Annotated in this window: 54 protein-coding genes and 1 tRNA gene (2 of these 55 running past the window's edge); 23 read left to right on the top strand and 32 right to left on the bottom strand. The window is 33.2% G+C overall.

The window, feature by feature from the left end; genetic code table 11:
- The 7 genes in view from OD917_RS09180 to OD917_RS09150 are tightly spaced (at most 27 nt apart) and all read right to left on the bottom strand, a layout consistent with a single transcriptional unit that may run on beyond the window.
- Positions 1-118 carry the beginning of a CIS tube protein gene (locus OD917_RS09180; protein ID WP_263523241.1) on the bottom strand. It extends 572 nt beyond the left edge of the window, so 118 of the gene's 690 nt are visible here — the first part of the coding sequence; its start codon is at positions 116-118; its stop codon lies beyond the left edge, outside the window.
- 1 nt (position 119) lies between these two features.
- Positions 120-284: a DUF5908 family protein gene (locus OD917_RS09175; RefSeq protein ID WP_263523240.1), complete on the bottom strand. Its 165-nt coding sequence runs from the start codon at positions 282-284 to the stop codon at positions 120-122.
- 7 nt (positions 285-291) lie between these two features.
- Positions 292-738, bottom strand: coding sequence for a phage tail protein (locus tag OD917_RS09170; protein ID WP_263523239.1), 447 nt, complete (start codon positions 736-738; stop codon positions 292-294).
- Positions 739-740: 2 nt separating this feature from the next.
- On the bottom strand, positions 741-1169 hold the full coding sequence (locus OD917_RS09165) for a phage tail protein (RefSeq protein ID WP_111290789.1): 429 nt from the start codon (positions 1167-1169) through the stop codon (positions 741-743).
- A gap of 27 nt (positions 1170-1196) precedes the next feature.
- Positions 1197-3371, bottom strand: a complete 2175-nt coding sequence (locus OD917_RS09160) for a phage tail sheath C-terminal domain-containing protein (RefSeq protein ID WP_263523238.1) — start codon at positions 3369-3371, stop codon at positions 1197-1199.
- A 21-nt stretch (positions 3372-3392) separates the two neighbouring features.
- Positions 3393-4229, bottom strand: coding sequence for a hypothetical protein (locus tag OD917_RS09155; protein ID WP_263523237.1), 837 nt, complete (start codon positions 4227-4229; stop codon positions 3393-3395).
- A complete protein-coding gene (locus tag OD917_RS09150) occupies positions 4226-4831 on the bottom strand; it encodes a DUF4255 domain-containing protein (RefSeq protein WP_263523236.1) in 606 nt (201 codons plus the stop codon). Before OD917_RS09150 ends, OD917_RS09155 begins: the two co-directional genes overlap by 4 nt.
- Positions 4832-5389: 558 nt before the next feature.
- Here OD917_RS09150 and OD917_RS09145 point away from each other — a divergent pair.
- Both OD917_RS09145 and OD917_RS09140 read left to right on the top strand, forming a co-directional pair.
- Positions 5390-6910, top strand: coding sequence for a carbohydrate-binding domain-containing protein (locus OD917_RS09145; protein WP_263523235.1), 1521 nt, complete (start codon positions 5390-5392; stop codon positions 6908-6910).
- Positions 6911-7117: 207 nt separating this feature from the next.
- Positions 7118-8542 (top strand): amino acid permease, encoded by a 1425-nt coding sequence (locus tag OD917_RS09140; RefSeq protein ID WP_263523234.1) that lies wholly within the window; start codon positions 7118-7120, stop codon positions 8540-8542.
- 111 nt (positions 8543-8653) lie between these two features.
- On the opposite strand, the gene OD917_RS09135 is transcribed toward OD917_RS09140, so the two are convergent.
- The 3 genes from OD917_RS09135 to OD917_RS09125 form a co-directional block, all read right to left on the bottom strand.
- Positions 8654-9271: an IS3 family transposase gene (locus tag OD917_RS09135; RefSeq protein WP_263523233.1), complete on the bottom strand. Its 618-nt coding sequence runs from the start codon at positions 9269-9271 to the stop codon at positions 8654-8656.
- 24 nt (positions 9272-9295) lie between these two features.
- Positions 9296-10453 (bottom strand): IS3 family transposase, encoded by a 1158-nt coding sequence (locus tag OD917_RS09130; protein WP_263523554.1) that lies wholly within the window; start codon positions 10451-10453, stop codon positions 9296-9298.
- 102 nt (positions 10454-10555) lie between these two features.
- Positions 10556-10975, bottom strand: a complete 420-nt coding sequence (locus tag OD917_RS09125) for a helix-turn-helix domain-containing protein (RefSeq protein WP_263523232.1) — start codon at positions 10973-10975, stop codon at positions 10556-10558.
- A 180-nt stretch (positions 10976-11155) separates the two neighbouring features.
- Here OD917_RS09125 and OD917_RS09120 point away from each other — a divergent pair, with 180 nt between their 5' ends.
- From OD917_RS09120 to OD917_RS09070, 11 genes are all read left to right on the top strand, one after another.
- The gene (locus OD917_RS09120; protein ID WP_263523231.1) at positions 11156-11716 is read left to right on the top strand and encodes a hypothetical protein; all 561 of its coding nucleotides are present in this window, start codon (positions 11156-11158) and stop codon (positions 11714-11716) included.
- A gap of 101 nt (positions 11717-11817) precedes the next feature.
- Positions 11818-13176, top strand: a complete 1359-nt coding sequence (locus OD917_RS09115) for a hypothetical protein (RefSeq protein ID WP_263523230.1) — start codon at positions 11818-11820, stop codon at positions 13174-13176.
- A gap of 259 nt (positions 13177-13435) precedes the next feature.
- Positions 13436-14287 carry an aldo/keto reductase gene (locus tag OD917_RS09110; protein ID WP_263523229.1) on the top strand — a complete coding sequence of 284 codons (852 nt, stop codon included), beginning with the start codon at positions 13436-13438 and terminating at the stop codon, positions 14285-14287.
- A 410-nt stretch (positions 14288-14697) separates the two neighbouring features.
- The gene (locus tag OD917_RS09105; RefSeq protein WP_263523228.1) at positions 14698-16230 is read left to right on the top strand and encodes a DUF1254 domain-containing protein; all 1533 of its coding nucleotides are present in this window, start codon (positions 14698-14700) and stop codon (positions 16228-16230) included.
- 82 nt (positions 16231-16312) lie between these two features.
- The gene (locus tag OD917_RS09100) at positions 16313-17872 is read left to right on the top strand and encodes a DUF1254 domain-containing protein (protein ID WP_263523227.1); all 1560 of its coding nucleotides are present in this window, start codon (positions 16313-16315) and stop codon (positions 17870-17872) included.
- Between the two features lie 48 nt (positions 17873-17920).
- Positions 17921-18730, top strand: coding sequence for a hypothetical protein (locus OD917_RS09095; protein ID WP_263523226.1), 810 nt, complete (start codon positions 17921-17923; stop codon positions 18728-18730).
- Between the two features lie 106 nt (positions 18731-18836).
- The gene (locus OD917_RS09090; protein ID WP_263523225.1) at positions 18837-19625 is read left to right on the top strand and encodes an SDR family NAD(P)-dependent oxidoreductase; all 789 of its coding nucleotides are present in this window, start codon (positions 18837-18839) and stop codon (positions 19623-19625) included.
- Between the two features lie 231 nt (positions 19626-19856).
- Positions 19857-20663, top strand: coding sequence for a phytanoyl-CoA dioxygenase family protein (locus tag OD917_RS09085; protein ID WP_263523224.1), 807 nt, complete (start codon positions 19857-19859; stop codon positions 20661-20663).
- Between the two features lie 151 nt (positions 20664-20814).
- Positions 20815-21501 carry a CDP-alcohol phosphatidyltransferase family protein gene (locus tag OD917_RS09080; RefSeq protein ID WP_263523223.1) on the top strand — a complete coding sequence of 229 codons (687 nt, stop codon included), beginning with the start codon at positions 20815-20817 and terminating at the stop codon, positions 21499-21501.
- A 1-nt stretch (position 21502) separates the two neighbouring features.
- Positions 21503-21934 carry a GtrA family protein gene (locus OD917_RS09075; RefSeq protein ID WP_263523222.1) on the top strand — a complete coding sequence of 144 codons (432 nt, stop codon included), beginning with the start codon at positions 21503-21505 and terminating at the stop codon, positions 21932-21934.
- Between the two features lie 199 nt (positions 21935-22133).
- A complete protein-coding gene (locus OD917_RS09070; RefSeq protein ID WP_263523221.1) occupies positions 22134-22712 on the top strand; it encodes a DUF4833 domain-containing protein in 579 nt (192 codons plus the stop codon).
- An 82-nt stretch (positions 22713-22794) separates the two neighbouring features.
- Here the strand turns inward: OD917_RS09070 and OD917_RS09065 are convergent, their stop codons facing one another.
- The gene (locus tag OD917_RS09065) at positions 22795-22986 is read right to left on the bottom strand and encodes a hypothetical protein (RefSeq protein WP_263523220.1); all 192 of its coding nucleotides are present in this window, start codon (positions 22984-22986) and stop codon (positions 22795-22797) included.
- A 382-nt stretch (positions 22987-23368) separates the two neighbouring features.
- Here OD917_RS09065 and OD917_RS09060 point away from each other — a divergent pair, with 382 nt between their 5' ends.
- Positions 23369-23815, top strand: a complete 447-nt coding sequence (locus OD917_RS09060) for a hypothetical protein (RefSeq protein ID WP_263523219.1) — start codon at positions 23369-23371, stop codon at positions 23813-23815.
- Between the two features lie 36 nt (positions 23816-23851).
- On the opposite strand, the gene OD917_RS09055 is transcribed toward OD917_RS09060, so the two are convergent.
- From OD917_RS09055 to OD917_RS09020, 8 genes are all read right to left on the bottom strand, one after another.
- Positions 23852-24205 (bottom strand): hypothetical protein, encoded by a 354-nt coding sequence (locus tag OD917_RS09055; protein ID WP_263523218.1) that lies wholly within the window; start codon positions 24203-24205, stop codon positions 23852-23854.
- 17 nt (positions 24206-24222) lie between these two features.
- Positions 24223-24363 (bottom strand): hypothetical protein, encoded by a 141-nt coding sequence (locus OD917_RS09050; RefSeq protein WP_263523217.1) that lies wholly within the window; start codon positions 24361-24363, stop codon positions 24223-24225.
- Positions 24364-24538: 175 nt separating this feature from the next.
- A complete protein-coding gene (locus tag OD917_RS09045) occupies positions 24539-25138 on the bottom strand; it encodes a ferritin-like domain-containing protein (protein ID WP_263523216.1) in 600 nt (199 codons plus the stop codon).
- Positions 25139-25154: 16 nt separating this feature from the next.
- Positions 25155-27299 carry a catalase gene (locus OD917_RS09040; protein ID WP_263523215.1) on the bottom strand — a complete coding sequence of 715 codons (2145 nt, stop codon included), beginning with the start codon at positions 27297-27299 and terminating at the stop codon, positions 25155-25157.
- 218 nt (positions 27300-27517) lie between these two features.
- On the bottom strand, positions 27518-30736 hold the full coding sequence (locus tag OD917_RS09035; RefSeq protein ID WP_263523214.1) for a CheR family methyltransferase: 3219 nt from the start codon (positions 30734-30736) through the stop codon (positions 27518-27520).
- Positions 30737-31423: 687 nt separating this feature from the next.
- On the bottom strand, positions 31424-34699 hold the full coding sequence (locus OD917_RS09030) for a CheR family methyltransferase (protein WP_263523213.1): 3276 nt from the start codon (positions 34697-34699) through the stop codon (positions 31424-31426).
- A 450-nt stretch (positions 34700-35149) separates the two neighbouring features.
- Entirely contained in the window at positions 35150-35329 is a 180-nt protein-coding gene (locus OD917_RS09025) for a hypothetical protein (protein ID WP_263523212.1), read from the bottom strand.
- Positions 35330-35350: 21 nt separating this feature from the next.
- Positions 35351-36025, bottom strand: a complete 675-nt coding sequence (locus OD917_RS09020) for an SRPBCC family protein (protein ID WP_263523211.1) — start codon at positions 36023-36025, stop codon at positions 35351-35353.
- A 210-nt stretch (positions 36026-36235) separates the two neighbouring features.
- Here OD917_RS09020 and OD917_RS09015 point away from each other — a divergent pair, with 210 nt between their 5' ends.
- On the top strand, positions 36236-36490 hold the full coding sequence (locus tag OD917_RS09015; RefSeq protein ID WP_263523210.1) for a hypothetical protein: 255 nt from the start codon (positions 36236-36238) through the stop codon (positions 36488-36490).
- 121 nt (positions 36491-36611) lie between these two features.
- Positions 36612-37049, top strand: a complete 438-nt coding sequence (locus OD917_RS09010) for a hypothetical protein (RefSeq protein WP_263523209.1) — start codon at positions 36612-36614, stop codon at positions 37047-37049.
- Positions 37050-37169: 120 nt separating this feature from the next.
- Here OD917_RS09010 and OD917_RS09005 read toward each other — a convergent pair whose 3' ends face one another.
- The 4 genes from OD917_RS09005 to OD917_RS08990 all read right to left on the bottom strand — a co-directional run bounded on the left by OD917_RS09005 (position 37170) and on the right by OD917_RS08990 (position 40273).
- Positions 37170-37571: a cupin domain-containing protein gene (locus OD917_RS09005; protein WP_263523208.1), complete on the bottom strand. Its 402-nt coding sequence runs from the start codon at positions 37569-37571 to the stop codon at positions 37170-37172.
- Positions 37572-37645: 74 nt separating this feature from the next.
- Complete coding sequence (locus OD917_RS09000) at positions 37646-38221, bottom strand: DapH/DapD/GlmU-related protein (protein ID WP_263523207.1); 576 nt, start codon at positions 38219-38221, stop codon at positions 37646-37648.
- A 34-nt stretch (positions 38222-38255) separates the two neighbouring features.
- Positions 38256-39308 (bottom strand): alpha/beta hydrolase, encoded by a 1053-nt coding sequence (locus tag OD917_RS08995; protein WP_263523206.1) that lies wholly within the window; start codon positions 39306-39308, stop codon positions 38256-38258.
- A gap of 86 nt (positions 39309-39394) precedes the next feature.
- Positions 39395-40273 carry a helix-turn-helix domain-containing protein gene (locus OD917_RS08990; protein WP_263523205.1) on the bottom strand — a complete coding sequence of 293 codons (879 nt, stop codon included), beginning with the start codon at positions 40271-40273 and terminating at the stop codon, positions 39395-39397.
- Between the two features lie 561 nt (positions 40274-40834).
- Between OD917_RS08990 and OD917_RS08985 the strand changes: the two genes are divergently transcribed.
- Together OD917_RS08985 and OD917_RS08980 are read left to right on the top strand one after the other, a co-directional pair.
- Positions 40835-42907: a DKNYY domain-containing protein gene (locus OD917_RS08985; RefSeq protein ID WP_263523204.1), complete on the top strand. Its 2073-nt coding sequence runs from the start codon at positions 40835-40837 to the stop codon at positions 42905-42907.
- A gap of 56 nt (positions 42908-42963) precedes the next feature.
- Positions 42964-44106: a hypothetical protein gene (locus OD917_RS08980; RefSeq protein WP_263523203.1), complete on the top strand. Its 1143-nt coding sequence runs from the start codon at positions 42964-42966 to the stop codon at positions 44104-44106.
- 100 nt (positions 44107-44206) lie between these two features.
- Here OD917_RS08980 and OD917_RS08975 read toward each other — a convergent pair.
- Positions 44207-44280 (bottom strand) — tRNA-Arg (locus OD917_RS08975).
- 115 nt (positions 44281-44395) lie between these two features.
- Here OD917_RS08975 and OD917_RS08970 point away from each other — a divergent pair.
- Positions 44396-44908 carry an adenine phosphoribosyltransferase gene (locus tag OD917_RS08970; RefSeq protein ID WP_263523202.1) on the top strand — a complete coding sequence of 171 codons (513 nt, stop codon included), beginning with the start codon at positions 44396-44398 and terminating at the stop codon, positions 44906-44908.
- Here OD917_RS08970 and OD917_RS08965 read toward each other — a convergent pair whose 3' ends face one another.
- The 4 genes from OD917_RS08965 to OD917_RS08950 form a co-directional block, all read right to left on the bottom strand.
- Positions 44909-45559 (bottom strand): response regulator transcription factor, encoded by a 651-nt coding sequence (locus OD917_RS08965; protein ID WP_263523201.1) that lies wholly within the window; start codon positions 45557-45559, stop codon positions 44909-44911.
- On the bottom strand, positions 45549-46205 hold the full coding sequence (locus tag OD917_RS08960) for a sensor histidine kinase (RefSeq protein ID WP_263523200.1): 657 nt from the start codon (positions 46203-46205) through the stop codon (positions 45549-45551). Before OD917_RS08960 ends, OD917_RS08965 begins: the two co-directional genes overlap by 11 nt.
- 98 nt (positions 46206-46303) lie before the next feature.
- Positions 46304-46951 (bottom strand): hypothetical protein, encoded by a 648-nt coding sequence (locus tag OD917_RS08955; protein WP_263523199.1) that lies wholly within the window; start codon positions 46949-46951, stop codon positions 46304-46306.
- Positions 46952-46959: 8 nt separating this feature from the next.
- A complete protein-coding gene (locus tag OD917_RS08950; protein ID WP_263523198.1) occupies positions 46960-47391 on the bottom strand; it encodes a hypothetical protein in 432 nt (143 codons plus the stop codon).
- Between the two features lie 256 nt (positions 47392-47647).
- Between OD917_RS08950 and OD917_RS08945 the strand changes: the two genes are divergently transcribed.
- On the top strand, positions 47648-48472 hold the full coding sequence (locus tag OD917_RS08945) for an N-acetylmuramidase family protein (RefSeq protein WP_263523197.1): 825 nt from the start codon (positions 47648-47650) through the stop codon (positions 48470-48472).
- A 204-nt stretch (positions 48473-48676) separates the two neighbouring features.
- Here OD917_RS08945 and pheT read toward each other — a convergent pair whose 3' ends face one another.
- Entirely contained in the window at positions 48677-51097 is a 2421-nt protein-coding gene (pheT, locus tag OD917_RS08940) for a phenylalanine--tRNA ligase subunit beta (protein WP_263523196.1), read from the bottom strand.
- 274 nt (positions 51098-51371) lie between these two features.
- Between pheT and OD917_RS08935 the strand changes: the two genes are divergently transcribed.
- The 3 genes from OD917_RS08935 (at position 51372) to OD917_RS08925 (ending at position 54414) form a co-directional block, all read left to right on the top strand.
- A complete protein-coding gene (locus tag OD917_RS08935; RefSeq protein WP_263523195.1) occupies positions 51372-52877 on the top strand; it encodes an aldehyde dehydrogenase family protein in 1506 nt (501 codons plus the stop codon).
- A 65-nt stretch (positions 52878-52942) separates the two neighbouring features.
- A complete protein-coding gene (gene adhP, locus OD917_RS08930; protein ID WP_263523194.1) occupies positions 52943-53977 on the top strand; it encodes an alcohol dehydrogenase AdhP in 1035 nt (344 codons plus the stop codon).
- A 62-nt stretch (positions 53978-54039) separates the two neighbouring features.
- Positions 54040-54414 carry a DUF779 domain-containing protein gene (locus OD917_RS08925; protein ID WP_263523193.1) on the top strand — a complete coding sequence of 125 codons (375 nt, stop codon included), beginning with the start codon at positions 54040-54042 and terminating at the stop codon, positions 54412-54414.
- Positions 54415-54503: 89 nt separating this feature from the next.
- On the opposite strand, the gene OD917_RS08920 is transcribed toward OD917_RS08925, so the two are convergent.
- The 3 genes from OD917_RS08920 to OD917_RS08910 all read right to left on the bottom strand — a co-directional run.
- The gene (locus OD917_RS08920; RefSeq protein WP_263523192.1) at positions 54504-55427 is read right to left on the bottom strand and encodes an AraC family transcriptional regulator; all 924 of its coding nucleotides are present in this window, start codon (positions 55425-55427) and stop codon (positions 54504-54506) included.
- 72 nt (positions 55428-55499) lie between these two features.
- Positions 55500-56363, bottom strand: a complete 864-nt coding sequence (locus tag OD917_RS08915) for a bestrophin family protein (protein ID WP_263523191.1) — start codon at positions 56361-56363, stop codon at positions 55500-55502.
- 195 nt (positions 56364-56558) lie between these two features.
- Positions 56559-57671 carry the 3' portion of a TolC family protein gene (locus tag OD917_RS08910; protein ID WP_263523190.1) on the bottom strand. Its footprint extends 198 nt past the window's final position, so the window shows 1113 of its 1311 coding nt (coding positions 199-1311); the start codon falls outside the window, past its right edge; the stop codon is at positions 56559-56561.

Below are 57671 nucleotides of genomic sequence, written 5' to 3'. Positions count from 1 at the left end.
AAGTATATTTCTCTGGATTCATCAAAGTAACGAACTCTTCAATACCCGAAACAGGATTGTTGAATTGTGGATCGCTATAAGCAATGATCTTCAGTTTTTTTAATTCACCATTTGTCATATCAGCGTTCTTTTTTTCGTTCAATAATCTTCATTACTTGCTCGACACATTCAGCTACAGTATCTTTTTCATTATTAGATGAAGAAGAAGAAGCTGGTTTTGCACCCGAATTTGAGCTTTCGTTCACGTTTATTTTAATGTGAAGCTCTTTGATTTCAATTGGCATGATAAAATTATTTTTTATGAAGCGTGAAATAATTATAAGCAAGCTCAAAGCTTTCAACAACGATTTTGCTTTCTAAGGCACTAAAATCTTCAACGGCCCATTTTACAGGATAGGCATGTATAACTTTCCAGTGCATTAAAGGTTCGCGATCTTGATTCAAGAGTTTTACAGTTAAATCAACGGGCTTAAATTCAAAATTTTCTAATGCTTTTCGGCACCATTCAATTACGTCAGAATCAATCAATATTCCCCTTTTTAAAACCAAGTTTGGATATTTGGTTTTAACGGGTAGTTTGTGTTTGAATCTGTTTTCTCCACCCTCAACAATTTCTTCCGTTTCAAGATCTACAGAAAGTCCTGATACGGATTGAAATTGATGGTCTTTTTCTTTTGTGCCCAGTTTATTAAATTCAACCAGAAAATGAAAGCCTACGGGTGGATAGTAGTTAGACATGACTAGTCATTTTGAATAGATAAACCTTCATGAACCAATTCGATTGACTCGATAGCTACTTCGTTTCCATCAGCTTTTAAATCAGTTGACTGCACTTTTGTAGGCCACGCATTTTTCACTTTCCAAGTAATCACGGGCTCGTGCTCCTCATTAAGTAATTTGATGGTAATATCCCTTCTTTCGATGGTGTTTAGTTTTACTGTGTTCCACCAAGCGTAGTATTCATTATCGCTTTTAAAAGTGCCTCTTTTCATCGTAATGTTAGAGAACTTTTGCATGCCAGGCATTTTGATTTTGCTGTATTCCGGACTAGCGCCCTGACGGTATTCAATAACTTCGGTTTCTACATCTAATCCGGAAACTTCTGTAAAACCTATTTTTGTTCCTCCCCAGTCAACTGAGAAATGAAACTTTGGTAACGGATAACTCATGATCTATATTTTTTAATGATGATTTAATTAAGATTCCTGCATTTTGTGAGAGAAACGTAGGATGATAAACTCAGCTGGACGAACTACCGCCATACCGATTTCGATTATCATTTTACCGTCTAAAATATCCATAGCAGACATGGTTTGTCCCAATCCGATTCTTACGTAGAATGCTTGTTCTGGTTTGGCTCCAGCCAAAGCTCCCGCTCTCCATTGAAGAATTAAGAAATTCTCAATCATGGCTCTTACTCTTATCCAAGTATTGGCATCGTTAGGTTCAAAAACAAACTGTTCGGTTGCTTTTTTAATAGATTCTTCGGCCATATTAAAGAAGCGGCGAACTGGCACATAACGCCATTCGCTATCATTACCAGCTAAGGTTCTTGATCCCCAAACCAAAGTACCTTTGCCGGTAAATGTTCTGATAGCGTTTATGGATTTACCTGCAACCGTATCAATATTTAATCCGTCTTGTATATTATTAGTGATTTTTACTGTAGGAGCAATGACATAGTTTAAACTAACATTGGCTGGTGCTTTCCATACGCCACGGTCAGCGTCTACTCTTGCATAAATTCCTGCTATGGCAGAACTTGGTGGCAGCGTTATTGAAAGATTAGAGATTTCAGAAAGTATTTTATTGTAAGTAACGTTATCAAGCTCTGTAATATCTGCTAAATAGCGACCATTCATAGCGCCATTATTTGTATCTTTTGGTTTTGCATCTGTTACAGTGGCGATAATTGCATCGATAGTAGATATAATAGAAGCAAAAGGGTCAACATCAAAGACGATAGCAGCTGGCAAGCCAAGTATAGAAGTTGGTGCTGTGAAATGCAAAATTTTTGGAATTTCAGAAAGCACAGTAGTAACACCATCTGCTCCTTTAATGTTAGCGGTTATTTTTACTTTGGTATTTGCGGTTTTTGCTTTTCCTAATAAATCAACCAAATTGGTTTTAGCGGTTTCAATTTTATCGGATAATTCAAAAGGATCAGTGAGATTTTTTAAAGCTGCTGTAATAGCGTCTCTAGTTGCTTGATCTTCTTCATCAGAAGCTATTGCTGCTAATGCTGCTTTTTTAATTTTTTCTTTTTCACCTATAAGATTGGTTAGATCTTTAGTCAAAGTTTCTAATAAGGGTATAAACTGATTGTTTTTTGTCACCGTAAAAGTTCCTGCGGCAGCTGCTGCGGCTTCGGCTTCAGCTTCTGTTGCTCCTCCTGTAATGGCTGCTTCTTTTGCTGCAGTTGCGGCTGCGTTACTAAAGCCGTCGGTTGATTCAATAAACTTCAAAACTTCGGCTATACTTCCTGTTAGATTATCATTTGTTCCTGGAACTGTTTTTAATTTGCTAATTAGTGGTCCAATTGCAGCTTTTGAACTTGCTAAATTGCTCAATACAGTCGACATGGCATCAGGTGTAGGTGAAGTAAAATGTTTAATTAAAATTTCACTTGCATTGTATCTGTAATCTAGAATAGTCTCTAAATGCGGATAATAAGCAGCTCCATATTTTAAAGTATCTTTCTCCGAACTAATAACTCCTCTCAAATCATCAATGTTTGTATCTGTTGGGCTGGAAGCATCATAGCTAAGTGTGTCAATAAGTGTAAATCGATCCTGCAGGTTTTTACATTGGTTCAAGGCATCATTATACAAACCGTAAAAGTCAGTTGCATTAATACCAGTCACTTGAGTAGCATCTGGAAAAAGGATAAGTGTAGGTTCATCAACTTTTTCTAATTCTAGCAAACCTTTTTTTAATTGAGCGCTATCATTTATAGCGGTTACTTTTGTATCAGCATCATCTAAATCATCTCCATAACGTCCAACGGATATAATGTAACATGGTCCACCGCCATTTGCAAAGAACAATTGCATTGAATAATACATTAAAAAAGGCTGTCTGCTAGACGGTTGGTTTACAATAAGAGATCTTGTTGTCGCACCATTATCAACTACATCATTAATGGTAACACTAATTGTAGTTTCTGGTTTTGCAAAGCCAAAAAAGCGTTCATATTCTAAAAGAGATGTTATTCTTGTTGGTTTTAATTTCAAATCTCCATTAATCTTATTAGTGGCTTTTTCAGTATAGCCAATAAAACACGGAATCGCTGTCTCTACCTGGGCAACAGAAGGAGGGAACTTTACGATTTCCTCAACATATACTCCAGGCGTTTTGTAAGTTGTTGCCATAATTGAATTGTTTTTTAATTATTAAATAAATATTTCTGAATAGTAATCACTATCGATTTTTGTTATTGATTTTACAGACGGATTTGGATATTGACTTTCTGCAGGTTGCGAAGGATCCAAATCGTTAACAGGGTCAATCTCTATAAAACCAGATCGCGTTAATGGTTTTGCAGTCTTGGTTTTAATTTCGGTTCCTGCTTTACGGTTGATGTATTTCCAGAGCGTTTTCCGATTATCAAAATGAATTTTAAAATTCGGACTTATCATTTTGCCCAAATCGTCTATACTATTTTCTGAGCTGTTGTCACCTTTAGCGGTAAGCGAAATAACTCCAAAGACATTTTGCTGTTCAGACGGCTGCAGTATTGAAAGTAAGTCGGCAGTGGTTTTTTCAGATACTAAATAGGCATTTGAAATAAGTTTGTTGTCACTTATTTTCGGAATATATTTAAATGAAACGGGTTCAGTCAATGGTTTTACATTACTGAAAAGATATGCTTGAGTAAGAGCAAAATCAAGATTAGTATAATTTTCAAATTGATAGTCATTAATTTTAATTAAAAATGTTAGGTTCAAATCAGCAGGGACTTTTATAAATGGATCTAATTCATCTTTTAGTTTAATATATATTCCGAAACCTGTTTTGGTTTTTTTGAACACCATTTTATAGTTTTTGAGTACAGTGGTGGTTTCTAAAGTTGGCGTTATGGCTATAAATGCATCTGCACTAAATTGCTGCATCATTTTATCTTTTTTATCATCTGTCATGCTTGTAAAAGTTTCCTCTCCGTTATTCAAAAAATAATTATGAAGAAGCGTTACTTGAAACAACAATCCGTATGTAGAAGAATAACTCATGACTGTTCTTTTCGTTTAGTTACTCCTGTAAATTCGCCAATAAGCTGTCCTTCTGCTTGTGCAATATTGCGCTCAATTTGGATCATGCTCAATTTGTATAAAGCCGACGGAAGCTGTTTTCCGCCGAGTGTTCCCCAGATATAATTTAATTCCTCAAAAGTGGGAGTATAGAGTTCGACCGTAAATCTAAAGTTGTCTACATTGCTCATGGAGCTGCTGTTTCGGTTATAAATAGTATTGGCTTGAGTAAAAAGTTTTTTTCCCTGAAAAAATTCAATAATCTTTGAAATGTCCTTAAGGGAGTTTATATATTTATCTCTATTGGCACTAAAAAGGATATAGAGATTTAAGTTGATAATTCCGTTTTTATAAATTGTTTTTACATTGTCAATAGTATGGTTTGGGAAGTTTTTTAAAGTAGCTTCTTCTGCTAAATTGATTAGTGTAAGTACAACAGAATCTTTTATAGAGGTTGAATCTGACTCTTCATTGCGAGACTCTAGAAAAGCAATATTTTCTGGAACAACAGATTTTTCTAACCCAATTTCCTCGAGATAGTTATTTACTTGTTCTGAAATTATTTGTATTACTTCAAAAATCATCTTTTGACAAAATTTATTATAAATGCTAAATGAAATTTTATGGAAAGGAATAAGGTGTAGGGCGAAGATTGTAACTTGAAATAGGGCTTCTGACTATGCTTTAAACTGATGCTTAAAACAAGGCTTTAAGATTTGACTAAATTAGATAAATGTAAGCCTACCAGAAAAGGGGGATTTTCCCCTTTTTTAAGTGGTTAAAATACTGGTTTTTAAATGGTTGTTATTGGTTTTTAGTCTTTCGAAACCAAGAGAATTATAATCAAAAAAGCTCTAGATTTCTCTAAAGCCTTTATTTAGTGACTTGTTTTACTGTTTTCAAAAAGAATGTAAAGGTAAAGTCGACATAGTTGCGAAATCTGTCTAGAGAATACTTCCATTGATATATTTTATTTCGCCTTACTTCAAATTTAATATAATTTAGATTTTTGTAACTAATAACTAAATAAGCATATTAGACTTTATTATTGTTATCGATTCTTAAACTACATTGGAAATTTTACCATAATTCTTGTTTAGATTTTCATTTCATAATTATTAATTTTATAAATACCCAATAAGATGAAAGCCAAAACCTATTTCTATTTCTGTCTATTTTTAGGAGTTTTTACTATATCCTGTTCAAAAGACAACGATTCAGATGATGATGATACTATTACCACAGATAATCCTGTTACAATAAGTGCAACTGCTGCAAAGGGAACTGCCGAAGGCTCATCAGAAACTGGGGCAGACGACGACGATATACTTGCAAATTCAACGTTTTCATCTACAGTAAAAATAATCTTTAATGGTACAAGTGCAACGGCAGAAAATGAAGTCGCTGGAGTTACAATTGCCATTTCTGGGGCAGATGTTACTGTTACTTCTTCAGTTGCTGAAGTAGCTTATGAAGTAATTGGAAGCACTACAGATGGAATGCTTAAAATCTACAGTGATAAAAAATATAAGCTTACTTTAAGTGACGTTTCTATCAAGAATAATGACGGACCAGCAATAAATATCCAGTCAGGTAAACGTGCTTTTATTGTCGTTAGCGGAACAAACACATTAGAAGATGGAACAACTTATGCTACTTCTACAGAAGACCAAAAGGGAACTTTTTTTAGCGAAGGCCAACTTATTTTTTCAGGCAGCGGAACTCTGAATATTGTAGGAAACAATAAACATGCTATTGTATCAGATGACTACATACGTGTGCAAAGCGGTACGATTAATATAACAAAAGCTTCTTCAGATGGTATTCATGCAAACGATGCGGTTTATATCGACGGAGGCACTTTGAATATTAATGCTTCAAGCGATGGTATCGAAGCCGAAGAAGGACATATTATCATCAATGATGGAACAATCACTGCTACTGTTGCTGATGACGGAATAGTTGCTTCATACGATACCGATGACACAATTGATCCTTATGTTGTAATTAATGGCGGTACTATTAATGTTACCACAACAGGTGAAGGAGGAGAAGGAATAGAAAGTAAAAGCACCTTGACAATCAATGACGGAGAAATCTATATCAAAGCGGTTGATGACGCAATCAACGCTGGAGATGCAATTTACATTAATGGAGGAACTATTGTTGCTTACAGTACAACAAATGATGGAATTGATTCTAATGGTACGCTTACCGTAACGGGCGGAAAAATCTTTGCGATAGGAGCTAAAAGCCCTGAAGAAGGTTTTGATTGCGATAGTAATACATTTAAAATTACGGGCGGATTGCTAATTGGTGCTGGAGGAGCAACCAGTTCACCAACGGCAAGCGTATCTACACAGGCTTCTGCTATACTAGACGGTGGAAATTCTGGTACTATATATAGCGTACTAAATAGTGATAACGCAGAGGTAATGACATTTAAATCGCCTGCAAGTTTTACGACCTTATTATTGTCTGGCAGTGCATTCAGTTCGGGTAAAACTTATAAATTGGTAACGGTTTCTAGCGTTAGTAATGCAACGGAGTTTAATGGATTATATTTAGGAGGAACTTTTAGCAATCCTACATTATCCTCAAGTTTTACGTTGACGTCTATGGTAACAAAAATTGGAGGCAGTACAGGTCCTGGGAGACAATAGTTGTTTTTTAATAATTTATTGGAAAGTTCATTCGCACGCGGATGGACTTTTCTGTTTTAAATTTATCCTGCAAATGGGCAAAACTGAACTATTTATAGCTAATTCTGACAGATGCTACAGAAAGAAGCTTTGTACGATTCCTTTTTTAACTTATCTTCGCTTTTTATACATTTCTGAATACATTTAAATACCTTTAAAACATAATCTGTGAAAAATAATCATGATGCTGTAGAAGAGAATCAGCTTAAACGTGGACTAACTAATAGACACATTCAGTTAATTGCCTTAGGCGGATCTATAGGAACAGGTCTTTTCCTTGGCATTGGTCCAGCGGCCGTATTAGCAGGGCCATCTGTTATTTTAGGATATGCTATTGCCGGAATTATCGCTTTCTTTATTATGAGACAGCTTGGCGAAATGGTTGTGGAAGAACCTGTATCAGGAAGCTTTAGCTATTTTGCTTATAAATATTGCGGCTCATTTGCAGGTTTTGCATCAGGCTGGAATTATTGGATTTTGTATATTCTCGTTAGTATGGCCGAACTTACAGCCATTGGGGTTTATGTACAGTTTTGGTGGCCCGAAATTCCGCTTTGGGCATCCAGTTTATTTTTCTTTCTGGTTATTAATGCCTTGAATTTTGCCTCTGTAAAAGTGTACGGAGAAACTGAATTTTGGTTTTCAATTATAAAAGTTGTGGCTATTATTGCTATGATTCTTTTTGGTGCATATTTGCTAATAAGCGGAACAGGAGGAGAGCACGCTACAATTAATAATTTGTATAACGATGGAGGTTTCTTTCCAAAAGGTTTCTTCGAAAAAACGGCAACTGGAGATTTTCAAGGTTTATTGTCAGCAATGGCTTTGATTATGTTCTCTTTTGGCGGTTTAGAACTAATTGGAATTACTGCCGCTGAAGCAGAAAATCCAGAAAAAAACATTCCAAAAGCGACCAATCAGGTTATTTATAGAATTCTTATATTTTATGTTGGCGCATTGGTCATTTTATTTGCTTTGTCGCCTTGGAGACAAATTACGACAGACAGCAGTCCGTTTGTGATGGTTTTTCAAAACTTGAACGGAATGGAATTTGAGCTTTTTGGACGCAAAATATTTTTTACAAGTCTTATCGCTAATGTGCTTAATTTAATTGTATTAACCGCAGCTTTATCAGTATACAATAGTAGCGTATACAGTAACTCGCGAATGTTATTTGGTTTAGCAGATCAAGGAAGTGCTCCTCAATTTTTAAAGAAGCTAAACAAACAATCAGTTCCAGTTAATGCTATTTTAATTTCTTCTTGTTTTGCTGCGATCTGTATTTTAATCAATAAAGTAATTCCAGAAGAAGCTTTTAGTATTTTAATGTCTTTAGTAGTGTCTTGCTTAGTGATTAACTGGGTTATGATTTCGTACACGCATCTGCAATTTAGACGCGCCAAAGACAGAGAAAACACCAAAACGAAGTTTGCTTCTATATTTTATCCTGTAAGCAATTATATCTGTTTCATATTTTTATTAGGTATTTTATCCATTATGTGGATGACGAATATGAAGATATCTGTAGAATTAATTCCGATTTGGCTGGGGATTCTTTTTGTGTTTTATAAGGTTTTTAAAACGAAGGAATAAATAAGCTTTTACTTTTCTCACTTTCCGAAAAGTATAAACTGAAAAGTTGCGCAAATGTCTTTGACTTTGCGCATTTTTTTTGTCTGTTAAGATATACTTTGCGGGCACGGATTACAAATTCGCGCGATCGGGTTTGTTGTTTTTTTCCAAAGCATATAAGTTTAATTCACGCATGCAATTAAGTACTGTGTCAGCTGATACTTTATTACCTGATTTTTGAAGTTCAACTGCTATACGCATGGATCCGTAACGCATTTTTGAGTTGATAAATATAGAAGTAATTTCTTCTTTTAGTTTTATTTTCCATTTTTTCCTTTCGGAAATATAATTGTTTTTCCACTTTTTGTAACTATCTAAACTAATACCAAGTGTTGAACACATTAGATAACTTGAGTATTTTTTTTCATTTTCTTTTATATATTGATATGTCGCTGGTAATCCTTTATTTAGGTAATCTATTGCACCATTTATAATGTCAAATTTAATATCCGTTTTTTTTATTTCTGTTTTAAGAGCGTATATTTTTTTTTCCTGTTCCGTTAGTTTTGTTTTTCCTAATAAAGAAAAATTTTCTTCACCATTAATAATAAAATTTTTTCGCCAGTTTATAATCGAGTTGCTTGTTATGTTGAATTCTTTTGCGAGGTCTTCTTGTTTTCTTTTTTCAAAACTTAACTTTACGATTTTTAATTTGAAATCATTATTATAACTTTTTTTGCTTTGTTTCATTACTGTAAACGTATTTTTTTTAAATCAGATTTCTTGATTGAATTCTTCAATGGTTTTATAATTAAGTGAAGAATGTCTTCTTTTCTTGTTGTACCAGTTTTCGATATAATCAAATATTTCTGCTCTCATTTCTTTCGGAGATAATAATCTTGTCTGCTTTTTTATTAATTCTCTTTTTAAAGAATTAAAAAAGCTTTCGGCAACTGCATTATCCACACTATTACCTTTTCGACTCATGCTTTGAATACAGTTGTTCTCTTTTAAAATAGAGGAGAAAATTTTATTCGCGTATTGTGTTCCTCGGTCAGAGTGGAATAATAAGCCTTCTTTTATTTGGCGGTTATTTCCTGCCATTTTCCATGCAGGTAAAATAGTTGTATTAGTTGAAAGTCCAGAACTAATATTCCAGCCAACTATTTTACGATCATAAAGGTCTATAATTACAGTTAGATACAAAAAGCGTTTATCAATCTGCAAATAAGTGATGTCTGAAACCCAAACTTGTGAAGGTTTAACTGCGGTAAAATTTCTGTTAAGTATATTTGGCGGAATGTATAGATTATGTTTAGAATCTGTAGTTACTTTGTATTTCCTTTTGACTTTGCGTTTAAGCCCCAGTTGGTTCATGAAAAATGTAACTTGATCTTCGGAGATTTGCAATCCTCTTTTATTTAGCTCTCTTGCAATTAATACACAACCTTTATATTGCTTAAATTCATAGAAGATAGAAGTAATTGCCTCTTTGAATTGGTTTAATTGGATTTCTCTTTTTGATAATGGATGTTGGATTCTTAAATTGTACATTGAAGTGGAAACTCCTAAAACATTACACATTATGGTAATCGGATATTTCTTTTTATTCTGATTGATAAAATTGTAAATTGCCTTTTTGCCTTCATGTTTAAATTTTATTCCTTCCTTAATTATGTTTAATCTCAATTTTGATTCTACAAGTTTTTTTTCTAGCTCAAAAATCTTTAAATCATCATAGTAAACTCTTTTTTTACCTTTTCCTGGAAAACTTCCTTCTTTATATTGTTGGTAGGTTACTCTCCATTTTGATAGTAATTTTGGTGTGATGTCAAGTTCTTTAGCAGCTTCATTAACACTTTTTTTTCCATAACTGAGAAGAACTGCATTCTTTTTAAAGTCAGATGTGTATTTTTTTTGTATTGATCCCATCATTTATTACTATTATGTATTACTGATTTACATTTGAATATAATCAAAATAAAAAAGAGACTTTAAAGTCTCTTTCCAAAATCAATATATCTTTATAAATAACTATTTCCCAATCAATTTCTCCAACCTCACCATCATTTCCTCTTTTTCCTTCAACATCCTTTCATACAAAGCAATTTTTTCATCATATAGTTGAACAATTTTGTCAACAGGATTGAAAGATGGTTGGTAGCTAAATCCAGAAGCAACGGCATTATCTTTAAAATCTTCGAATGAATAAGTATTAGAAATAATATTTATAGCTTGTTCCTCATCAAAATTCTGAAAAGCTTCAACAGGAATTTTCAATACAGCTGAAATTTGTTTTAGCAAACTGTCTTCAATTACATCTTTCTGCTCCAGCATAGAAATTTTCTTTTGGTTCCAGTCTTCTCCCAGATCATAAGCTAAAGCTTCCTGCTTTATGTTAAGCATTTCTCTAAAACGTTTTACGTTTCTTCCCTGATGTATTTTCTGTTCCATAATGAATATTGGTTTTCTAAAAGATCAAAGATAAAGCCATTTGGCTAAAAATCATGAGTTTCAAAGATAAAAAAATATCGCAAAAAAGAGTCTTTTTTGTCAGAATAATATATCTAGTTTTTGAATAGTTTATTCTTTTGAAATAGAAGAATTTCGCTACATAAATTAAATCTATTGACTATGAAAAAGAATAAAATGTATTTCGAAACCAGCTTTTGGGCAGGAAATATAGAAGGAAATCCATTTAAGGTAATTAATGCCTTTTTTGCCTATGCACATCTCGATTATTATAAACAAATTTTAAGCGAAGCGGTAATTTACTGCTATAAAACAAAAGTCTACAAACAGGAGAATCCTTCAGATGTTTTTATTTTGTATTCGGTTCTCAAATCATTCCTCAGAGTTTGTTGCTGTTTAAAAGAGAAAAGTAAAAAATGGAACGTAAAAGAATCTTTGCCACAAGAAAAGGCTTTTCAGCTTTCTTCTCTAACTAAGGAAGAATACGATAATCCTTTTATAGTATTTCAAAACGCATTTAATGAAAAAACGCTCCAAGAATTTGAATTATTTCTATATCAAGTTCTAGAGTTTTCATTGTCGCCTCATGCCGCAGATCCAGATCCTGATTTGATGACGCCTTATATTCATTTAACCAAAATGCTCGATGCAGTAGAATTAATAAAAGAAAGGGGAGTGGAGAAAATCAAGAAAAAGATTCTGGTTGATTCTGTAACGGAATAAAGATTACAAATGGGTGCGATTGGGAGGAAAATAACCATGAAATCAGGTATTGTTTTCTGTATTTGGCGTCAGTAAATTTGTGGCTAATCAAATAAATCCCAATGAAAGTTAACAGTTTAGATCGTTTTTTATTAATGAAATTAACATTTTTAAAAAATATAAAAGCAATTTTGGTAAAACAGCTTTTGTACGTAATAATGCTGCTTCCATTTTTTGCATTCAGCCAAAAAGAAATTATACCGGGCAGTAAGGATATCAATACCAAGTATATCAAACCCGGAAAATCACTCTATACCGTTTATTATGTAAAAGGTACAGAATGGAAAAATATGGGAGCATTGACCTACGATATTGTTTTGGCTAACAATCAATTGACTTTAGACAATACTTTTACTCCAAAAGACAATGGAAAACCAACCACACGTATTAGTACAGCAGATGCGCTAACATTGAAAGCAATAAGTTATTCTGATGAAACCAAAAATGCAAAACTGAACCTTAACTTTGGCGAAACGATTACAGGTAATTTTTATTCGAAGAAAACCAAAAAAGATAAAAAACTGAAACTAAAACCTACTCAAGAATTTTTTGACTTCAACTGGACTGATCATTTAATTGGGACATTGCCATTGGATGTAGGATATAAAGGCCGTTTTCCACAATTTTATTATAATGATGAGTCAAATGTGCTTGTTGAATATTATACCATAAAAGAGGTTAAAAGTTTCGTTTACAATTCTCCAAGAACTGGCAAGCATGAAACATGGATTGTATCGGTTCTGGAAGAAAGCACCAATGCTTTTTACAATTATATTATAGACAAAAAAGATCACCGTTTATGGCAGCGAGAAATGTCTATGGCCAATGGAATGTGGGAGATAACGGTCAACGAAGAGTTGGATTATCAGCCTATTAAAAACAAATTTAATAAAGAGGAAGTTGCTCGACAGATTTCGAGCGGAAATGGTGTTATAATTGGCACAGCATACGCGCGATCTGATTCTGGTAAAAGATTGGGAGGTTTGGTTAATACCGCTAAGAAACAATATGCGCCAAGAGGTACCGAAATTACAATATTTCCAAGTTCAGCTTATTATGAAGAATGGTTAGAAGTGAACAAGAAAATTCGCAAACAGAAAAAGATGCCAGAAGTTCCTTTGGATAGCGATTTTGGTTATTCGGTTAAAAAAGCTAAAGTTTATGATGATCAAGGACATTTTGAGTTCGCAGATCTAATGCCAGGAACTTACATTGTTATGGTAAGTTTTGATTTTACAAACTCTTATAATTATTCATACGTGTCTGGATATACAAATTATTATAATTATTTCGGTTATCAAGGCTCTACAACAAATTATGGTACAGCAAAACAATCTTATACGGATAAAGCCAATATAGAGAAGCGTGTAACCCTTGACAAGGATGGAGAGAAAAAAGAAATCAACTTAAAAGAAATGTAACAAAAATAAAGCCGTATCGAACTCTGTACGGCTTTATTTTTTTAAATGACTTTATTACTTATTCGACGATGTAGAAATCTATCACAGAATGAGTTATTTTATTTAAAATAAATATATACTTTTATTAGCTGATTATAATTGACTAACTAGACCAAAAAACATGAATTCTCAAAACCAAAAAAACGAAATAAACCGACGCAAGTTTTTGCAAAGCAGCGTAAAACTAGCAGCTGCTGGAATTTACCTAGGCATGTTTGGCATGCCTGATCTATTTGGAAATGTCTTGACGGATAAAGTTGCTAAAGGCATTCCAGATGTTAAGCTAAATAACGGTTTAAAAATGCCCATACTCGGCTTTGGAACTTACGCACTAAGCGGTGATGTATGCCAGAAATCTGTAGTTGAGGCAATCGCGGCAGGTTATCGCCTTATTGACACCGCTAAAGTATATGGAAATGAAGTAGAAGTAGGGAAGGCAATAAAACAAAGCGGAATTGATAGAAAGCAGCTTTTTGTTACTTCAAAACTTTGGGTTGATGATGCTGGTTATGAAAACGCTAAAAAAGGATTTGAAGAAACGATTAGAAAACTAGGGCTTGAATATCTTGATCTGTACCTAATTCATCGTCCAAGAGGAGATGTAAAAGGATCGTGGAAGGCAATGGAAGAGCTTTACAAAGCTGGAAAAATCAGAGCTATAGGAATAAGTAACTTTAGCCCAGAGCAACTGAAAGATCTTTTATCTTATGCTGAGGTAAAACCTGCAGTGAATCAGATTGAAACTCATGCTTATTTTCAGCAGTCCAATGATTATAACGTGTTAAAACAACATAATATCCAAATGGAGGCTTGGGCGCCTTTTGCGGAAGGCCGAAATGGTCTTTTTACAAATGAAGTATTAACTCAGATTGCCAGGAAATATGGAAAGACTACGGCACAGGTAAGTTTGAGATGGCATTACCAGCGCGGTATTGTTAGTATTCCGAGATCTTCGCAAAAAGCACATATTCTAGAAAACCTTAATATATTTGATTTCAAGCTTGACGATGCTGACATGAAAGCGATTGAAAAATTGGATTTAAACAAAACCCAGTTTCCTGAATGGAGCTAAAATAAAAATGGTTTGATAGCCGAAAAAAGTACATGAAAAACTCTAAATCATTGATTTGGAGTTTTTTTTTGTCTCTTATAATACGAAATCAAAATCATTTTATACAAATTGGCTTATTTTCAAGTGAATGTATAAGAGATTTTAAAGCAGTCTTTTTGTGTCGTATAGGTATGTATAATGCATTTTAATGTTGCAAGTTATAATATGCAACCACTTTTTTTGAGTTTGTAAAACATGCTGTTGTAAATTTATTCTTTCAGGCAAATCTAAAATTGGATAGACCGTTTCAATAGAAAAAAAAATGTACTTAACCTTTGGCTTTGCCAGATGTTGAGGCTTCATAACATGTTAAAAATCAAATTTAAAAATAGGAACATTAAGTACATAATGACAATTAATCCAATCATAATATGAAAAAGAAATCATTACAAATTGCCGTTTTATTTTTGGTTGCACTTGGAATAGCATCTTCATGCAAAAAGAAAGCCGAGGAAGAAACTGTTAAAACAGAAGCAGCAGCACCCGTTGCAGCCACTTTAGAAATAAAAAATACAGAATCAGGCAGCGACTTTTCGCTCGTGCTTCCAAAAAGAGAGAAAATGAGTCCTGAATATGCACAGAAACTTGGGGAGTTTGCATACGTTTGGGCATGGCCAATGATAAATATGCTAAATCGACGTACAGCAATAACACAAGCGCCTCAGCCAGCATATTTAAACGGCGTTTTGCCAGTCGCTCCTCAAGGTCGATTAGCGATGCTTAACGATTATATTACGCCAGATGAAACGTTTGTTACCTGTCCCAATCAGGATGTGGTTTACGGTCTCGGATTTTTCGATTTAGATTCACAGCCCGTAGTGGTTCAGGTTCCAGATTTTGGAGATCGTTTTTGGGTATACGCCATGTACGATCATAGAACAAATCAATTTGGAGAGTTGGGTAAACCTTATGGCACTAAACCTGGATTTTATCTGTTAACTGGTCCTAATTGGAAAGGTGAAGCACCAAAAGGAATAACTGATATTGTAAAATGCCCAACGACACTGGCCAATATTATCCCAAGAGTATTTCAAAATGATAACAAAGAAGACAAACAAGCCATTCAGTCTGCTATAAATCAGATTGTAGCTTATCCTGTTGCTGAGTTTGATGGTAAAATAAAAACCGTAGTGTATAAGAATCTGCCATCTATAAAAGGTCCTGCTTCTGATGGTAAAGAAACAAAATGGGTTGTTCCTGAAAAGTTTTTTGATGAGAATGAATTGGGAAAAGTATTGGAAATTTTACCACCGCTTAAAGGTGAGGAGGAATTATATGAACAATTGAAAGAATTAATCGCAGCCACTAAATCTGATCCGGCAATAAAAGAAGCATTGATCAAAACAGCACAAAAAACAGAAGAAACTATTATACATAGTTTCTTCCTTTGGAAAAATAACGGAGTGGCCGCAGGAAATGGCTGGAATCGTTCCTTTTACAGTGCAGACTGGACAGGTTCAGGAAGCTATGATTATTACAACAGAGCTGCAACTGCAAAATCAAACATGTTTGATAACAGACCAAATGAAACACAATATTACTACACAGATAATGCTTCGGATAAATCACAGTTAGATGGCAAAAATAATTATACCGTAACTTTTGCAAAGGGAGAAGAACCTCCTGTACAAGGATTTTGGTCGCTGACTTTATATAATGAACATCATTTATTTTCTAAAAATAAAATAAACCGCTATTCATTGGGTACAAAAAACAAAGGCCTTAAAAAGAATGCAGATGGATCTCTGACGATTTACGTAAGTTCAACATCTCCTGGAGCTGATAAGGAAAGTAATTGGCTTCCATCGCCGCAGGGAACATTTTCTTTATACATCCGTGCGTATTGGGGTAAAGAAGGAGTTACTAAAGGTACATGGACACCGCCGGTTATTACTAAGATTTAAATTCTTTGGTTTTCTGAATATTATAAGTTTTTTATTATTAGTTGTTTAATGAAAAAAAGAGGCAAAAGTAAAAAAGTACATTATGAAAAATAAAATTATAATAGCAGTACTATCGATAGTACTATTTGTAGCCTGCAAGCAAAATAAAACGACAGAAACGCAAACAGTTTCATCAGATGGAAATTCAAAATTTGATGATTTGGCCAATATGTCTTTTGAAGAAAATCGACCAACAGACGAACAAGCCAAAACATTGGCAGATGAATTATTGTTTCAGCGAGCTTGCCAAACTTATCTTTGGGCTTTGCCTTTAATAAATACACTTAGTATGAAAGAAGGTTCAGAAAAAACCTTTGGTGCAGGCTATAATGTTTTGCCAATCTGGAAAAAAAGATTGGATGCTAATACATTAGTAACAACTCCAAACTCCGATGTGATTTATGCGATGAGTTATGTTGATTTGGGTAAAGATGGACCAATAGTTTTTGAAGCGCCGCCCATGCTACAAGGAATTTTATTAGATTTCTGGCAACGTCCAATTCCTGTCGATGGAGGTAAATATTTTGGAGATCTCGGTTTTTTTGGTCCTGATGCCGGTAAAGGAGGTAAATTTTTGATATTACCGCCAAATTATAAAGGGACAATACCTTCAGGTTATTTTGTGTATCGTTCACAAACCAATAATCTATTTATTTTCCTTCGTTCTTTTTATGAACTGCCTACTGATTTGACACCTGCAGTTTCTTTGGTAGAAAAATCTAAAATTTATCCCTTAGGAAAAGAAAGCAGTGCAGTGCCAATGAAATTTCCTGATGCTTCTGGTGTTAAGGCCAATATGCTTCCTGCTCGTGATTTTTCGGCATTTGAACAATTAAAACACCTTGTAGATAGTGAAGATCCTGCAAACATTGGTTCGCCTGATTGGCTGGGAATGTTGGCTTCACTTGGCATAATAAAAGGACAGCCCTTTAGTCCTGATGCGCATACTAAAGATATTCTTGATAAAGCAGCCAAAGCGGCTTATAAAATGAGTCGTGTAATAGGGATGAGCAGCAAAGTCAGTGGACGTTCCTTTCATATGTATCCTGACCGTCAATGGGTAAATCCAATGACTGGAGCTACTCGTGATAATATTTCAGGACCTTTTACGAAAGAGCTAGACTGGAAACGTAAAGAAGGAGGTTTTATGGATCTTGATACTCGTATATGGTTCTTTACCGATTATTATTCTTGGAGTCCTGGAATGGCATCGCAAACACCTGGTAAAGGAGCTAAATATGTGGTAGGTTTTCGTGATAAAGATGGTAATTATCTTAATCCTGCTACAACCTATAAAGTAACACTTCCTGCAAATGTTCCAGCTGCGAATTTTTGGTCACTTACTTTATATGAAGCAGAAAATGCTTCAGGTTATGCTAACGGACAGCCTTTCCCATCATTGGGCTCAAAAGATAAACCTATTCAAAATGCAGACGGTTCTACTGATTTGTATGTAGGTCCTAAAGCTCCAGACGGAAAAACGAAAAATTGGTTAAAAACAATTCCGGGCAAAGGCTATTTCGCCATACTTCGTCTTTACGGGCCTACCGAAAAAGCTCTTGATAATTCATGGGTGCCAGGCGATTTTGAGAAGATAAATTAATTTTTTTTGCTCTTTTAGCAATAAAACATAAATTTTTAAATAGAGACTATGAACATAAAATATAATGCTTTAGCCTTTTTATTTTGTTGTATTTCGCTTTCTGCTTTTAGTCAATCTAATGAATCAGAGAAAACTTCTATAGAAGAAATGAGCAAAAAAAGACAAGATCCTGTAAGCGGTTTGCGAAGCGTTTTTCTGCAGGAAGTTTTATTGCCCGTTGCAGATGGAACAGCAAGTTCATTCTCTATACAGCCTGTTTATCCTTTTAAACTCGGAAGCAATTTAAAACTGATAACCTATACTATTATTCCTTTTCAGACTGTACCGCCACTTACTCCTGGCGGTACACACGAAGGAGGAATGGGAAATATATTGTTCAACGGTTATTTTTCAAGTATTCAAAAAAAAGGTAAGTTCAGTTGGGGTGTTGGACCCGCAATGCAAATTCCGACACGAACAAATCCTGCTTTAGGAAGCAATCAATTAAGTATTGGACCAACTGCTTTATTATATCTGGCGGGAGATAAATTTTCAGGCGGAATTGTGGCTCAAAATTATTGGTCGCTCGGAGGAGATGAAAACAATAAAGTAAATTCTGGAAGCATTCAATACATAGCTTATTATAATTTTTCTAAGGGATGGTTTATTGAAAGTAATGCCACGGTAGAAGTTAATTGGTTGGCATCAAGTGATAATCAATGGCTCGTTCCCATTGGCGGAGGCCCAGGCAAAACATTTCAAATAGGCACAAAAAGCAAACTTTTTTATTCTGCAGGCGCTCAAGCTTTTTATAATGTAGTGAGACCTGATTTAATTGGAAATTGGCAGGCGATCTTTCAGTTTCAGGTAATTTTTTAATCATATATGGAACCCATAAGATAGGGCAGAAGAGGCGAATTATTATATACGTTCCACACTCAACGGTTTACAATTAATCTTTATATTTGATAATTAAATTATTAAAATGAGCGAAAAAACTAAACCGTATGCCTTAATAACTGGCGCCAGCAAAGGAATTGGAAAATCTATTGCTTATGAATTAGCTAAACAAGGATATCCGCTATTGCTTGTTGCAAGAAGTGATGAGGAATTAAAAGCACTATCTGATGATCTTCAAGTTAAATACGGCATCAATGCTTTTATTTTATCGATTGATCTTTCTACAAATGGTGCATCACAAAAAGTAACCGATTGGGTAAAAATCAATAATTATCCAGTTGGTATTCTGGTTAACAATGCAGGTTATGGTGTTTGGGGCGATTTTAGCAAGTCTTCTTTAACCGATCAGCTTGGCATGATGCAGCTTAACATGAATGTCGTAGTAGAACTTTCACATTTATTAGCACCTATACTTTCACAAGAAAAACAAGCCTACATTTTAAATATATCGAGTACTGCTGCATATCAGGCTGTACCTACATTGGCGGTTTATTCAGCAACAAAAGCTTTTGTTTTATCATTTACGCGTGCTTTGCGTTTCGAACTTGGCCAAACTTCAATTTCAGTAACCTGTTTTAGTCCAGGGCCGGTTAATACTGGTTTTGCTGCAAGAGCTGGTTTAAGCGCTTTAAACAAAATGGCGGAAAAGTTTAATATGCAGCCAGATGAAGTGGCAAAAATGGCTGTAAAAGCCATGTTCAATAAAAAATCTGAAGTTATTCCGGGTTTTACAAATATCATTTCGGTGTATGCTAATCGTATACTGCCAAAGGCTTTTATCGAAAAAACGGCAGCTGGGATTTATAAAATTTAAATTTTTTCGAAAAAAAATATAAAAATATTCTTTGCAAAAGAGAAAATATATATTATGTTTGTATTAAATTCTACTAATTCTATAGAGTATGTCAGATAAAAGAAAAAATATGTTTAATTTCCCTAAAGGTCGAATGCACAAAAACATGCTAATGTATTGTTGTTGCTGTTGTTGCAATCTTTTAGATAAAATTATAAACACTATTATTTCATTTATTAAATCTATATTATCATGGTATCTTCTTATAAAACCTTTACCCTTACTGAGCAATTAACTAATGAGCAAATAAACTTTTTTAACAAACATGGTTTTATCCATTTCAAAAAATTTATAAATCCGGAAACTGTTTCATCCATCATTGATGCTTCCAAAGAGGTGGAGCAAAATTGGATCGAAAATGATCTTCAAAAAGTAAACGGTGTTCCAATTAAATACGGAAAAGATTTAGATGGTTCCGCTATTGTACAACGTTTTGCTTTTATCAATCAACATCATCAAGCCTTAAGTGGTCTTTTGCTTGATCCAAGATTTAATGGTTTATTGCCATTGGCAGGAGAGGGTGCAAGATTAGGAACTGAAGAAAAAGACGGAATGGTTTTCAATCATTATATCAATGGGCCAGAAAGTAAGTTTACCAAAATGGGCTGGCATACAGACGGTTTAAGAGATATTTTTTATGGTGGAAAATTAAACCCGATGTTAAATGTCGGTATTCATTTAAGCACTTTAAAACCTGAAAATGGCGGTCTAAAAATCATTCCTGGAACTCATAAGCAAAGTATTTATCAAATGCTTTTCCGTAAAAAATACTTTTTAGATCATCAAGCTGATCCAGAGGAAGTTTCTATCATTCCTGAAGCTGGAGATTTAACCATTCACGATGGACGTTTGTGGCACAGAGTTGCACAATCATCTGTTCGTGGCGAAGAAAGCAGAAGAAGAGTTATTTATATTCCAATCATAGCAGGAAAATATGCTCCTAAAAATGAAAACAGTCCAACGGTTTTCTATCAACGTTTTGCGGGTATTGTTAAATAATTATGCTGTTTGTTATCGCATTTAGTTATCTGGTTAGATCAGGTAAACTAAAAAGTACCACAGATTTTTTTAAAAGCAAGCAAAGAAAAATCAAATTAAAAATTGCAAAACTAGAATTAGCTATACTATCAGGCTTGCAAATATTAGACTAATGGGAAAAGAAATACATGCTGAAGATTATAATGAAATTGAACAAAGGACATTTTCAGACCGTAAGCGAACTAATATTTTAAAAAGAGCAGAACAGTCAACGATTGTATTTCTGCTTCCAAAAGTCCCTAAATTTATTTCGCCAAATTTGCTAACTTTAATAGGTACGCTTGGTTCAGGATTAGTTTTTCTGGCTTTTGTTTTGGGAACTTATTTGGCAAATTGGTATTTGCTTTTTGGTATTATCGGCTTAGGTATAAATTGGTTAGGTGATTCTTTAGACGGAAGATTGGCCTATTATAGAAATATTCCGCGCCGCTGGTATGGTTTTGCACTCGATATTATTGCCGATTGGATCGGTATTGTACTTATAGGCTTTGGCTACTACATTTATGCTAAAAATGGCACACAAATAGTAGCCTTTGCTTTTGTCGCATTGTATGGCTGGTCTATCATTATCAGTCAGTTGCGCTACAAAATTACAAATGAGTACAGCATAGATTCTGGCTTTGTTGGTCCAACAGAACTTAGATTTATTATTGCTTTAATTTTAATTCTTGAAGTTTTATTTCACGGATCAATTGCCTATTTGGCTGGCTCAATCACTATTGTGCTATTTATAATTAATACCATAGACAGCTTGAAACTTTTAAAGCTGGGCGATTTAAAAGATAAATACCAAGGCTGAAATGTTCAAGAAAAAAGCTATTTTTACTTTTTTACAAGCACAAGTTGCGGCGTTTTTAGGTGGCTTAACCGATTATGGCTTAATGGTTCTATTGACAGAAGTATTTAAACTGCATTTTAGCTTTTCTATTCTAATCTCTGGAACCGTTGGCGCAATTATCAATTTTAGCATCAATAGATTTTGGGTATTTAAAAACCAATCTGGTTATAGCAGCCGCATCAATAGTCAGCTTTTTAAATTTGCGTTGGTTGTTTTGGGAAGCATTTCCTTAAAATCATTTGGTACACTTATTTTGCAAAAAGCATTTCAAATCGATTACAGAATAGGAAGATTAATCACCGATAGTTTTGTTTCTTATGGATTTAATTACCCACTGATTAAATATTGGGTTTTTAAAATAAAGAAAGAACAGAACATAATCGAATCAAATTAATCCGTTGCGTGCCATTTATTTAACACATAGAAACATAGTTGCTGGATGCGAAAAAAGAATATAAAAAGAAACTAGTTTCTAACACTTAGCTAGCTATGTTTATTTTAAACAAGTGAAACGCCTTTTTTAAGCGTCCTAAATCTATGTTTTTATGTGTTAAATAATTACGCAACGGGTTTTAGTATATATACATCTTGTTATGAATAAAACATCATTTAAATATTTTACAAAATCACTAATCGTTATCACGATCTTAGTCAATATAATTTCTGAAAATCTATCGGCACAATCAAAAAATCCATCGCCATTAAATTTTCCAACGCCTAAAAACATAGATAATATGCTGTTTTACATTCAGCGAGACCCAAATATAAACACGGCTATTTATGCTATAAACTATCAGGAAAATGGAAAAATAGACAAAAGCGATCCTGTAAAAGGATATTGGATTCGATATGCTGAGAAAGGAGAGAAGAAAGATTTTAATTACATACAGCGCAAATTTGCATATGGAATAGAAAGTAAAACCCTGAATAATGAGGAGTTTGAACTTCAATTTGTATCGTATAAAAAACTGCCTTTAATCTTGAAAAAGATAGATTCGGATCAAAAATATCATGTTTTTGTAAATGTGAATCAGAAAAAAATACAAGTAGAGAAAATATTTGTGCGCATTGAAGGAGGCTCTTTTTGGCTGCCAAATGTAAAGTATGCCGAAGTTACCGGAATTGACGCTTCTTCAAATAAAACAATTACTGAAAGAATAGTATTGAAATAAAATATTGGATGAATTAATTTTTTCTCACAATAAATCATAAAAAAAAGCCCATTTCTTGTGAAAATTTTCGATTAATTTAGTTTCAAAGCTTTTCAGCATCATTTTCTATATTTTCATTGGAAATAGATTCACTCTTCTCAGGTTTTTCATCCCAATTGCCCCAATCTCCTTGATAAACTTTAACACAGATTAATTCATCATTATCTCCATAATATATCTTTGTATTAGAAATGCTGCATTCACTTTTTTCGATATTTATTTTTGAACTTTCCATGGCTTGAATTTTTTAATTAATAAATTTATTCGATTTGAGAATTTTTAAGCTTCTGTTTATCTAAAGAAGCTTCTTTTTTGACTTCTTATAAAATGATAGCAGAACTGTTTTTGTTCATTTTCTTTTAATGAAATAATTGGATTACAAAGATAAACTGAACCAATTGGCTCAATTACACGATTATATCTCAAGTTTATATAATTCCCATAGGTAAAAGTTTGTTTTGGTGTTCTAATTATATAGTTATCATCTCTTTTTAAGTAAAAAAAAACATCAAACATGGGAATAATATAACATTAATGTGATAATTGTATAAATTGACGATTATATTCTGATGATCTTTGTTAGATTCTCTACGTATAATCTCCAAAAAAACACGATTATGGATAAGAACGGACCAATTATTATAATAGAAGAAAGTATAGAAGATTTCAATTTGTTTGAACAAATTTTTCAAGAAACTGATTTTAAAAATAACCTGCTATACTTTAGTACATTTACTGAGGCAAAAGAGCACCTTATTTCGCTGCACTTAAAACCTTTCTTATTTTTTTCAAACATTCTAAAGTTTAATGGAAATTGTAAACAAGATGATATTGATTATAAGGATATTTACAAACAATTTAATTCTCCGTGTCTTTTTTATTCTATTTTCTTTTCCAATTGTTTTGTGATTGATGCTTATTCCACTCCAACAAAAAGCTATTTTGTTAAACCTTACAGAGAAGAAAAATTTAAAGAGGTCTTAACCACAATCGTACAATACTGGAAGGCAGAAAAAAGGCCTAAACTTTTAACTAAAGAAAAAAAAGAAAAGCAAAATTTTTAATAAACTAAAGCCGTCTACGATACGGCTTTAATGTTTTTAAAGATTTCGATCTGGATTTGTTCCTTCTTCGTCATCTAGATTTCCTAGATCTTCGTTATCCAATTCGTCATTGTCAATTTCATCGTCATCAAAGTCGTCTTCCAGTTCATCGTAGTCCAGTTCATCTGTAGCAAATTCATCAATATCTGATCTTTCATTGCCTAGATTTTCATTATCAAATTCAGAAGTGCCAAATTCCTGGCTTTCTAAATCATTTCCATAATCAGGTTCAGCATTGTCGGATATGGAATGATCTGCTGGTGGCGCATCAATATCTGGATCTTCGTATCGTTCTGTATTTTGAAAATCCTGATCTTCCAGATCGTAATTTTCTCTTTCTTCTATATCCATAATACAATTTTTAAGTGTTACTTTTTAGTTGAACCTGTTTCTTTTTTTGAATCCGAAGCAGATTTAGAACCGCCTTTTGAAGCTGTTTCTTTTTTATCAGTTTTTTTATCTGATGCCTTAGCACTCTCAGTGCTTTTTTTAGTGTTTGAAGTTGCCATAATATATTTTTTTAATTTGTTAATAAGCCAAATGTACACGGACTAAAAATCATTATTTTATATATAATGGCATTTCTAATTGTATAATTAACAGATGGTTAATTTTGAAATAAAAAAAACACCTGTTTAAATACAGGTGCTTTTCAAATAAAAAAGTAAGAATGAATTTGTTTTCTTATTCTGCTGCAACAATGTTTACCAAATTCAGTGCTACATCGTTTAATATGCAATCTGCTTCTTTTTCTTCTGCCAGCGTTTGGGTTAATAATTTTGCAGCATCATTTTCGCCAATTGCTTTTGCAAAAGCCACTAAGGTTCCATAAGTAGCAATTTCATAATGTTCGATTTTTTGCGAAGCGGCGATTATGCCAGCGTCTCTGACCGCGCCCGGAGCGGTCTCTAAAAGAATGCTGTCTCCTTCTTTTAATAAACCTGCCATCGCTTCGCATTTTTTTCCTTCGGCTTTTTCTCCTAATAAATTAAAGACCTGTTCCAATCTGGAAACTTGATTTTGTGTTATCGAAAGATGCTCTAAAATAGCTCCTGAAAGTCCCGCTGATGAAGCATTCCCCGCCATTTTTGGTAACGCGCCAACCAACGCATTTTCTGCCCAGTAAATATCTTTTAAACTGTCAATAAATAGATCTTTTAATTCTGTAGCAGCATCTGGCGCAGGTTCTACAAAATTTATTTTAGCATCGTTTTTTATATCTTTTGTCTGACTTGCTTTTGGTTTTGCAGCATTCGTCTGACCTTGTTTTTCTGAATTTTTCATTTTTATATTTTTTTGATTAACTGTATAAGTTTGGTTCACGCTGCCAAAAACGGTGTTTGGTCATAGCGTTTATAAATTCCTGAGCAAATGCTTCGCTGGCAATTTCGCTGGTTACAATAACGCCTTCATCGTCATTTGTAATTTTTGAAGCAAATGGCGCTGCATTAATTATTTCTGAAGCTTCACCATCGGCACCAATTACTTTGCAGTGTTTGTATGCATCGTTTAAGTATTCAAGAGCATCGTCATTTTCTGCCAAAGCATTTAATCCTAGTCCGTGTGGCACATAAACAGCATCAAATAAAACCGATGAAGCGGTGAAGAAACTGAATTCTGCCGCAATCGCTCTATCGGTATCTGTTGTAACAGAGCCTAAATGCGGCGCAATAACACAGCCTTTGGCACCAGCTTTTTTTAGTGCATCTTTCATGTTCATTACAGCAGCTTCAGAAACGCCGTCAGTTACTAGAATCGCTACTTTTCTGGATTCGATTGTTGGCGAATTGGTTGGATTATTAACCATACTCAAAGCTTGAGAGGATTCAACTGAAGATTGAACAGTTTTTGGTTCCTGAGTTCCTGCTTCTTCTGTTTCTGGTGATACGCCTTTATTGATCGGAGTTTCTAAAGTTGAAGGAACGGTTGCTCCAAGTCCCTGCGCAACTTTTTCGGCAAGTTCTGTATCAACCTGAGATAATAATCCCAGCATTCTAACTCTGATCGCTGTCGTTTCTACTTTTCCAAGTTCAAAACGCAATGCTTTTACGATATGGCTTTTTTCTTCAGGTGTTTGGCTGTTAAAAAACAATTTGGCCTGACCGAAGTGATCGTTGAAACTTTCGCTTCTAGCTCTTACTTTATGAGAGTCAACACGTTCGTTGAAACTTGAGAATCCGCCTTCGGCAATTTTTGCCTGATACGGGCATCCGCCTCCAAGAGAATTGGGAGAATAACTGACACGCCCTTTATTAATTTCCTGACGCATATGTCCGTCACGCTGATTGTTGTGAACGGGAGAAATACTTCTGTTGATAGGTATTTCATGAAAATTCGAACTTCCTAATCTCGATAATTGTGTATCAGTGTAAGAAAACAATCTTCCCTGCAAAAGCGGATCATTAGAAAAATCAATTCCTGGAACAACATGACCGGGATGGAAAGCAATCTGTTCGGTTTCGGCAAAGAAATTTTCTGGGTTTTTATTCAAAACCATTCTTCCGACAATGGTTACGGGAACTAATTCTTCGGGAACAATTTTTGTTGGATCTAAAAGGTCAAATTTATATTTATGCTCGTCTTCGGCCGGAATAACCTGAACGCCCAATTCCCATTCAGGGAAATTTCCCATTTCAATGGCTTCCCATAAATCCTGTCTGTGGAAATCAGGATTTTTTCCTGAAATCTTCTGCGCTTCATCCCAAGCAACAGCGTGTGTTCCCAATTTAGGTTTAAAATGAAATTTCACAAAAACAGATTCTTCCTGAGCATTTACTAATCTAAAGGTATGAACGCCAAAACCTTCCATCATTCTGTAGCTTCTCGGAATAGCACGATCAGACATTACCCACATAATCATGTGCATAGATTCTGGCATTAGCGAAATAAAATCCCAAAAAGTATCGTGCGCCGATGCCGCCTGAGGAATTTCGTTGTGCGGTTCTGGCTTTACAGCATGAACCAAATCAGGAAATTTAGAGGCATCCTGAATAAAAAATACAGGAATATTATTGGCTACTAAATCATAAATCCCTTCCTGCGTATAAAATTTTACGGCAAATCCTCTCGCATCTCTGGCAAGATCGGTAGAACCTCTTGATCCTGCTACGGTAGAAAATCGAGCGAAAACAGGCGTTATTTGTCCTTTTTCTTGAAGAAATCCTGCTTTTGTCAATTCTGGAATTGGATTAGTCACTTCAAAAAAACCGTGCGCGCCAGATCCGCGTGCATGAACAATTCGTTCTGGAATTCGCTCGTGGTCAAAATGCGTAATTTTTTCTCTTAAAATGAAATCTTCTAATAATGATGGTCCGCGATCACCGGCTTTAAGCGAATTATTATCATCATTAATTTTAACGCCCTGATCTGTAGTTAAAAATTTGTTTGTTCCATCGGAGGTATTGATGGATAAATCTCTTTGTTTTTCGTCTTGAAAATTTTTCATGGTGTTTTTCTTATTAGTTTAAAACTTTAAAATAATTACAGTTTTATCTTTCAGATTTATAGGTAGTTGCTAACCGTAATTTATCAAGTGTTTCAAATTTAATTTTTACGGAAATGTGTTTTTTATACAATTGCAAATGATAATTCTAGAATTGCCACAAAATGTTTGTAAAACAAAAAAATCTCCATTTCTGGAGATTCTTCTATGTAGATTTGATTTTAAACAGGGAGATAGATGTAAGCTATTGTTCCTTTGTTGGGTTCACTTGAAAGTTTTATAAATCCTTTGTGATTGTGCACGATTTTTTGAACCAAGGTTAGTCCGAGTCCGCTTCCGTATTGTTCGTCGCTGGTGTTCAATTTATAGAAAGGATTAAAAATAAGCGTTTCAAAATTTTTAGGAAAACCGATTCCGTTATCACTAATACATAGTTTGATGTACTTTGTTTCTGGATTGGCCCCAAAATCTATTAATTCATCAGGAGAAACTTCTTCAACGCCAATTTTTATTTTCGGGCTACTGTCTTGTTTGGCATATTTGATAGCATTAGAAATCAAATGAGTAAAAAGCTGCTGCATTTGCGAAGGAATAATACGAAGCGTTGGGAGCGTATTGAGTTCTATTTCCGCTTTCTGCTTACTTATGCTTGATTTTAAGTCGGATAGTACTTTTTTTAGAACAATATTCAAATCTGTTTTTTTAAAGTCTTTCTGCCCGAAATTTATTTTCGAATAATCAATGAGATCTTCCAAAAGCTGATTCATATTTACAGCCGAACTTAATAAGCGGTTTAAATTATGTTTACCAGATTCTGTAAGCGTTTTTTCGGCATCTAAAACTTTTTTCCCAAACATATAAATTTTCCGAATCGGCTCTAATAAATGATCGCTTGCCGCAATTGTAAACGATTCTAATTGTTTGGTGTAATTATGAAGTTCCAGATTTTTATTTTTTAAAGATTCATGGCTTTCTTCTAAATCTGTAATATCTTCCATTGCTAATAAAATCATTCCGTCTGGAACAGCATTTACAATTGGAGTGGCATTTATTAGCATTATTTTTTTTCCATGAATTTCAAAGTCAAACTGGATTTTAAAATTTTCTACAACCTCATTATAACTTACTTTTTTTAGTACAGATTCTCTAAACGCAGGTATATCCCAATGCGAATTTCCTATCTCAAATATCGAAAGACCTTCTGTCTGTTCTTCAGTGGTTTTAAAATAGTTGTAAAAAGCAGGATTGGCACTTTTAATGATAAAACTTTTATCAATAATAATAAGCGGTTCTTTAATGGTGTTAACAATAGATTCGTAAAAATTACGCATAGAAGCCAGTTCTTCCCTACGATTTTGAAGTTCATCATTTAAACAGGAAAGTTCCTGATTATTAGACTGCAGTTCCTGAGCAGAATTTTCAAGCTGCTGGTTTATCATCAGCATTTCTTCGTTTGAGCTTACCAATTCTTCATTTGTAGTCTGCAATTCTTCGAAATAAATCTGCTGTTCTTCGGTAACTCTTTTAAAATCGCCACGAAGTTGCACTAGTTCTTTCTCCATTTCCAGCGAATGATGACTACTGGTTTCTGCTGACGAAATGATTTTTTTGCAGAATATTATAAGAAGTAAATCAGTGTAGGCAGGAAGATAAATAATTTCAAATGAAGTTAAAAAAGACTGCTTTTTTAAGGAAATAAAATCTCCCGAAAAGTTCTTTTTCTCGTTTCTGGCTTTTAAAATATTATTTCTAAGTTCAAAACCCCATTCTTCACGAACCATATTTAGAATATTGAAACTCGGTTTACCAGGCGCAGGCTGTAAAAACGGACTGGTGTCACCATGGAAATGAACAATTTCGAGATCTTCGTTAATGATTACGGCAGCAGGCGAATAATGTTCGAGCAAAATATCTGAAGCAATTTTTCTGTAGTTTATTTCAGGATCAATACTCTCATTTATTTTTGGGCTGTTATAATCAGTTCGTGCTATTTTTTTTGGCTGGAACTGTTCAATTGTTTTTCGGCTGTAAATTCTATCCAATTTGTCAACCGTTGCAAATAAGTGTGGAACGTGTTGTGTCCATTCTGGTTTTCCTAAAAATAAAAAGCCTTTATCGCGAAGTGCATAATGAAATGAAGTTAATACCTGATTCTGTAAATCGGTATCAAAATAGATTAAAACATTGCGGCACGAAACAAAATCAATTTTGGCAAAAGGTGCATCTTTCGTTAAATCGTGAACGGCAAAAACACACATATCACGAATGACTTTATTGATATGAAAGCTATTGTCTCTTTTGGTAAAGTATTTTTCAAGCCTTTTTTCACTTATATTTTTTATGTCTTGTGCAGTATAAATGCCTAAACGCGCTTTTGAAATACATTTTTCAGACAAATCTGAAGCGATAATCTGCACTTTAATATCGTTTCTATTGATTTCCTCCAGATATTCGTGAATACAAATTGCCAGAGAATAAGCTTCTTCTCCTGTAGAACAGCCAGCCGACCAGAATCTTAAGGTTGAATTCGAAAGACTTTCAATCAAAGAAGGGAAGATGTTTTGGTGCAAATTATCAAAAGCCTCCCGATCACGGAAAAAATAAGTAACTGGAATCAGAATATCATCAAACAATAAATCTTGCTCTTTGGTATTATTTCGCAGTAAAATCAGGTATCGCTCTATGGTTTCTTGTTTGGTTACCACCATTCTTTTTGCAATTCTTCTTCGCAGTGTAGTCTGTTTATAATGCTGAAAATCTGTACTCGTGCGCAGATACAATATTTCTATTATTTGATTCAGCAGTTCTTTTTCATCCGCTGTCGATTCTTTTTCTCCGTAAGAATGCGTGATTAAGTTGCTTTCGTGAATCTGCGTGAGCTTGTCTGCAATTTCATTTGGCGCTATAAAGTAATCGATGTACTCAGAAGTTACCGCATTTTGAATAAAACCTTTTTTTGAAAGAACAGCAATTGTTGATCCGCCTGCTTCTTTCAGTTTTTTAAGACCTGTGGAGCCGTCTAATGGTGACCAGGTTAGTATTAAACCAATAGAATAACTTTTAAAAGTATTTCCGACTGTTTCAAAAAAGATATCGAAACCGTTGTTGGTTTTAGTGCTTCTGTTTGTAGGTTTTAGTTTTAATATTCCGTCTTCGTAAATCAGAAAATTATTCTCAGGAATTACGTAAATATGGTTGGATTCTACATTAATGTGATGAACAATTTCGGTAACTGGTATTTTGGTTTGTGCAGCAAGTTCATTTGCAAGATTAGGAGTTTGGGCAGTCGAAAAATTTTCAAAAATAAGATAGGCTCTTCCTGAATCTAACGGCAGATCTGATATTATTTTTTTTAATACATCAATTTCTGCTGAAGAACTTCCTATTGCTGTTACTTGAAAATTAGAGTTTGTTTGATTGATTAATTCATTTGTTTTCATTTTAATGAGGGTTTATGGAAATCCTATAATTTAAATGTTTTTAGGTGTAAATAACTGATATACAAAACGATAAAATTTGCAATGAAACAAATAGATATTGTTTTGAAAAAAATCAAATTATTAATTAAAAGAAATGAATTATGAGAAATTTAATTGCAAGCTTTTGTATGATCCTGTTTTTTGGGTTTGCATCTGCGCAGGAAACCCCTGTTAAGAAAAAACAGAGTACAGACTATTCACAGTAAAAAAAGCAAACACAAAACTAGTACGCAGCAAAGCACTACTACAAAGAAAGATACAGTCAATAAACAGCGTGAAAAGAAGGGAAAAACCAATAAGTCTAAAGAAAACACGACTCAGAAGGGTAGAGATACCATTAATTGAACTAAACCATAATACCATGAATTTTTTCAATTAGGTAAAGTCTATTTTATTTTTTTAAGTAGACTTTATTCTCTTTTTTTTCACGCTAATAACTTCTATATTAAATTGCTGTTATAGATGCTGTAATTTACTCTCTGGACTAATTTATCAGGCAATTACAGAAATGCTATAATTAAATTGAATGCTCAAATAATTGATTCATCTCTTTAACATAAATATAAACCTACTTTTTTGAAAGTTTTATTACAATTGATTAAAAGACTTTCATAATTCCCATTAAAATTGAGAGGTAATTATTTATTACTAAGGAAGATAAATACTCATAGTTGTGCCAATACCAACTTTACTAGATGCTTTAATGAAGCCATTGTGGTTTGAAACTATTTTTTTTACAAGAGTTAAGCCAAGTCCGCTTCCTGCATATTCGCCTTTACCATGAAGTCTATAGAAAGGTTCGAAGATTCTGCTTTCAAAATCTTTATCAAACCCAATTCCGTTATCTGTCACATTAATTTTAATGTATTCTGTTTCAGTATTTCCGCCCAGATTTATGATTTCTTCTGAAGAAGCTTTCATAGTTTCTATGCTGATCTCTGGCGCGATTTTTTCTTTAGAATATTTAATCGAATTTAAAATCAGGTTGGTAAGCAATTGCTGTATTTGAAAAGCGATTGCATTTATTGAATTAACTGTAATATCAACTGTAACCACGGCTTTTTTTTCCTCAATGGAATCTTTGATATCGTTTAAAGTTTTCTTGACAAGAAGATTAAAATCGGTCTTTTTAAATTTTTTCTCAGTAAAGTTTATTCTCGAATAATTGATAAGATCGGCAATGAGCTGACTCATATTTTTTACGGAATACATAACACGCTGTAAATTGTGTTTCCCATTTTCTGATAAACCATTTTCTTTTTCAAAAATTCGCTGGCAGAGCATGTGAATTTTATTAAGAGGTTCCTGCAGATCATGGCTTGCCGACGAAGTGAAGTTTTCTAACTGCTCGTTGTAGATTTGCAATTCTGCATTTCTTTTATTCAATAATTCATTTGAAGCCAGTAAATCTGTAATATCTTCAAAAGCCAGCAGTATCATTCCGTCTGGTTTGGTGTTCTGGATTAAACGTGCGTTAACCATCAACGTTTTCTTTTCATTACCATTGCAGAGAATTTGTAATTTATAATCTTCAATAGTTTGTTTTTGAACCAGCATCTTAAAAATTAAATCTTTAAACTCCGGAATATCCCATTGGCAATTGCCAATTTCAAAAAACGACAACCCTTCCGTGTCTTTTTCAGAAGAACTAAAATATTTATAAAAAGACGGGTTGGCACTTTTTACATTATAATCCTTATCAATGATAATTAAAGGTTCTCTGATAGTTTGTACAATAGATTCTGCATAATGTCGCATAGATAAAAGCTGTTCCTGACGATCTAAAAGTTCATCATTGGTACACATCAATTCCTGATTATTGGATTGCAATTCTTCTGTAGAAGTCTCCAATTCCTCATTCATAGCCTGAAGCTCTTCTGTGCTGCTTAATAATTCTTCATTTGTTGTCTGAAGTTCCTCAAAAGCAATCTGTTGTTCTTCGGTAACACGCTTTATATCTTCACGTAATTGTGATAATTCTTTTTCAAGTTCTATAATTCGAAGCTGATCGGCACTTTTTTTATCATTTTTTGAATTAAAATCGGTTTCAGGAATCGGACTTTTATGAAAAAGAACCATAAGATGATCTTCATCATTTAAAAGCGTCAAAATTTCAACGGAAGCCTGATAATTCTGATCTTTTACAGAAAGATTTTCTAAAATGATATTTTCTTTATTCTTTCTAATTTCTGAAATAGCATTGCGAAGTTCAAAGCTGATTCCTTCACGCGCCATTTTTAAAATATTAAAATTGGGTCTTCCAGGAGCAGGTAATAAAAATGGAGAAGTATCGCCGTGAAAATGAACAATTTCCAAATGTTCATTTATAATGACACTTGAAGGTGTGTATCTTGAAAATAAGATGTCATCGGCAACTTTTCTGAAATCGGTTTCCAAATTACTGCTTTCGTATGTTTTTAATTTATTAGTTATCGCATTAGAAGGTTTAAAGGCCTGTGGCACATAGCGCGCAGGCGTAAATTTTTTGGCGTAAATTTTATCTTGTTTGACTACCGCATCAAATAGATTGGGTGCAATATTAGCTGATTCTGACTTTCCAAGAAATAAAAAACCTTTCTCTTTAAGAGAATAATGAAAAGAACCCAGTACTTTTTCTTGAAGGAAAGCAGTTAGGTAAATCAGTACATTTCGGCAGGAAACCAAATCGATTTTGGCAAATGGAGGATCTTTAATAAAGTTATGCGTTGCGAAAATGCACATATCGCGAATTATTTTATTGACATGATAATGACCGTCACGTTTCGTAAAATAGTTTTCAAGCCTTGTTTCAGAAATGTTCAGTACGTCTTGGGCAGAATAAATGGCAGATCTGGCTTTTGCAATACATTGCTCCGAAATATCAGAAGCAAAAATCTGAACTTTTAAATCTGTTATATTTTGTGCAGACAAATATTCAGAGATTATTATTGCTAAAGAATAGGCTTCTTCGCCAGTTGAACATGCTGCTGACCACAAGCGTAAAGTATTATTGGTGCAGTTTTGAACTATCTGAGGTAAAATGGTTTCGGAAAGAGATTTAAAGGAATCTTCGTCTCTGAAAAAATAGGTGACTGGAATTAATAAATCATTAAAAAGAAGCTCCTGTTCCTTTTTATCGTTACGAAGAATAGTATAATAATCGCTCATGGTTTCTTTTTTCAAAACCAACATTCTGCGAGTAATACGCCTTCTTATAGTTGGTTTTTTGTAATTAAAGAAATCATTTCCCGTTTTTTGCAGAATAAGATTTAAGATCTGATTGAGAACCTCTTCTTCCTTTTTCGAAATATGTTCTTCATCACTGTAGGCATGGTTGCTGAGATAACTTTTACGAATGTTGTTTAATTCAAAAGCAATGTTTTCTGGAGCTAGAATAAAATCGACTGTTACTGCCTCAATAGCATTTTGGGGCATTGTTTTAAAACTTGCCGTTTCAGGATCCTGAACAATGGTTATACCGCCAAATTCTTTAATTTTTTTTAATCCGTAAGTACCATCAAGTGTAGTACCGGAAAGAACAACACCAACGGCAAAAATTTTATGTATTTGGGCAATAGCTTCAAAAGAAATATCAATATTATTAATGATTTTATCAATGCGCTTAATGGAATACATTTTTAAAACACCTTCTTCTGCCGTTATATAATTGTTTTCAGGAACAATATAAATGTGATTAGGCTGAAAATCGATTTTATTTACAATCTCAACAACGGGAATCTTTGCTGATTTTGATAATTCGGCTACAAGATTGTTTTGGTTATTTGAACTAAAATGTTTTAAAATAACATAAACAATACCCGAGTTATTAGGGATTTGCGAGACTATTTTATGTAAGGCTTCTAATTCTTCCGTAGAACACGCAATAGCTGTTAAGGAAAAGTTTGGAGAAATATTTTCAGTTTGAGTGGTATTTTGAAAAGTCATTTTATCAATAAATCAGAAGATGTGAATTACTTAGTTATTTGTATTACTTGCAATTCTTATCATTAAAGATACTATAATTTTTAACTTTTGTAATAAATTCTAACAAAAAGTATTTTTAAATGGAGGTTTCATCTTGTGGCTTTTTTTAAGGATTCAGCCATTGCCTGTGCATCTTTGTGATACATTCTTTTATAATATTTCTGCAATTGAGCTTTCGTTTTTTTGGAATCTTTTAAATGTCCTTCCCAAATAACACCAAGAGAAGTGTAGGGAGGAGCGGTTATGCCTACAGAGCAGAAAAAGTTAGCGATATTTCCAGTAATATGTTCAACTCCATCGGAATCGCCTGTTACAATACATCAGGATTTGAATAATAGGAGTAAGGTATTTTATTGGGATACGCTGCAAAGTTTTCTGCCATCTTTTAATTTGCAATTTTATAATAATTGTTTAATGCTCAGCTGGAATTAACAGAGAATCCATAAACTTTGCAGTTATGATATTTCCCTGTTCGTCTTCCCACTGAGTAATAACATTTTCTATAAGTTCGGGCTCAAAACCAATTACTTTCCTAACAGGTCCACCAAATTCTTGACGTACTTGCTGTCCTTTTTTCAACATTATATCCATGTTTTGCAAGTAAAATTAAGATTAATTTGATTCTAAATGATTTTTTAAATTCGCAAGATCTGTCTGAACTAATTTTTCAAAATACGGATTTAAAAATTTGGCTGCGCTTTCACCGGCAATTCCAAGCGGAGCATGATATGAAATTGTTATATCGAGTTCGGTGCTATTTCCATGAGGTTTAAAAATTACTTTTCCAGCATTTCTTATAGTAGAACCATCCAGAGAAATCCAGCTTAGGAGTTTATCTTTTCTGTCTTTTACAATTTTGGCTTTCCAGCTTATAGAACCAATTCCGCCTGGACCTTTTGCAGTCCATTCAGAAGTAGTTTCATCAATGGTCTGAACACTCGCAAGATGACTCAAAAATTGTGGTAAATTTTCAAGATTTCGCCAATAATCAAATACTTCGCCAACGGGTTTATTAATTACTGTATTTAGTCTGATATTTATATTTGATGCTTTATCATTCATTAAATGTCCGGCTGCATCATATACAGGACAATATCCTGAAATTCCTCTTAAAAGCATTGCGCCTCCCGCTCCGGCTTTGCTGATGCTTTTATTTTCTTTGGATAAAGCATTGTATAATAAATATGCACCGCTTGTTACCATTAAAACTCTTTCTAATGTCGAAACATTTTTCTTTAATTGAAATTTTGATTTTTGTTCTTGTTGGTTTATTGCTGTTGTGATCATAATCATTCGATTTAAAAAGTTAATAGGTTAAAATTAAGGTCTTTATGAAAATTTTATTTACAAGATTTTATGGATTGCTTATACAATTATGCAGATTTTATTTTTGTTTTTGGATATTCTATGAATCCTGTAAATGATTCTCGTAATTGTATAAATATGCTGTAAATGAAGACTTTACTTTTGAGTTAATATTAACTGAAAAGACTATTTATGAAAACGTTATTTAAATTTAGAACTTTGATGCTGATTCTTTTAGGAGTTTTGGCATTTGCTTGTAAAAAAAATGAAAACAATACAAATTCTGAATATAGTTCAGAAACCGACAGTGTGAATATGTCTGTTGATACAGTTGGTCCTGCAATAGATTCTTCTGCAACACTAAATTCAGACCAACATGGAGAAAACGGAACAACAGGTGCAACAGGCGAGGGTTCAACAGGGTCTGGAACTGACGGTTCAACATAAAAAGGAAATCAGAATGTTAGAACAGATTCAATTAAAAAATAATTATTTTTTAAAAGAGGCTCATCTGTAAAAATCAATTATGGCGTGGGCATAATTTATTTATTAAACTAAAATGAGAGTTATGAAATTATCTAAAGAAATTATTAACGGCTTTTTAATATTTGCAGGGATTGCATTATTTTTCCTATTGATGGAGGTTTTAAATCTTTCCAATCTTTTTTATCTGAGACTGTTAAATGTTCTTTTTATTTTTTATGGTGTAAACAGAACACTACAAATGAATTTGGCTGAAGGAAAAAATGAGTTTGTTCCAAATGCAATCTCTGCTATGGTTACTTCATTTACGGCTGTGGTAATTAGCATTGTTGCATTACTTATTTACAGTTACTCAAAAGGAGGAGACCAATATGTCAAATCATTATCAGAAGCTTTTATGTTTGGGGGCGACCCCTCGGTTGCAAATTACTGCCTTTCTTTATTTTTTGAAGGAACTGCTTCGTGCGTGATTGTTACGCTTTTATTGATGCTATATTGGAATAATAAATATGCGGCAGATTAAATTTACAAGCATTTCAATAAAAAAATAAACCCTTAAAGCATTTATAAATTTTTTTAAGGGTTTATTTTTGAACTTTTTAGATTTGACAAATGATTTAATACTCATCATCCTCATCTTCTGCTATTTATTTGCAGATTCATATTCTTCGTCACTAACAGCTTCAAGCCATGTGACCTGGTTGTCATCTTTAAAATTTGTAATAGCAATATGCACCATTTTTGAATTAGCAGATGCTCCGTGCCAGTGCTTTATATTTTCAGGGATGCTTACAACGTCACCTTTGTTAATCTTTTGAGCTTGTTTCCCTTCTTCTTGGTAAATTCCACTTCCTTCCGTAACTAGTAAAACCTGTCCTTTAGGATGAGTATGCCAGTTAGTTCTGGCTCTTGGCAAAAATGTTACACTTCCAGCCGAAAATTCATTGTTTTTGTCACGTGCCACTAATGGTTTTAAAAATGCACTACCTGTAAACCATTCGTTTGGAAGAGGCTCTCCTTGAGGAAAAATTTCTGTTGTACTCATTTTATTTTCTGATTTAGAACTGCATGCAGTTAAAATTGAAGTTATTATAAATGTAAGAATTAATTTTTGTATTGTCATTCTGGAATAGCTTTAATAATTTTTGCAGGAATACCGCCGACTATTGTATTATCAGGCACATCTTTTGCAACTACCGCTCCAGCTGCAACTATTGAATTTTCTCCAACAGTTACACCCGATAATATAGTTGCCGCAGTTCCAATCCAAGCGTTTTTTTTTATTCTTACAGCTCCAGGCACAAGTGATTTTCTGGTTTGACTGGAAATAGGATGTCCTTCCGAAATAATATTTACTCTTGGTGCAATCAATACATTATCTTCTATAGTAATGCCACCCAAATCCAAAAAAGTACAGTCAAAATTAATAAAGACGTTTTTCCCTATCTTGGTGTTTTTTCCATAATTTATATGGATTGGAGTAAATACAGTAGTGCTCTTATCAATTTGACTATTAGTTATTTCGCTTAAGATAGATCGTATTTCGGACGGATCAGCTGTATTGTTCAAAAGAAGAAGCATTTTTTTGGTGGCGAAAGATTCTTCAAGCAGTCTATGAGCTTGATTGTTTGATGAAGAGATAGTTTCGCCATTTAAAAGTTGTTTAAAAATATCTCTATTCGCTTTTGTGCCCATGTTAGTTTTCAATTTTTTAAAATAGCATGACCAGCTATTTTAGATTATTCTTAAAAAATGCATCCAGTTTATCGAATGGAATTTTGTCCAATCTATCGTATAGATCAACGTGAACCGCATCTGCTATAATCAGGAGTTCTTTTGGTTCAGCGGCAGCTTTGTAGATATCTTCACTAAAATATCTTGAATGAGCATTTTCGCCAGCAATAATCAAAATAGGTCTTGGAGAAATTTCTTTGATGTAGGCTAGTATTGGCATATTCATCAATGAGAAACCATTTGTTTTTGCCCAAGCTGCATTTGAGTTTATTGAACGTTTATGAAAACCTCTAGCTGTTTTGTAATAATCATAATAATCTTTTACAAATTGTGGTTCATCACCTTTTATAATATCTGGATTAGGGCAGTTTCCATACTCTGGTGTGCCTGCTTCTGCATCTTTCCAGCGCTGGATGCTCATTTGCTCTAGTATTTTGGTGCGCTCCTCTAGGTTTACTTTGTCATAATACCCTTTTGATGCTGCTCGCGGTATATCATACATGCTAGTAGTGGCTATCGCTTTTATACGTTTGTCAATTGCAACCGCGTTTAGTGCAAAACCTCCAAAACCACATATTCCGATAATACCTATTTTGTTTCTGTCTACATTTTTTTGTAATCCAAGAAAATCTACAGAAGCGCTAAAATCTTCAGTATTGATATCTGATGAGGCAATATTACGAGGCTCGCCACCACTTTCCCCAGTATAAGAAGGATCAAATGCCAAAACTGCATAGCCACGTTCTGCCATTTGATTCGCATACAAACCTGATGATTGTTCTTTAACAGCGCCAAAGGGACCACTGATAGCTAAAGCCGGAAGCAACTTTTCATTAGGATTTTTTGGAAGATATAAATCCCCAGACAGAGTAATGCCGTATCGGTTTTTAAAACTTACTTTCTGGCGGGTTACTTTATCATTTAATTGAAATGTATAATGTTCTTGTTCTGTTTTCATGTTTTTTTTATTTTGAATAGATTCTTTTTTTTGTGCGAATGTCTGTCCGACAACTAAAACAGACATAGCTATAAATACTGTTATTCTCATATCAAATTATATTTTAAATTACAGTACAAAAGTAAAACGGCACCAGATGGTGCCGTTAAAGAATATCAAACTAAAAATTAAGAATATCAAACTTCGATGTTTCGTAGTGATTTAGGATTGGTCCCAGTATGTTTTTTGAAAAAATTATTAAAATAGGTCGGGTAAGCAAAACCTAATGCATATCCTATTTCGGCGATATTCCAATCTGTATGTTGCAAAAGGGCCTTTGCCTCTGCAGTAATTCTTTCAGTAATATGAGTTGTTGTCGATTTTCCAGTAATTTCTTTAACAGCGCGATTTAAATAATTGACATGGATATGAAGATTTTCGGCGTAATGCTGTGCAGTTGTGAGCTTTAGCGGATTATCAGCGTTTTCAATTGGAAATTGCCTTTCGAGCAGTTCCAAAAATATCGAGGCAATTCGGGCAGTTCCATTTTTACCAACATTATAATTTTCTGAAGGTTGCAATTTCAACGATTCATGGATTATTAAATTAATATAATTACGTATTAATTCATCCTTGTATATATAATCACTTTGCTGTTCATCAATCATTTTCTGAAAAAGACCATTTAGAAAAAGTCTTTGTTCTTCAGAGATTTGGAGTACAGGAGTTCCTCCAATTTTAAAGAAAGGAGATTGATGAAGACTTTCTGATCGTTCGGAGTTTTTCAAAAAATCTTCAGAAAAAAGTATGGTATAACCGATGTACTTTGTAGAAATCGTTTCCCATGAATAAGGAATATTAGGATTGCCAAAAAATAAAATGGTTCCGTCTTGATCAAAACTTTTATCAGCATAGTGTATTTTACTATGACCGGTAGTAAGGCAGATTTTAAAAAACTCTTTTCGGCTGTAAGTGCGGGTTGCATTACTGTCGTCTTCAATCTGAAAGGCTTTAAAACCTTTTAATTTAAGTTCGTTATTAAACTCAGAAATACTGCGTATTGTTTTCTTTTCCATGAGAACAAAATTAATAAATTCAAATCTATTACGTGTGCTTATGAAAGACTTAAACTAAATTTCCAGTTTTTAAGAAAAATTGAGACTCGCAATTTATGCGAGCCTCAAACACATATTCTTGTGAAAAAATCGAACCACAAATATTAGGCTTTGAAGGCTTAAAAAATCTACACATTAGGGCATAAAAAAAGAGACAACTATTGTCTAGTTGTCTCCTTAAGTGACCTTACTGAACAATTTACAAACCATTTTATGAATGATTTAAAGAAATTAGCCTATTTTCAAGTGAATTTGTAAGATAATTATTTTAAATTTTTATTCAAGAGCGGTTTGTATGTACGGTAAGGGTTAAAAGTTAAAAATTTTTAAACATCAATATCTTTCTTGAAATTATTTTTCATTCTATCCCAACCTTTTTACCTTTTAGGTCATCTATGTTATTGTGAAGTTGATTTACTTAGAAGATTTTTACAGTATTGTTACTGTAATGAAATAAATTTTGTTTTTTTACTTCTAAAAGCAAATAGAAATAATGATACTCCATTCATTAAGCCAAAACCTATGATAAGAATAATCCTTATAACCTTTAATTTAGTTTTATTTTCTAGCTGTCAAAATACTAGTGTACCGGCATTGGAAGATCCTGCTCTAAAAATAGAATATGGATCGGGAGAATGCAATTTTGTTGAAAACCTTACTTACATCGTAAACAAAGATTATGTTGTGTATCAAGATGTTTGTACGCATATTGTTTTTTATCCGGATATGGCTTCTTTTAAACCAAGGAAAAATAAGGAATCTGGGTTCGCATTTGATAAAAATGGGATGTACATTAAAGGCGAATTTTTAAAAATCGATACTACCGGTTTTGTCGCTTTAGGAAGTAATAAAGAAAATGATCTTATTTGGAAAACAAAATATAAAGTATTCAAAAACACTACAGAATTATACGATATTGATGTGGCAACTTTTCAGCCTAATCCTTGTAAAGTATTAGATAGAGAGGATAAAAATCTATATTTTAAAGATAAAAATTATATTTATTATTTCGATAAAAAGATAGAAGGTTCTGATGGTTCAACGGCCAATATCAGTTTGAATGATTTTTGCCACGATAAAAATTATATCTATTCCAAAGGCAAAATTGCTTCTTTTGGAGAAGAGCCATATCAATACGTTAATTATGATTTTTTAAAAACAAAAAATTTCGTTTTTAAAAGGGGAGAACTGATAGAAGATATGAATCCTGAATTCTTAAGTGCTCTTTCAGGAAATTATGCAAGGTATAAAAACGATGTATATTTCATGGGAAATAAAACTTCTATGAAACTTGAAAATTCTAGTAAAGTCAAAGTTTGGATTTTTGATAACTATGATTTCTATATCAGTGATGGTAAAAGCATTTTTAACAATGGTGAAGAAATTGACATGAAAGTAGATCTTCCTTCTTTCGGTTTTCTTGGTTATTCCTATTGTTTTTATGATAAAAATGGCATTTATGAAAGAGCATATAATCAAGAATTAAAAAAAGAGATTATCGAAAAAATACCTTTTAAATACGGAGGAAAAATAGATTACAATACTCTTTCATACAATAAGTATAGCAGGATTGTCTTTTATAAAAATCAGGCTTATGCAACTCAAACAAAATCTTTTTATGAAGATTTAAGCCCAAAGCAGATTGCAACAGCAAAAGCACAAAAAAATGACGTTGATGATTTTGATGGTTCCAATAAGGTTTTTATCGATTATAATTTTTGCAAAATGTATGATCGAATTTATTTTAGGGGTAAGCGAACTTCATTTGATGCTGAGACATTTGTACCAATGGATAATAGTGATCAATATTCTGAAGATAAATATTATAAAGATAAGAATGTGGTTTCTTATTGTAATGAAAGAATTCGTGACATAAAAAAAATGAGTGATGTCGATGTGAATTCTGCACGCACTTTCAATATTTTCCTTATTGATAAAAACTTCTTATACTGCAAAAATGTAAAAATTATTAAAAGTGCAGGAATAGAATTGTTGGCTTCTTTTTCTGGATATAGACATGGTTTTTGTGGTAATGATCCAACACCAACATCAGATTTTTATTTATTTAAAAACTCAGAAGGGTTTTGGCTTGTGAAAATTTCAGACAAGATTTCGTATCGTTTTTTAGGAAAAGTGTTTGACCGCAAATGGGAATCCTCTTTCGAAGTGATTGATCTTGCTAAGAAGTACGGAAACAAAAGAACAATTGTCTCTCAAAAACCAATAAGACAAGAAAAGAATGAAGGTAAAAAGAAGACTGTAGATAATGAAGTTTATAATAATGTAGCTGTACAAATTCAGCCAAAATATCCAGGTGGAATTCAAAAATTTTATGCTTTTATAAAAAATAATTATATTATTCCGAAAGAAATACTTGATGATGAAGAATCTTCCGGAGGTGGAGTTTTTGCAAATTTTATAATTGAAAAGGATGGAAGCTTATCTGAGATAAAAGTTCTTCACGATTTTGGATATGGTTCGGGTAAAGAATTAGAAAGGGTTTTGAAATTATCTCCTAATTGGATTCCGGCAATTAAAGATGGGAATCCGGTGAGATGTTTGTACAGTATTCCATATTATATTAGTAAGCGATAATAACTGTTGTAATATTATTTTGGTCTCGTAATTTTATCATTTTATTGAAATAATTAATGAAAAAACACTTCGTTGCACTTTGCTTTATTTTATTATCGGTTTGCATTTTTGCACAGCAAAAACAAGTTCCGGCTATAAAAATATATTTAGAAGATGCAGAAACTCTGAAGAACATCAATGACGCAAAAGTTACGCTTGAAGGTTTTGACTTGCCTATCATATTTGCAAAGTATAACAAAGAAGATAAAAGTTATTATTTTAATGAAATTCCGGCAGGTTACAATACCGTGATGGCATATCATGAAAAATACAATGAAAAAGGTTTTCAAAATGTGTTAGGATTGCCAAACGAATTAAAATTTAAACTCTTCAATCCCATAAAAGTTTCTTATGGCTTTGAGTTTTTCTGGTTTCCTTATTTTCCACAAAAGAGTTATGTAGAAGATCCCTATAAAATAAGTATTTCAACAGATGTTGAAATGAATTACAATGCATTTAGAGAATATATAGCTGTAAAAATCAAGGAATTAAATCTTGAAATTGAGTTAGTAAATCCTTTATGGGAGGATAGTAAAATTCAAAAAAACAGCTTCACTTTTCCAAACCAAAAAGAAGCTTATCCTTTAATTAACTTAAAGAAAAACAAGCTTACCGATTCTGAATATGTTTTCCCGTTAAAAAGTGGCGTTAGCAATATATTTCCAGATCGAATATACTCTAATACTACCAGCGATATCTGTTTTATTGCAAGGAAAAAGGATGGCTCAAAATTTAAGCGATTTAATGATCCCATAATTAAAAAGCTAAAAGATGAAAACTTTAATATCGCTGCCATTGTTATAAACAAAATTGGTGCTGGCGATGGCGTACATACAAAAATGAAGACCAGAGATCGACTTAATAAAAAGTTCTACATGCAACATAAAATTGATTCATCGAAAGTGTTTTTTTATGACCTATCTGTCTACAAAACAACTCCAAAGCTATTTTTTTGGAAGCACAGAGCACCTTTAGGACTTATTGACCTCGATCAATTTCCTCAGCTTCCATATTTTTTTCTCATATCAAATAATAAATTGGATATCCCAGAACAAAGATCGAATTTTAAAGAACAACAATTTCAAAGCATTCCTGTTCAAGATAAAGCAATTGGGCTTGGTATTGTAGATCAATATGAGTATTATTTAAATGTCAATTAATACTTTGACGATTCTGGTAAAACTCTTTTCTTCAATAAAATAGTGTGAAAAAGGCAAAAAAAATAGGACAAAAGATGATTTTATCTTTTGTCCCATAGAGTGACCTCGACTGGATTCAAACCAGTAACCTTCTGAGCCGTAATCAGATGCGCTATTCAGTTGCGCCACGAGGCCTTTTTATTATCAATTAGCTATTTTTTTTGTAGCTTTGTTGATTGCTTATTGCGGGTGCAAAGATAGACATAAATGTGAGATAAACAAGGAAAAAATAACAGAAAATTAAAAAAAAATGAAGATTGAAAATTATATACGTGATATTCAAGGATTTCCAAAAGAAGGAATTTTATTTAAAGATATAACTCCACTACTAATTGACCCCGAAGCGAGAGCAAATTGCTTAAAAATCCTAATTGATTCTCTAAATAATCAAAAAATAGATAAAGTTGTTGGGGCAGAATCACGTGGTTTTTTCTTCGGAATGTTATTGGCGCAAGAATTAAATGCAGGATTTGTTCCTGTTAGAAAGCCTAAAAAACTTCCTTTTGACACTATTTCGGCTTCTTACGAACTTGAATATGGTTCCGATAGTCTTGAAATGCACACAGATGCCATCAAAAAAGGAGATCGAGTTTTAATTCACGATGATGTTTTGGCTACTGGCGGAACAGCAAAAGCAGTTTGCGAATTGGTAGAAAGGCTTGGTGGTGAAATTGTACAATGCAATTTCTTAATGGAACTGACTTTCTTGAACGGAAGAGAAAAAATCAAGGAATATCCGGTTTTTGCTGCATTGACATATTAGTTAAACGAATACAATTTTATGTTTAATAGCATAAAGCACAAGTCCGATTCGGGTTTTTATTTCAAGTTTATCAAAAAGAGTTTCTCTGTAACCATCAATGGTCTTAGGGCTTAAACACATTTCTGATGCGATTTCCTTATAAGTCATTTCTGTACAGGCGTGTTTGATAAAAACAATTTCTTTTTCTTTTAAACTAATTTTTTTGTTGTCGCTGTTGACTTTATTAATCAGCATTCCAGAAACTAATTCTGTAAAATAAAAACCCTTTTCGATGACGCAGTGAATAGCGTCTCTAAAAATTTCAGGAGAAGTATCTTTCAGCAGATAGCCTTTTGCGCCATTGGTAATCATCTTAATGATAATCTCATCGTCATCGTTAACAGATAAAGCAATTACTTTAAGATCAGGTCTATTGTCCTTGAGCCATTTCATAGTGCTTAATCCGTCTAGAACAGGCATATTGACATCAAGTAAAATAAGATCAATTTCCGATAAAGGATTTTGTTCCAAATAATCAATAAATACCTTTCCGTTTTCAAAACGTTCTATAACTTCATAATCTCCAAAACTCTTAATTAGCAGTTCCAACGACTGTGAAAAAAGTAAATGGTCATCAACAATTATTATTTTGCTTTTTGAGTTAGTTTTCATAGCCTTGAGTTAAAGGATATTCAATAGTTACACTTGTTCCTGTTTCGTCAGAGTTTAGGATGAGTTTGGCGCCAATAAGTTTGGCTCTCAATTTCATGTTATTCAGTCCTATTCCAGAGCTCGATTTTTTAAGATCATATCCAATTCCGAAATCTTTTAATTTCAATCGAAAAACAGAATCAGTGGTCTCAATATTAACATCAAATAAATCGCTTCTGGAGTGTTTTAAGCTGTTGTGAAGCGCTTCTTGAAATATTCTGTAAATAATTAATTCGTGTTCTTCATTGATTGTCGGAATTGTTCCTGTTTGATTAAAATTATATTTTATCTTTTTAAGTTTTTTAATTCTTTCCAAATCCTGCTGAATCGCTTCTAAAAAATTATTTTGAAGCAAATTATCTTTGTTGATGATTCGCGAAAGAATTCTTAATTCGTCCAAAGATTTTGCTAAAACAGCTTTCAAGTCTTTAAGCTCTTCAATTTGAATATTTTTAGTGCTTATTGAAATATTAAGCTGCATAATTGCAACTGAAATAATCTGTCCGATGTTATCATGTAATTCTTTACTAATTTCAGATAAAGTCTGATCTTTAATTTCAATTCTGGTTTTGACCAATTCAGATTGGAAATACAAATCAGATTCCATTTTTTCTACAACAAATTTGTTTTTCTTCTTTAAAAAATAAAAGAATATGACCACCAGAGTAATAAGTAAGGTGAAGAAAACAATGCCTAAGGAAATAACTAATAATTGTATTTCTTTTCGCTCCATATAAATCCTATTATAAAGCAGCTATGTGCCAGAAAATTTAAAATAAATAAAACCAAACTAAAAATAGATTCGTCTTGTTTAATTAAGAACCAATTGATTGCCAGCATAAAAGGCGTAAAAGGAACATGAAAAACAAGAATTCCTAAAATGTACCAGAAAAACACTGACTTTTTAAAATTTAATATTTTTTCAGAATTAAAAATCTCAATCAGATAGAGACAGGATAATATTAATACTAATAGTACGCCTATCGCAAAACTGTATGTAAATGAGCGGTTCATGTCTTCTTTGAAATATAGAATATTCAAGAAGAAAGAAATGATAAATAAAATCAAAAAAAGAACAGCCGAAATTCGGTGGTCTATTTGGGTAAGCAAGGCTCTTAAAAGTAAAATATAGGCAGAGAAACTGGCAAACATATAGAAATTGTAGACATAAAAATTCAATAAACCCGTCCACTCGGTAAAATAATAGCCTACAATTTCGGTTATGATCGAAAACCAGATTAAAATTACTAAAAATTTAGCTTTATTATCAGGAAGTTTTGGTAGCGAAAATAAACCAACGATTCCAGATAATAAAGCCAGATAAACGATATAAGATCTTAAAAATTCAAACATAAGGTTTTTTAGTATATTAAGCTAGGCGGTCTTCCGATGTTTCCGTAATTCATTGGTTCCAAGCTTTGAATGTCTGATGAAGAAGCTTCTTGTACCAAAGCAAAACTTTGAATTTTTTCAGTATTGCTTTCTACTTTTTTACCCGTTGGAACTAAAAATAGAGTAGTCAATCCAGCCTTTTCTCCATGTTTTTCATCATCTGGATAAACCCCAAAATAAAAACGAATTCCGTCTACATTATAACCGTCTTTTGCTCCGTTAGTTTTAATATAATGAATATAATTTTCTAATTCTTCCAAAGAATACCAAATTGCATTAGCATCTTCTTTTTGAGCTTTTTTTGCTGTAAGTGAAGCTCTTTTATTATTGTAATTTACATTTAATTGTCTAGCAAATTCTTTAGTAATTAACTGGCTAGGTTTTGCGGGAGGATTTTTCATGATTAATTATTTGTTTTATTGGTTAAGGATTTAGTTAACAGTTTTTTGAGTTTGTTGGAGACAAAATTATTTGAAACAGAAAATTCGGACAAGGGGAAATATACCCTTTTTTATTTGGGTAAATTTATTTAAATTTTTGGGTTAAAGTGCTGTTATGTAATATTTTATGATTTTGTAATTTTATATTGTCAGTTTTAGGGCAAAAACAGACATTCCAAAATGTAATCGAAATCTATAACCACTAAAACAAGAAATAATGAGAACCGTAAAAGCAGGTGCAAAATCTCCAGAGGTTTATTATTTAAACGAGCTTTTGGCCAAATTAAACTACAAAGTGATTGTTTCCGATTATTTCGGAACTGAGACGGATAAATCAATTCGAGATTTTCAATTGAAGAACAATCTGGTTGTTGATGGAGTAGTGGGACTTAAAACGTGGTCGACTCTTTTAGAGAAAAGCAAAAATGGATTTTCTTCCAATAATAAATTGTTGTCTGAGCAAGATTTAATCAATTTTTCGAAGCAGTTTAATTTGGAATTAGCAGTTGTAAAAGCGGTAAACGAAGTTGAAAGCAACGGAAAAGGCTTTTTAATAGATGGTCGCCCTAAGATTTTATTTGAAGGACATGTCTTTTGGGATGAGTTAGAGAAGAGAAAAATAAATCCGAGTTCGTATAAGAACTCAAATACGCAGGATATTTTGTTTGAAAAATATACTAAAAAGTATTATGTAGGCGGAACAGCTGAATATACACGTCTCGAAAAGGCTCGAAATCTAGCTCAGGATAAAAGATTTATTGATGCAGCGAATAGCTCAGCTTCTTGGGGACTTTTTCAAATCATGGGCTTTAATGCAACTTCTATCGGTTATAAAAGTATTGATGAGTTTGTAGAAAAAATGAATCAGAGCGAAGGTGAACATCTGAAAGCTTTCGGACTGTTTCTGGAAAAAAATAATTTGATAGCGCTTCTGCGAAATAAAAACTGGGCTTCATTTGCTTTAAAATACAATGGACCAGCTTATAAAACCAATAAATATGATGAAAAGCTGATGAAAGCGTATCAGAAATATTCTAGATGAGTTTTTTATTAAACTTTGAACACGATTTTTAACGCAAAGAACGCAAGGTTTTTTACAATTGGATTATATATAAACGCAAAGTCCGCAAAGCTTTGTGTAAAAACTTTGCGAACTTTGCGTATCCCGATAACTATTGGAATTGTGAACTTTGCGTTAAAACTATGTTCAAAGTTTAGTAACCTGAAACCTGAAACTTGAAAAAAACTATCTCAAAGTTGCTCCAAGTTCAGTTTCGAAAGTCTGTTGTAATTTAGACATGATTTTATCGATCTGAGAATCAGTTAATGTTTTAGTATTGTCTTGAATAGTAAAACTTAAAGCGTATGATTTTTTTCCTTCTGGTAATTTGTCACCTTGGTAAACATCAAATAAATTAACATCTTTTAAAAGCGCTTTTTCTGTTTGCTTCGCTAAATTGAAAATACTTTCGTAAGTTGTTTTTTCGTCGATTAACAAAGCTAAATCTCTACGAACTTCAGGGTATTTAGGGATTTCGGTATATTTAATTTTCCCTGTAATGATTTTTAAAACCAAATCCCAGTTAAAATCAGCGTAATAAACGTCTTGTTTAATACCGAAATGCTTCAAAATAGGTTTTTTAACAACACCCATTTCAACCAAAATATCATTATTGTAAGTAATCGCAGTTCCTTCAGAATAAACATCTGATTGAACTGGAGCGTTACCAATTTTTTCAATTCCTAAACGAGATAAAATTGCTTTTACATATCCTTTCAACAAGAAGAAATCTGTTGTTTTTTGCGGATTTGTCCAGCTTTCTTTGTTTCTGTTTCCAGAAATCAATAAAGAAAGATGTTTGTGCTCTTCGTATCCGTTTAAATATTTATGATAGGTTTTTCCGAATTCAAATAATTTTAAATCCGAATTTTTTCTATTAATGTTATAAGAAACCGCTTCTAAACCAGAAAACAATAAAGACTGACGTAGCGTTGCTAAATCACTACTCAACGGATTCAACATTGAAACATTATGTTCTTCTTTTAATGAAGTAGATAATTTTGCGTATGCTGCAGTTGTCAGCGAGTTTGCCATCATCTCATGAAAACCTTGAGAATTCAATTGAGAGGCAATTACATTCTGTACTTTATAATCTTCTGTTCTTGGCGAATTTGCTACAGTAGCATTAAATTTCTTAGAGAAATTAATGTTGTTATAACCGTAAACTCTCAGGATTTCTTCAATTACGTCAATTTCACGCTGAACATCAACGCGATATGCTGGAATTGTTAGACCTAAACCAGTATCAGAAACACTGTTTACCTTAATGTCTAAAGAAACCAAGATTTTTTTGATAGTATCTTTCGAAATTTCTTGTCCAATAATTTTAGTTACGTGGCTAAAATTCAATAAAACAGAAAAATCTTCTACCTTTTTAGGGTAAACCTCTACAACATCAGAAGTGATTTTTCCGCCTGCAACTTCTTGAATTAAAAGTGCTGCGCGTTTCAAAGCATATTCTGTTATAGTTGGGTCAATTCCTCTTTCAAATCTAAAAGAAGCATCTGTACTTAATTGATGTCTTTTAGCTGTTTTACGAATGCTAACAGGATCAAAATATGCACTTTCTAAGAAAATAGAGGTTGTCCCTTCAGAAACTCCAGATTTTTTACCTCCAAAAACTCCGGCAATACAAAGCGGACCTTTTTCGTCGCAAATCATTAAGTCTTCTTTATGAAGCGTTCTTTCAACATCGTCAAGAGTTACAAATTTAGTTCCCTCTTCAACTGTTTTTACAATTATTTTTCCGTTGATTTTTGCAGCGTCAAAAGCATGTAAAGGCTGTCCTAATTCGTGCAAAACATAATTAGTAACGTCAACAATATTATTTTTTGGAGTTAATCCGATAGCTTTTAAACGGTCTTGTAACCAACTTGGAGATTCATGAACAGAAATTCCAGAGATAGTTACACCGCAATATCTTGGAGCTAAATGATTGTCCTCAACGTTTACGTCGATTTTTAGCGTACGCATATCCACTCTAAAATTGCTTACAGAAGGCGTAATCAATTCTACGTTTACACCACGTTGCAACATTCCCGCTCTTAAATCACGAGCAGTTCCAAAATGGCTCATTGCATCGGCACGGTTTGGCGTCAATCCGATTTCGAAAACTTCATCATTTGCAATTTGGAAAACTTCAGAAGCTGGAGTTCCAGGAACTAAATCCTCGGCCAAAACCATAATTCCGTCGTGGCTCGTTCCTAAACCTAATTCATCTTCAGCGCAAATCATTCCGTGGCTTTCTTGTCCACGGATTTTTCCTTTTTTAATGGTAAACTCAGCACCATCTTTATCGTATAAAATAGTTCCGATTGTTGCAACTGGCACTTTTTGTCCTGCAGCCACGTTAGCAGCACCGCATACAATTTGTACAGGAGCTTCTGAGCCAATATCAACTGTAGTAACTTTCAATCTATCAGCATCAGGATGTTTTTCGCAAGTCAAAACGTGTCCAACAACAACGCCAGCTAAACCTCCTTTAATTGATTCATATTTTTCGACAACTTCTACTTCTAAACCTAAATCTGTTAGCAATTCAGAAGTCTGCTCAGATGTCCAATCTGTTTTAATAAATTGTTTTAACCAGTTGTAAGATATTTTCATTGTAGTTATTTAATTCTTTGAATAAGGTTACAAATATAAGGATTGCGGTTTGGAGTAAGAAAAAATTACGTGGTTTTTTCTTGCTGATTTTTCTTGACGATAAAATGCTGTGTACTAAGTTTTTGATAATTTATCTATTAAAAATTTATCAAATAGATATTATAAAAGGCTAAAAAAATCGAATGTGTAATTTTTGTGCTACAAGATGAATGAAAAGTGCTACTCTGTTTCTTTTTATGAAACTAAATTTGGTGTAAATCAAAAAAAGAATATTATGAATACCACAGCAAAAAGACCTGAATTTAAGGCAAAATATGATAATTATATTGGTGGAAAATTTACCGCACCAATTACAGGAGAATACTTTGATGTTGTTTCTCCAATAGATGGAAAAGTATTTACAAAAGCTGCTCATTCTGGAAAAGAAGATTTAGAATTGGCTGTAGATACTGCTTATGAAGCATTTAAGACTTGGGGGAAAACTTCTGTAACCGAAAGAAGTATTTTATTAAATAAGATTGCACAAAAAATTGAAGACAATTTAGATTATATCGCAGCAGTTGAAACGGTAGACAACGGAAAACCAATCCGTGAAACTCTTGCAGCTGATATTCCATTGGCAATTGACCATTTTAGATATTTTGCTGGTGTAGTCCGAGCAGAAGAAAGTTCAATCGCAGAATTAGATTCTAAAACTGTTTCTATTGCTTTAAGCGAACCTCTTGGTGTTGTTGCACAGATTATTCCTTGGAATTTCCCGATTTTAATGGCAGTTTGGAAAATTGCTCCAGCGCTTGCTGCGGGAAATACAATTGTTTTAAAACCAGCAGAAAGCACACCAATTTCTATTATGGTTTTAATGGAATTAATTGGAGATATTCTTCCTCCAGGGGTTTTGAATATTGTAAATGGTTTTGGTGCAGAATTGGGACGTCCGTTAGTAACCAATAAAAAAGTAGCGAAAGCTGCATTTACAGGTTCTACCACTACAGGACGTTTGGTAATGCAGTACGCTACAGAAAATATTATTCCAGTAACATTAGAATTAGGTGGAAAATCACCAAATATTTTCTTTCCATCTGTGGCAGATCACGATGATGATTTCTTTGATAAAGCGGTTGAAGGAGCGGTTTTGTTTGCTTTAAATCAAGGTGAAATTTGTACTTGCCCATCACGATTATTAATTCACGAGGATATTTACGACAAGTTTATCAAAAAAGTAATTGAAAGAACAGAAGCAATTGTAGCTGGAAATCCGTTGGATAAATCGACTATGATTGGTGCTCAAACTTCTATTGTTCAGAAAGAAAAAATCATGTCTTATATCAAATTAGGAAAAGAAGAAGGTGCAGAAGTTTTGACTGGAGGTTACGAAAATAAATTAGGCGGAGAATTAGAAGGCGGTTATTACATTAAACCGACTTTATTTAAAGGCCACAACAAAATGAGAATTTTCCAAGAAGAGATTTTCGGGCCAGTTTTGGCGGTTACTACTTTTAAAACTACCGAAGAAGCTATTGAAATTGCAAATGATACGATGTACGGTTTAGGTGCAGGTGTTTGGACAAGAGATGCACATGAAATTTATCAAGTTCCAAGAGCGATTCAGTCTGGTCGTGTTTGGATTAATCAATATCATTCTTATCCTGCTGGGGCCCCGTTCGGTGGTTATAAACAATCTGGAATTGGACGTGAAAACCACAAAATGATGTTAAGCCAATATCGTCAGACAAAAAATATGCTGATTTCTTACGATAAAAAGAAATTAGGTTTCTTCTAAAAAAAGAATATAAACCAGAGAATAGGATTTCGATAGATTTTCTACTCTCGTAAAACCATAGAATTATGCTTCCCAAAACAATGAAAGCTGCTGTTGTTAGAGAATTTGGCTCTCTTCTAAAAATTGAAGAAGTCGAAGTAAAACGCCCAGGCAGAAATGAAATTCTTGTAAAAGTAATTGCAAGCGGAGTGTGCCACACCGATTTACATGCTGTAGAAGGTGATTGGCCTGTTAAACCTAAAATGCCTTTAATTCCGGGACACGAAGCTGTTGGTTATGTTGCCGCAGTTGGGCCAGATGTAAAAAACGTAAAAGAAGGAGATGCTGTTGGTGTGCCTTGGCTATATAGCGCCTGTGGAGGCTGCGATCATTGCATTACAGGCTGGGAAACTTTATGCGAAAGCCAGCAGAATGGCGGTTACAGTGTAGATGGCGGATTTGCAGAATTTGTTATTGCAGATGCCAGATATGTTGGAATTTTGCCTTCTAATGTGAATTTTATCGAAATGGCTCCTATTTTATGTGCTGGCGTTACGGTTTACAAAGGATTAAAAGAAACTGAGGTGAAACCTGGCGAATGGGTAGCAATTTCTGGTATTGGAGGTTTAGGGCATGTTGCTGTGCAATATGCAAAAGCTATGGGAATGAATGTGGCGGCTATTGATATTGGAGACGATAAATTGGAATTGGCAAAAAAATTAGGCGCCGATTTGGTGGTTAATGCTAAAAATCAAAATCCTGGAGAATTCTTAAAGAAAGAAGTCGGTGGAATGCATGGGGCGTTGGTTACCGCAGTTTCTCCAATTGCTTTTAAACAAGGGCTTGAAACATTGAGAAGAAAAGGTACAATGGCATTAAACGGACTTCCTCCAGGCAATTTTGATTTGTCTATTTTTGATACCGTTTTAAATAGAATTACCATCAGAGGTTCTATTGTTGGAACTCGAAAAGATATGAAAGAAGCAATTGAATTTGCTGTTGATGGTAAAGTCAAAGCAACAGTAACAACTTCAAAATTAGAAGATGTAAATACTGTTTTTGATAAAATGAAGAAAGGAGAGATTGAAGGAAGAATTGTTCTGGATATCGCGAATTCTTAAATAGTTGGTTATGTAAAAGCAGTAAGCTTAAATGTTTACTGCTTTTTTTAATTTTTATAGTGATGATTAAACGAATTGATGCCACAGAAAAAGCAGTTGAACTGATTAAAGTTCTAAAAGAAAAACACGGTGATTTGATGTTTTATCAAGCTGGAGGATGCTGTGAAGGCACACAGCCACAATGTTTTGAAAAAGGAGGTTATTATCAGCGAACTGGAGATGTTTGTATTGGTACTGTTGAAGATGTTGAGTTTTGGGTAGACAAAGATTTATTTGAATATTGGAAACATGCCCATTTTACTTTAACTGTAATTGATGCATTTGGAGTAGGAGGTTTTTCGTTAGAAACTCCTTTAAAGAAAACATTTCAAATCGAATATCGAATTTTTACTCCCGAAGAAGAGCAGAATTTGGAGCCAGTGACTAGGATTGAGTAATTTTTTTAGTCTCAGTCTCAGTCGCAGTTTTCAGTTTATTTGCAGTTTTTAAAAACTTAGAATCTTAGCGTCTTAGTATCTTAGCAACTTTAAGATACATACAATAACTGATACTGTTTTGGTGTAATTCCTTCGTGTTTTTTAAATAATCTGATGAAATAATTTGCATCTTCAAAACCTGATAAATAACAAACTTCATTGATTTGAAGTGTTGGATTTCTCAATAAATTTTTAGCACATTTTATTTTTTCATTCAAAATATACTCAATCGGACTCATTCCGAGTTCGCGTTTAAAGAAACGATAGAAAGAAGTTGTACTCATACACGCTTTTTCGCTAAGCGATTTTAAGCTCATATTTTCCTTCAAATTTTGTTTGATGTATTCTGTAACTTCTTTTATCGGATTATTGGCGTCTAGAAATTTTCCTTCCTCAATCGATTTTACTGTCTGAGTCTGAATAATTCTTATCAATAATTCTTTTAAAGTTAAATCTGCAAAAATATCTTTAGCAACTGAAGTACTCATACATTCTTTAATGAGCTTATTAATAGTTGCCGCCATTTCGACATTATTGTAAAAGAAATAATTCTGATAGTTTAACTGCCAGTACATATTATGTCCTTCTTTCGGATATTGTTCGTTTAAGAAATTTAAAATTTCTGCTATTTTAGCCTGATCTATCGCTAGAGCCAAACATTGTGTCGGATTGTTTTTCGAAGCTTCAGGAAAATCAATTTTCATTTCAACATTCGAAGGAACAATTACCGTTTCACCTGGAAGATAAACGAATTCTGGATCATCAAAAAGATGCATGATTTTTTTGCCACGAAGCATACTAGTCACCACCAAATCATTAAATTTTAATGGAACTTTTTGTGTCGATTCGTAAGTTTCAAACAGATTTAATTCACAATGGTTAAGATTGTAAATGGTTCTATTTTCAACAAGCGTCTTTAATGATTTTTCTTGCGATAATTGAAGCGGATTGACTAAAAATCGTTGGCTATTCATTAAATTTAAGTTTTTGGTGAAGACTTTAAATTTAAGGAAAATAAGAATATAAATTGCAGATTTAACGTTTAATTATATCAATTCTTCAACGTGTTTTTTGATGTTTTCAGAGATCTTTTTGGTTGGAAGATCATTTTCGTCATTTCCAAACGGATCTTCAATTTCTTCAGCGATAAGCTCCAAACTTGCCAATACATAAAATATAAAAACAACAACAGGAGCAACTAAATAACCTAAACTTACAGAGTATCCAAAAGGAAGTGTCATAGTGTAAAAGAAAATGAATTTCTTTATAAAAGCGCTATAAGAGTAGGGAATAGGTGTGTTTTTAATACGTTCACAAGCGCCACAGATATCGGTAAAAGCAACTAATTCGTCATTTAAAGTAATTAACTGCTCTCCAGATATTTTTTTTGCATCATATAAATCATTGATTTTATGATACATGATTTTTTTTAACTGATTAGGTTTATGCTTGTGATGATCTATTTCTAAATCTACATCTTCAAAAAGCTGTTTGCTCGTATCTTCATCTTTAAGATGCTGATGAAGTATATCTGCATACATTGGAATGTATTTTCTAAAAAACTTTCTGTCGTTTTCATCTTTTAAAATTGCTGAAAGTTTTATCGCTAAATTACGGCTGCTATTTACAAGTCCGCCCCAAAGTTTACGGCCTTCCCACCATCTGTCATAAGCTGTATTTGTTCTGAAAACAAGTAAAAGAGAGATCACAAAACCAAGCATTCCATGCATAATTGGAATGTTATGGATATAATCGTTTTTTGTAACTTTAAAATAATGAAGTTCTAAATAACATACTATCGCGGAATAGATTCCAATAGCAATCATAATTGTGATCAGTTTTCGAACTGTATCAGATTTATGAAAATGAAAAATAAAAGTAAACCAGTCTTTGGTGTTATATGAAATCATTTAAGTTTGTTTTGAAACAAAATTAAATTAAAAATTGTCCAAATTTGATACAGAATAAAAAAAAATCTGCTAATCTTCTAAATCTGCGAGCTAATTTTTTCTCTCGCAGATTTAAAAGATTAGCAGATAAAGATAAGTTCTACTAATGCTAAATATTTTATAGAAAAGTTTCTTGTCTTGATTGAAGTGATAAGCTTAAAAATTGATATTTCCAGCTAATTCTTTTAAAGCGATTTCAGATAATTTTGCTTCATATTGCGCATTGCTGTAACGCACTTTTGCATTCACATAATTAAGCTGAGCAGTTCTAAAATCTAATGTTGTGATAGTTCCAATTTTAAATTTATCCAATGTGATTTCTAAGTTTTGTCTCGCAATAGCCTCATTATCTTCTTCTAAATCAATTAATTCAAGATTAGTTAAATACGTTTGAAAAGCAGTACTTAATTGCGTATTTAAAATCGTGCTTTGCTGTTCTATTGCAATCTGCGAATTTTCAATCTGTAATTTAGCAACTTTTTCATTGCGATGCTGATTAAAACCATCAAAGATGTTCATAGAAGCATTAAAACCATAATTCAAACCTCTAGAAGAAGTTTCACTGGTAAAGCCTAAACTAGACTGGCTTTCAGAAAAATTATATCCTGAAGTTAATCTTAAAGTCGGATAACGATCTGCTTTTACTTGTTTCAGCTGTAATTCGGCTATACGTTTATTAATGATTTGTGCTTCTAAACCTGGATTTTGTTTTTGAGCTAAATCCATCAAATCTGCCAAAACCAATTTATTGTCCACTTTTACTTCATCCGTAACCTTGAAATCAATTTTTGGATCTCGAGCTAAGTATTGATTCAATAAAATTTTTCCATTAGCATAAGATTCTTTTTGTCGTAACAAAGCAACTTGATCTGAATTTAAATCAACCTGTGCGTTTAAAACCTCTAATTTTGAAGCCTTTCCAATACTGAATCGATTTTTAGCCAGAGTTAAACGCTGGTTAGAAATTACGATTGTAGTATCTAATGCAGCTAATTGTTGCTGCTGTAGAACTAAATCATAGTAAGCAGAATTTACCTGAGCGATTTTAAGTAAAATAGTTCTTTTAAGTTCTGCATCACCCAGTTTTTGAAGCTCTTTTAACTGATCGAGTTTAGCAAACATTTTCATACCATCAAAAACAGTCCATCCTAAGCTAACGCCATAATTTAAGCTGTTGTTTTTTGCGTTATCCAACGAAGTGGATGTTCCATCTTGTCTAACTTGTGTAGAGTTTGTGATGCTGTTGCTGTCGGTTATATTTGCCGTTGC

The organism is Flavobacterium sp. SH_e (genome assembly GCF_025717045.1).
Taxonomy (GTDB): Bacteria; Bacteroidota; Bacteroidia; order Flavobacteriales; family Flavobacteriaceae; genus Flavobacterium.
This window is presented reverse-complemented; position numbering and strand designations above follow the sequence as displayed.

Excerpts from the sequence above, each read along its gene's own strand:
- OD917_RS09025 (WP_263523212.1), bottom strand. The coding sequence starts at position 35,329 with ATGGATATAATGTTGAAAAAAGGACAGCAAGTACGTCAAGAATTTGGT.
- OD917_RS08945 (WP_263523197.1), top strand. The coding sequence starts at position 47,648 with ATGAGAACCGTAAAAGCAGGTGCAAAATCTCCAGAGGTTTATTATTTA.
- OD917_RS09095 (WP_263523226.1), top strand. The coding sequence starts at position 17,921 with ATGAACATAAAATATAATGCTTTAGCCTTTTTATTTTGTTGTATTTCG.
- OD917_RS09175 (WP_263523240.1), bottom strand. The coding sequence starts at position 284 with ATGCCAATTGAAATCAAAGAGCTTCACATTAAAATAAACGTGAACGAA.
- OD917_RS09080 (WP_263523223.1), top strand. The coding sequence starts at position 20,815 with ATGGGAAAAGAAATACATGCTGAAGATTATAATGAAATTGAACAAAGG.
- OD917_RS08915 (WP_263523191.1), bottom strand. The coding sequence starts at position 56,363 with ATGATTTCATATAACACCAAAGACTGGTTTACTTTTATTTTTCATTTT.
- OD917_RS09105 (WP_263523228.1), top strand. The coding sequence starts at position 14,698 with ATGAAAAAGAAATCATTACAAATTGCCGTTTTATTTTTGGTTGCACTT.
- OD917_RS09010 (WP_263523209.1), top strand. The coding sequence starts at position 36,612 with ATGAAATTATCTAAAGAAATTATTAACGGCTTTTTAATATTTGCAGGG.
- OD917_RS09100 (WP_263523227.1), top strand. The coding sequence starts at position 16,313 with ATGAAAAATAAAATTATAATAGCAGTACTATCGATAGTACTATTTGTA.
- OD917_RS08955 (WP_263523199.1), bottom strand. The coding sequence starts at position 46,951 with ATGTTTGAATTTTTAAGATCTTATATCGTTTATCTGGCTTTATTATCT.
- OD917_RS08980 (WP_263523203.1), top strand. The coding sequence starts at position 42,964 with ATGAAAAAACACTTCGTTGCACTTTGCTTTATTTTATTATCGGTTTGC.
- OD917_RS09155 (WP_263523237.1), bottom strand. The coding sequence starts at position 4,229 with ATGAGTTATTCTTCTACATACGGATTGTTGTTTCAAGTAACGCTTCTT.
- OD917_RS09150 (WP_263523236.1), bottom strand. The coding sequence starts at position 4,831 with ATGATTTTTGAAGTAATACAAATAATTTCAGAACAAGTAAATAACTAT.
- OD917_RS09045 (WP_263523216.1), bottom strand. The coding sequence starts at position 25,138 with ATGAAAAATTCAGAAAAACAAGGTCAGACGAATGCTGCAAAACCAAAA.
- OD917_RS09030 (WP_263523213.1), bottom strand. The coding sequence starts at position 34,699 with ATGACTTTTCAAAATACCACTCAAACTGAAAATATTTCTCCAAACTTT.
- OD917_RS09125 (WP_263523232.1), bottom strand. The coding sequence starts at position 10,975 with ATGGAACAGAAAATACATCAGGGAAGAAACGTAAAACGTTTTAGAGAA.
- OD917_RS08925 (WP_263523193.1), top strand. The coding sequence starts at position 54,040 with ATGATTAAACGAATTGATGCCACAGAAAAAGCAGTTGAACTGATTAAA.
- OD917_RS08970 (WP_263523202.1), top strand. The coding sequence starts at position 44,396 with ATGAAGATTGAAAATTATATACGTGATATTCAAGGATTTCCAAAAGAA.
- pheT (WP_263523196.1), bottom strand. The coding sequence starts at position 51,097 with ATGAAAATATCTTACAACTGGTTAAAACAATTTATTAAAACAGATTGG.
- OD917_RS08990 (WP_263523205.1), bottom strand. The coding sequence starts at position 40,273 with ATGGAAAAGAAAACAATACGCAGTATTTCTGAGTTTAATAACGAACTT.
- OD917_RS09070 (WP_263523221.1), top strand. The coding sequence starts at position 22,134 with ATGAATAAAACATCATTTAAATATTTTACAAAATCACTAATCGTTATC.
- OD917_RS09090 (WP_263523225.1), top strand. The coding sequence starts at position 18,837 with ATGAGCGAAAAAACTAAACCGTATGCCTTAATAACTGGCGCCAGCAAA.
- OD917_RS09055 (WP_263523218.1), bottom strand. The coding sequence starts at position 24,205 with ATGGATATAGAAGAAAGAGAAAATTACGATCTGGAAGATCAGGATTTT.
- OD917_RS09085 (WP_263523224.1), top strand. The coding sequence starts at position 19,857 with ATGGTATCTTCTTATAAAACCTTTACCCTTACTGAGCAATTAACTAAT.
- OD917_RS09075 (WP_263523222.1), top strand. The coding sequence starts at position 21,503 with ATGTTCAAGAAAAAAGCTATTTTTACTTTTTTACAAGCACAAGTTGCG.
- OD917_RS09120 (WP_263523231.1), top strand. The coding sequence starts at position 11,156 with ATGAAAAAGAATAAAATGTATTTCGAAACCAGCTTTTGGGCAGGAAAT.
- adhP (WP_263523194.1), top strand. The coding sequence starts at position 52,943 with ATGCTTCCCAAAACAATGAAAGCTGCTGTTGTTAGAGAATTTGGCTCT.
- OD917_RS09160 (WP_263523238.1), bottom strand. The coding sequence starts at position 3,371 with ATGGCAACAACTTACAAAACGCCTGGAGTATATGTTGAGGAAATCGTA.
- OD917_RS09170 (WP_263523239.1), bottom strand. The coding sequence starts at position 738 with ATGTCTAACTACTATCCACCCGTAGGCTTTCATTTTCTGGTTGAATTT.
- OD917_RS09020 (WP_263523211.1), bottom strand. The coding sequence starts at position 36,025 with ATGATCACAACAGCAATAAACCAACAAGAACAAAAATCAAAATTTCAA.
- OD917_RS09110 (WP_263523229.1), top strand. The coding sequence starts at position 13,436 with ATGCCTGATCTATTTGGAAATGTCTTGACGGATAAAGTTGCTAAAGGC.
- OD917_RS09050 (WP_263523217.1), bottom strand. The coding sequence starts at position 24,363 with ATGGCAACTTCAAACACTAAAAAAAGCACTGAGAGTGCTAAGGCATCA.
- OD917_RS09130 (WP_263523554.1), bottom strand. The coding sequence starts at position 10,453 with ATGGGATCAATACAAAAAAAATACACATCTGACTTTAAAAAGAATGCA.
- OD917_RS09035 (WP_263523214.1), bottom strand. The coding sequence starts at position 30,736 with ATGAAAACAAATGAATTAATCAATCAAACAAACTCTAATTTTCAAGTA.
- OD917_RS09015 (WP_263523210.1), top strand. The coding sequence starts at position 36,236 with ATGAAAACGTTATTTAAATTTAGAACTTTGATGCTGATTCTTTTAGGA.
- OD917_RS08960 (WP_263523200.1), bottom strand. The coding sequence starts at position 46,205 with ATGGAATCTGATTTGTATTTCCAATCTGAATTGGTCAAAACCAGAATT.
- OD917_RS08950 (WP_263523198.1), bottom strand. The coding sequence starts at position 47,391 with ATGAAAAATCCTCCCGCAAAACCTAGCCAGTTAATTACTAAAGAATTT.
- OD917_RS09060 (WP_263523219.1), top strand. The coding sequence starts at position 23,369 with ATGGATAAGAACGGACCAATTATTATAATAGAAGAAAGTATAGAAGAT.
- OD917_RS09165 (WP_111290789.1), bottom strand. The coding sequence starts at position 1,169 with ATGAGTTATCCGTTACCAAAGTTTCATTTCTCAGTTGACTGGGGAGGA.
- OD917_RS08985 (WP_263523204.1), top strand. The coding sequence starts at position 40,835 with ATGATAAGAATAATCCTTATAACCTTTAATTTAGTTTTATTTTCTAGC.
- OD917_RS08965 (WP_263523201.1), bottom strand. The coding sequence starts at position 45,559 with ATGAAAACTAACTCAAAAAGCAAAATAATAATTGTTGATGACCATTTA.
- OD917_RS09115 (WP_263523230.1), top strand. The coding sequence starts at position 11,818 with ATGAAAGTTAACAGTTTAGATCGTTTTTTATTAATGAAATTAACATTT.
- OD917_RS09005 (WP_263523208.1), bottom strand. The coding sequence starts at position 37,571 with ATGAGTACAACAGAAATTTTTCCTCAAGGAGAGCCTCTTCCAAACGAA.
- OD917_RS09145 (WP_263523235.1), top strand. The coding sequence starts at position 5,390 with ATGAAAGCCAAAACCTATTTCTATTTCTGTCTATTTTTAGGAGTTTTT.
- OD917_RS08995 (WP_263523206.1), bottom strand. The coding sequence starts at position 39,308 with ATGAGAATAACAGTATTTATAGCTATGTCTGTTTTAGTTGTCGGACAG.
- OD917_RS08935 (WP_263523195.1), top strand. The coding sequence starts at position 51,372 with ATGAATACCACAGCAAAAAGACCTGAATTTAAGGCAAAATATGATAAT.
- OD917_RS09040 (WP_263523215.1), bottom strand. The coding sequence starts at position 27,299 with ATGAAAAATTTTCAAGACGAAAAACAAAGAGATTTATCCATCAATACC.
- OD917_RS09065 (WP_263523220.1), bottom strand. The coding sequence starts at position 22,986 with ATGGAAAGTTCAAAAATAAATATCGAAAAAAGTGAATGCAGCATTTCT.
- OD917_RS08920 (WP_263523192.1), bottom strand. The coding sequence starts at position 55,427 with ATGAATAGCCAACGATTTTTAGTCAATCCGCTTCAATTATCGCAAGAA.
- OD917_RS09000 (WP_263523207.1), bottom strand. The coding sequence starts at position 38,221 with ATGGGCACAAAAGCGAATAGAGATATTTTTAAACAACTTTTAAATGGC.
- OD917_RS09135 (WP_263523233.1), bottom strand. The coding sequence starts at position 9,271 with ATGAAACAAAGCAAAAAAAGTTATAATAATGATTTCAAATTAAAAATC.